Here is a 54,100-nt window from a genome sequence, read left to right as displayed (position 1 = left end):
CCGGGACCACCGGGACGTCCACCGGCTGCTCGCCCGCGTTGTCCGGGATGCGGGCGTCGACCAGGTTGATCGCGACGCGCTCCGGGGTCACCTCGAACCGGCCGCCCGCCTGCCCGACGCACACCACCAGCGACGGCCGGTGCTCGAGGAAAGCCGCGCGCAACGCGGGCAGCGACGCGGCGAACTCGCACGGCAGCTCGACCGCCGCGATGTCGTCCCGGCGCGCGCCGAGCAGTGAAACCGCTTGCCAGGACGGGTTCACCGGCTCGCCGCCGAACGGCGCGAACCCCGTCATCAGCACCCTGGCCATACCCACCTCCGAAACGCCGTGAAGGCCACCCTACGACCGCGGGGTGGCCTTCACGGACATCGGATCAAGCGGCGGGCTTCAGCCCACCGGGAAAGAGGTACTGGTCGGCCGGCTTGCCGGTGCCGTACACCCACGCGTCGAAGAACCCCTGCAGGTTCTTGTGCGCGACGAGCTCGGTGTACCGCTGGAACTCCTGCATGCTCGCGTTCCCGTCGCGGTGCAGCGACGGCCAGGTCTTCAGGACCCGGGAGAACGCCTGCTCACCGACGTAGTTGCGCAGCGCGTGCAGCATCATCGGGCCCTTGGAGTACACGTACGTGAACTCCTTGCCGGCGCCCATGTCGTACAGCTTGCCGTTCCAGAACGTCGTCGACGCCTTCTTGACGTCGTCCGCGTACTGCTTGTTCAGGTCGACGCCTTCCTTGCCCTCGTCCCAGAGCCACGTCGCGTAGGACGCGAAGCACTCGTTCAGGCAGACGTCCCGCCAGTGCGCCACGGCCACCGAGTCGCCGTACCACTGGTGGGCGTTCTCGTGGACGATCGTCGGGACCGTGCCGGCCCAGCCCGCGGAGTAGATCGGCCGGCTCATCGTCTCCAGCGAGAAGCCGATCTGCTCGTTGAGGAAGATGCCGCCCGCCGCGTCGATCGGGTACTTGCCGAACTTCGACTCGAGGAAGTCGAGGATCTCCGGCAGCCGCGCTTCGGCCTGCTTCGTCGAGTCGGGGACGCCGGGGGCGAACGCGCTGACGACCGGCGTCCCGTCCTTGCGCTTCTGCCGGTCGAAGGTCCACTTGTCGATCGCGACCGTCGTCATGTACGGCACGATCGGCGTTTCCTCGGCCCAGACGTGCGTGGTGCCGCCTGGCGCCTTGACCGACGGCTTCTCGCGGCCGTTGGCGATCACGCCCCACTCGTCGGGCACGGTGATCGCGAGGTGGAACGTGGCCTTGTCGAGCGGGGTGTCGTTGACCGGGTACCAGGTCGTCGCCGATTTCGGCTCGCCGGCGACGAACGCGCCGCCCGCCTGGGCGTACTGCCAGCCGTTGTTGCCGAGCGCCGGGTCGCTGATCGGCGCGGGCACGCCGTGGTAGCCGATCTCGACCCGGAAGTCCTGGCCCCGCCGCAGGCTCCGCGCCGGCGTGATGACGAGCTCGTGGTCGCCGGTCCGGGTGAACCGCGCGGTCCGCCCGTCGACCTTCACCGAGTCGACGGTCAGGCCGCGCAGGTCCAGGTTGAACGAGCTGAGCGACTGGGTCGCGCGCGCGGTGATGTCCTGGTCGCCGGTGAGCTGGTGCGACGCGGGGTCGTAGCCGACCTTGAGGTCGTAGTCGGCGACGTCGTAGCCGCCGTTGCCGTCCTGCGGGTAGTAGCTGTCCCCGGCGCCGTCGCTGCCGGGCTGCGCCGGACCCCAGCCGTCGCCCGCCGCGGCGACGCCGGTGCCCAAGCACAGGCTGGCGACCACGGCGGCCGCGACCACGGCCGGTTTCGTTCCCCTCATGAACGCTCCTGTCCCTATCGGATGGACCTCGTCCGCAACGTATCGCCACGATTGCATGGTTCGAAGGGGTAAGTCGCTTTTGTCCGGATAATCAGCACTTCCGTCGGCCCGCCCCGCTGCCCGGCCTTCGTCTGGAAAGCTGGACGCATGCGCGTTGCGCTGCTGGGGCCGCTGAGAGCGGTGAACGACGACGGCACGCCGATCGACATCGGCGGCGCTCGCCTCCGCATGCTCCTGGCCCGGCTCGCGCTGGACGCCGGGCGCGCCGTCCCGGCCGACGCGCTCGTCGACGGCCTCTGGGGTGGCGAACCGCCCGCCGACGCCGCCAACGCCCTGCAGTCGCTGGTTTCACGGCTGCGCAAAGCCTTGCCGGTGGCGGTCGAGTCCGGGCCCGGCGGCTACCGGCTCGCCGTGGCCCGCGAAGACGTCGACGCCGAGCGCTTCGAACGGCTCGCCGCCGACGGCCGCCGCGAGCTGGCCGCGGGCCGGAACGCCCACGCGGCCGAGCTGCTCGCCGAGGCCCTCGCGCTGTGGCAGGGCGGCGCGCTCGCCGACGTCCTCGACGCGCCGTTCGCGCCGGCCCCCGCCCGCCGGCTCACCGAGCTGCGCGCCGAGGCGGCCGAAGACCGCTTCGACGCCTTGATCCGGCTGGGCGAGCACGCCGGCGTCCTCGCCGACCTGGCCGCCGCGGCCGACGCCGATCCGCTGCGCGAACGGCTGGCCGGGCTGCGGATCCGCGCGCTCTGCGCGGCCGGGCGGCAGTCGGAGGCGCTGGGCGTCTACTCCGGCATCCGCCGCACGCTGGCCGACCAGCTCGGCGTCGACCCGTCGGCCGAGCTGCAGGAGATCCACCTGGCCGCGCTGCGCGGCGAGTTCGCGCCGCCGTCGCCGGTGACCGATCGGCTGCCGACCCGGCTCACCACGTTCATCGGCCGCGACGACGAGCTCAAGCTGCTGGCCGAGCTGCTCGGCAGCGCCCGGCTGGTCACCCTGACCGGGCCCGGCGGAGCGGGCAAGACGCGGCTGTCCACCGAAGCGGCGTCCCGGCACCCGGCGCACCAGCAGGGCCGGGTCTGGTTCGCCGCGCTGGCCGGCGTGCGCGACCCCGACGACCTCGGCGGCGCGCTGCTCGGCGCGCTGGAGATCCGGGACATCCGCAGCGCCGACACCGAGATCCGCCGGCCGCTGGAGCCGGTCGAGCAGGCCCTCGAGGTGCTCGGCGGCGCGGAAGCGCTGCTGGTGCTGGACAACTGCGAGCACGTCGTCGACGCCGCCGCCCGGCTGGCCGACGAGCTGCTGCAGCGGGCGCCGCGGCTGCGGATCCTGGCCACCAGCCGCGAGCCCCTCGCGATCACCGGGGAGGCCCTTTGCCCGCTCGGCCCGCTGCCGGTGCCCGCGGAGCGCGCCGCGCCCGCGGAGGCCGCCGAGCTCGACTCGACGCGGCTGTTCCTCGACCGCGCGGGCGCCGTCCGCCCCGACTTCGTGCTCGACGAGTCCACTGTGGACCACGTCGGCGAGATCTGCCGCCGGCTCGACGGGATGCCGCTCGCGCTGGAGCTGGCCGCGGCGCGGCTGCGGTCGATGACGGTGGCGCAGATCGCCGGGCGGCTCGGCGACCGGTTCCGGCTGCTCACCTCGGGCAGCCGCACGGCGCTGCCGCGGCAGCGGACGCTGCGCGCGGTCGTCGAGTGGAGCTGGGACCTGCTGACCGAGGCCGAGCTGGTGCTGGCCCGGCGGCTCGCGGTGTTCGCCGGCGGTGCCGAGCTGGAGCCGATCGAGGCCGTCTGCGCGGACGAGCGGCTGTCCGCCGCCGACGTTCCGTACGTCCTCGGCAGCCTGGTCGAGAAGTCCATTGTGGACACCGTGGACGGCGGCCGCGGCGAGCCGCGGTACCGGATGCTCGAGACGCTGCGCGAGTACGCCACCGAGCGGCTGGTCGAGTCGGGCGAGCACGACCGGACGCGCCGGACCATGGCGTCGTACTACGCCGACCTCGCGCAGGGGATGGAGCCGACGCTGCGCACGGCCGAGCAGCTGAAGGCGATCGACGCGTTCGAGGCCGAGAGCGACAACATGATCGCGGCCCTGCGCGGGGCGATCGAAATGTCCGATGTGGACAACGCGGTCGCCTTGCTGGACGGGATGTTCTGGTACCTCACCATCCTCGGCCAGGGCGGGCGGGTCGGCAGCCTGCTGCGCGAGACCCTCGAGTTCGGCGACCGGCTGCCGCCGGCGGTGTCGGCCGCCTACCACGCGCTGATCTACCTCATGGACGCGATCCCGGTGCGCTCGGACCAGGCCGAGATCCTGCGGCTGGTCGACGAGTGCGTGCGCACGAACGCCGTGGACCGCTACCCCGGGCTCGCGGTGGCGCTGCCGATGCTGGCCTTCCTCGGCGGCGACCGCGAGATCGCCGTGCGGGAAGTGCACCGGGCCGCGCGGCACCCCGACCCGTGGACGCGGGCCGGCGGCCACTGGGTCGAGAGCTTCCTGCTCGACGACGCGGGGGACGTCGAGGGCGCGGACCGGGCGCGCGACCTGGCCCACGCGGGGTTCGCGGAGGTCGGCGACCGCTGGGGCACCGCGATGACGTTGAGCTTCAAGGGTTACGCGCTGTCCCAGGACGGCGAAAGCGCGAAGGCCATCGAGATCTATCAGCAGGGCCTGGCGCTCTCGATGGAGCTGCGTTCGCACGACGACGCCGTGCAGCACTGGTGGCGGCTGGCCGTCGAGCGGGCTAGGACCGGGGACTTCGCCGGCGCGTGGCGCGACCAGGAAGCGGCGGAGCGCTACGGCGAAGGCATCACGAACCCGCAGCAGCGCGCCATTCTGATGTTCGGGCGCCTCGAGCTGCTCTTGCGCACCGGTGAGCTGGCCGAAGCGCGGACGGTGCTCGACCGCGTGGCCGCGCTGGGCGGCGACGACTGGTTCCCCGGCGGGATCGGCGACGAGTTCATCCACGCGTTCGAAGCCCGGATCCTGCTGGCCGAGGGCCGCGCGGACGAGGCCGAGTCCCACGTGGCCGTCGCGGTCCGCGCGACGAACCGCCGTGGTGACATGCCGGACCTGGCCGGGGCGGTGGAGCTGCTGGCGATGGTGCGCTTCGCGCAAGGCCGCCCCGAAACGGCCCTGCGGGTGCTGGCCGCCTCGGCGGTGGTCCGCGGGCGGATCGACCTCGGCAGCCCGGAGGTCCGGGGCCTCATCGACGACTTGCGCGCGGCCCTGCCGGACTACGACTCGCGCTACGAAGAGCTCCGCGCTGTGTCCAAAAAGGACACGATCGCGTGGCTCCTGGCCGAAATCGGCTGAAGGGGACGCTCGCCCCCGCGAACGTCCCCTTCAGCTCCCCCTGGCGCGGTTCACCCCCGTGTCGCGCGCCTTTCAGACCCGCCGGCGGTACGCCCAAGTGGCCAGCGGGAAGAACACGAGCACCGCGCCGGCCATCCAGGCCAGCGCCCCGGCCAGCGGGCCGGCGACCGCGCCGCCGTTCATCAGGCCGCGCAGCGCGTTCGCCATCAGGCTGACCGGGCTGATGTCGGCCCACGCCCGCAGCCAGCCCGGCATCGTCGACGTCTGGACGAACACGTTGCTGCCGAACGTGAGCGGCATGATGAAGACGAACATCAGCGCCTGCGCCGAACCCGGCGACTTCATCACCATGCCGACGAACACCGAGCTCCAGCAGAAGCAGAGCCCGAACGCCAGCGCGAGCAGGATCGCCACGGCGAACTCGCCGGGGCTGGTCGCGATCCGGTAGCCCATGAGCGTCGCGACGATCATCAGCACCGTCAGGCAGACCAGGTAGCGCACGACGTCGGCCAGCACCGCGCCGATCAGCGGTGCCGACCGGGCGATCGGCATGCTGCGGAACCGGTCGAAGACGCCCTTGGTGACGTCGGTGTTGAGGTTGGTCCCCACGGTGAGGCACGCCTGCAGGATGTTCATCACGATGATGCCCGGCACGACCATCTGCAGGTAGGCGTCGGTCGAACCGGACAGCGCGCCGCCGAAGAGGTACACGAAGATCACCAGGAAGATGATCGGCATCAGGGTGACGTCGGCGAGCTGCTCGGGGTTCTTGCGGATCTTCAGAATGCCGCGCCACGCGAGGGAAAGCGCGTGGCCGAAGCCCTTGGCGGGACTGATGTGCCGCGGCGGGGCCGGGCGGTCGAGCGCCAGCGTCGTCATGCCAGGCTCCCTTCGAGGGTCTTGTCCGCAATGGACTCTTCGGCGGTGTGCCCGGTGAGGGCGAGGAACACCTCGTCGAGGCTGGGCAGCCGCAGCGCCAGCTCGTCGGCGGTGATGCCGGCTTCGTCCAGCTTGCGGACCAAAGTGGACAGCAGGACGGGGTCGTTCACCGGTGCGGTGAGCAGTCCCGTCGCGTCGTCGCGGGTCGGCCGAACGCCGGACAGGTCGCCCAGGATCCGGTTGACGGCGTCCATGTCGGCCAGCTGGGTCGGCCGGACCTGCAGCGTCTGGCCGCCGACGCGGCGCTTGAGCTCGTCGGCGCGGCCGTCGGCGACGACGCGGCCGTGGTCGAACACGGTGATCTTGTCGGCCAGCTGGTCGGCCTCCTCCAGGTATTGCGTGGTCAGCAGCACCGTCGCGCCCTCGGCGACGAGGCCGCGGACGACGTCCCAGACCTCGTTGCGGGCGTGCGGGTCGAGGCCGGTCGTCGGCTCGTCGAGGTAGAGCACCTCGGGCCGGCCGACGAGGCTGGCGGCCAGGTCGATCCGCCGTCGCATGCCGCCGGAGTAGGTCCGGATCGGCCGCTTGGCCGCCTTGGTGAGCTCGAACCGCTCGAGCAGCTCGGTGGCGCGGGCTTTGGACTGGGCGCGGGAGTGGCCGTACAGCCGTCCGATGAGGACGAGGTTTTCGATGCCGTTGAGGTCCTCGTCGACCGACGCGTACTGCCCGGTGAGCCCGATCAGGCTGCGGACCCGCACCGGGTCGGTGACGACGTCGAAGCCGCCGACGGTGGCTCTGCCGGCGTCCGGTTTCATCAGGGTGGCCAGGATCCGGACGGCGGTCGTCTTGCCGGCGCCGTTCGGGCCGAGTACCCCGACGACCTGCCCGAACGGGACCTCGAGGTCCACCCCGTCCAGCGCCTTGGTGTCCCCGAAGTGTTTGACCAGGCCCTCGGCCTGGATCGCGTGCGACATGGGCGTCCTCCTTCGCTGTCGCGTTCTGAGGACACTGTGACCGGACGCGCTGGCAGCACGCGCACAGCGCGCTGGCAGCGGCTGGCAGCCGCTGGTGGAGATCTTGTGGAGGAGTTGTCGGCCCCCGGGCCGGCCGGCGGTGGGCTCGGCATACTCGGCACCATGACGGTTGCGGAAGAGACGCGCGTCCGGCGGAAGAACCCGCTGGTCACGGCCTTGTTGGTGGTGCCGCTGGTGCTGCTGGCCGGAGTGGCCGCGCTGCGCCTGATCGGCTTCGACGGCGACTGGTACACCCTCGTCGCGCTGGCGCTGACGCCGTTCGCGGCGGCCGCGGGCCTGCTGCTCGGCGGCCTGGCGCTGGCCTTGCGGCGCTGGTGGATCGGCGGGGTCGCGCTGGTGCTGGCGGTCGCCTTGGCCGTTCTGGTCGTGCCGCGGCTGTCGGCGAGCGACCAGCGCGAAGTGCACGGCAAGACACTGCGCGTGCTCGCGTCGAACCTCTTGTACGGCCAGGCGGACCCGAAAGCCGTCGTCGACCTGGTGCGCGAGCAGCGGATCGACGTGCTGAACCTGGTCGAGCTGACGCCCCGCGCGATCGACGGCCTGACCGCGGCCGGGCTGTTCCAGCTGCTGCCGCACCGGGTGCTGCACCCGGCGGCGGGCGCGTTCGGCTCCGGGATCGTGTCGCGCTTCCCGCTGACGGAGGTCAACCTGACGGGTGATTCGGCGGCCAAGCAGCCGGGCGCGCAGGCCGACCTCGGCGACGGCGTGGTGGCGGAGATCGTCGCCGTCCACCCGATCTCCCCGGACGTCGACACCCCGCAGTGGGAGCGCGAGATCAAGGACCTCTCGCGCGCGGCGGGCGAACACGGCCTGCGCATCCTGGCGGGCGACTTCAACGCGACGCTCGACCACGCGGCGTTCCGGACGGTGCTCTCCCGCGGCTACAACGACGCGGCGGAGGAGCGCGGGTCGGGGCTGACGCCGACGTGGCCGTCGTCGTCCCCGGTGGTGACGATCGACCACGTGGTGGTCGACAACCGGGCGGCGGTCCAGGACTACCGCGTGTTCGACGTCGCGGGCAGCGACCACCGGGCGGTGTTCGCCGAAGTGCGCCTGCCGTGACGTCGTCCCTGGCACGCTGACCGGTATGCGAAGACTCGTGCTCGCCCTCGTCCTGGTGGCCTCCGCCTGCGGGCAGCCCGAGGCGGCTCCGGCGGACGACGGCCCGAAGAGCGCGCTCGGCTTCACCGCGCACGCGGGTGCGGTGGAGTTCCCGTCCGACACCGACTGGATCCCCACGACCGGCGGGCTGAACGCCTTGGTCCCGCTGAAGAGCTGCGTGCTCGGCATCGGCGACTACGCGACCGGCAACCGCATGCTCAGCGCGAACTGGACCGGCGCCGCGGACTGCACGTCGTTGCGGATCGGCCCGATCGGCGGCGGCCTCCCGGCGGCACCGTGACCGAGCTCGGCGAGCTGCGCGGCCGGCGTGACGTCCGGGCGCTGGCGCGTTCGGGCGCCGGCCTGGTGGCGGTCGGGACGGCGTTCCTGGACGGGCGGACGACCCGGCCGGTGGCCTGGGTGTCGGACGACGGGGGCAAGACGGAACGCACGGTCGTGATGCCGCTCGCCGAGGGCGTGACCGGGGCGAACGGGCCGTCGTCGGTGGCGGCCGCCGGGTCGGAGCTGCTCGCGGCCGGCTATTCGAACCCGGGGTTGCAGCTGTGGGCTTCGCACGACGGCGGCGGCAGCTGGACGGTGTCGGAGCTGGCGACGCCGTCGGACGAAACGCTGGTGTACGGGATCCTGCCGGTCGCCGGGCAGTTGGTCCACAGTGGACATACCCGGACCCGGCGGTGTCGTGGCGGGCGCGCCGGACGGGCGCGGCAACCTCGTGCTGGCCACGCGGACGATCGACCCGAACCGGGGCACCCAGCGTCCGCGCTCCTGCTCGGCCGTGCTGGTGCGGGACGGTCAGGGCTGGCAGCGCGGCGAGCTGGGCTGCGCGGAGTGGCCGGTGCGGGTGGCGACGACGCTGGCCGACGGCCGGGTCATGCTCGCGGGGAACCGCGACCTGTGGCTGCGGCCAGTGCGGTGAGCGTTTCCAACGCCCCGGCCGCGATCGAGACACCCCGGCCGTGGCGGATCTCCGGCTCGCGCGGGTTGACGCGGATCAGCGCGCCGGTCGCCGCGCTCGCCAGTTCGCTGTAGCGGCGGACCGTCGGGACCGCCTGGCCCGCGCCCAGCTCGACGACCACGAGGTCGCGCGCGGTCCGGCGCCACGCCGTCAGCTCGTCGAGCTGCGCCTGGCTGCGGTCCGGGACCCAGTCGAAGTCGCCGAACATCAGGATGTTGGGCCGCGCGAGCCCGCCGCACCGCGGGCACGACGGCAGCGGCGGCACGGCCCGCATGGTTTCGGGGTCGATCTCGACGTCGACGTCGGCGGCCCAGATGTCGTCGGAACAGCGGCTCAGGCATTGCAAGTGGTGGATCGAGCCGTGCGCCTCGGCGACGTTGTCGAAGCCCGCCTTCTGGAACTGGCCGTCCACATTGGACGTGAAGACGCGCACGGATGGGGCGAAGCCGTGCAGCAGGCGGAAACCCTCGTGCGGCACGGTCTTCCGGTACAGGTCGAGCCGGTGGCCGTAGAAACCCCAGGCCAGCTCGGGGTCGTCGGCGAAGTGGCGCGGGTCGGCCAGCTCCTCGAACCGCAGCCCGAGCCGGGCGTACGGCGGGTACGCGCGCCAAAACCCTTCGCCGCCGCGGAAGTCCGGCAGCCCGGAGTCGACGCCCATCCCGGCGCCGGCGCAGATCAGCAGCGCGCCGGCGCCGTCCAGGAGCTCCGCGGCCCGCTCGAGGGCGTCACTCACCCGGCTTCGAACCGAGGACGACCTCGAACTCCAGCAGGTTCGCCCCGGTGGACACGGGCTTGGCGCGCTCGCCCGAGTGCGCCGCCGCGGCCGGGCCGCCCTTCGCCCACGCCTGGTAGGCCTCTTCGGTCTCCCACTTCGTGTAGACGAAGTAGCGCGTCTCGCCGGACACCGGGCGCAGCAGTTCGAACCCGAGGAAGCCGGGCTGCTGGTCGACGGAGTGCATCCGCGCGGCGAACCGCTTCTCCAGCTCGGGGCCGGCGCCTTCGGGGACCTCGATCGCGTTGATCTTCACGACACTCATGAGCCCAGCCTACTGACGTCAGCTGCGCAGCGAGCCGGGGAAGAGGTCGGCGTCCGCGGGGAGCTTCGTCCCGCGGAACCACTCGTCGAAGAACGGCTTCAGGTTCTGCCCGCTCACCTGCGAAGCCATCTTCTCGAAGTCGGCCCACGAGGCGTTTCCGTGGCGATAACGCGCCGGCCACGCGTGCAGGAGGCGGTCGAACGACGGGTCGCCGATCTGCCTTCGCAACGCGTGCAGCGCCAGGATCCCCTTGTTGTACACGCCCTCGAACTCGTGGCCGTGGCCCATGCCGACCAGCTTCTGCGCCCAGAAGTCCGTGCTGCCGCGGGTGATCTCGATCGCCGCGCGGTAGCGGTCGTCGAGGCCCTGGCCCTCGCGCTCGGCCCACAGCCACTGCGCGTACGACGCGAAGCACTCGTTCAGGCAGATGTCGGACCAGTTCTCCAACGACACCGAGTCGCCGAACCACTGGTGCGCGTTCTCGTGCACCAGCGTCGGCAGGTCGGCCCACTTCGCGTATGTCGGCCGGGTCTGCGTCTCCAGGGAAAACCGGACGTCCTCGTTCAGGAAGATCCCGCCCGCCGCCGACTGCGGGTACGGCCCGAACTTGCTGCTCAGGAACCCGAGCACCTCCGGCAGGCGGTCGCCGATCGCGCGGCGGGACTCGGCGCCCGGCGCGTACGCCGAGACCACCGGGGTGCCGTCCGGCAATGTCGACCTGTCGACACTGAACTTGCCGATCGCGATCGTCGTCAGGTAGCTCGCGACCGGGTTCGGCTCGGTCCACGTCCCCGGCGGGCCTTCGCGGCCGTTCGAGATGACCGTCCAGCCGGCCGGGACGTGCGCGGTCAGCGTGAAGGTCGCCTTGTCGCGCGGGGTTTCGTCGACCGGGTACCAGAATGCGGCCGAGTGCGGCTCGCCGACCATGTACGCGCCGCCGTCGGCCGAGTGCTGCCAGCCGTTCTCGCTGCCGCCGTCGTGCGGGGTCTTCGCCGGGTCGCCGCCGTAGCGCACCCGCGTGCGGAAGTTCGTCCCGGCGCGGATCGGCGACGCCGGCGTGACGACCAGTTCGAAGGCCTTCTCGCGGGTGAAGCGCGTCGGCTGCCCGTCGACTTCGACGCTGTGGACGTCCAGCCCGCGCAGGTCGAGGTCGAACCGGCTGAGGTCCTGGGTGGCCTTCGCGGTGACCGTCGTGTCGCCGTCGAGGTGGCCGCTCGGCGGGTCGTACGTCACGCCCACCTGGTAGCCGAGGGCGTCGTAGCCGCCGTTGCCGTCGTCCGGGTAATACGGATCACCGGCGCCGGCCGCGCCCGGAACCGGGTGCATCGGCGGCGGCGGGGGCGGCGCCGTGACGGCGTCACCGCTGCACGCCGTGGCGAGGACCACGGCGGCGCAGACGGCGAGGGCGGCGAGTCGGCGGCGCATACCCACCACCATAGGTGATGGATTGCGATCGCTTGGTCACGTTCCGCACCTGCGGTTTTGTGGTTAGGTGGCCGCGTGCTCTGTTTCGGCGGCATCGGTGTGCCGATCGTTCTGCTCCACGGACTGATGGGCCGCGCGCGCACGTGGTCGCGGGTCGCGGAGTGGCTCCGGCCCTACGGCGCGGTGTACGCCCTCGACGCGCGCGGCCACGGCAGCGCGCCGCGCGTCGGGCCCTGGACGACCGAGCGGTTCACCGATGACGTCGCCGCCGCGCTGCGGACCCTCGACGCCGGGCCGGCCGTGCTCATCGGGCACTCGATGGGCGGCCTGCACGCGTGGACGACCGCCGCGAAGTACCCGGAGCTGGTGCGTGCGGTCGTGTCCGAGGACTTCGCGCCGGACCAGCGCGGCCGGACCGTCGAGACGTGGCGCGGGTACTTCGAGAGCTGGCCGGTGCCGTTCAAGTCGCTCGACCACGTCCGCGAGTTCTTCGGCGACGCGGGCGAGTACTTCGCCGACTGCGTCGAGGAGCGTTCCGACGGGTTTCACCTGGTCGCCGACCTCGAGGACCTGTACGTCATCGCCGCCGAATGGGGCCGGCGCGACTACTGGGACGTCGTCGACGCGATCCGCTGCCCGCTGCTGCTGGTCGAGGGCGAGCACACGGCGATGCCGGCCGGCCAGCAAGCCGAAGTCGCCGACCGAGTGCCGGGCGCGAAACACCTGGTGGTCCCGGGCTCGGCCCACCTGCCCCACGACGAGGCCCCGGAGATCTACCGGGGCGCCGTCGAGGCCTTCCTGAGCGGCGTGCTCAGCCGGTGAAACCACGCGTGACCAGGCGGACGGCACGCCGAGCGCGCCGTTGAGCCCGGTGCACCGACCACCTGGTCACGCGCGAGCCAGGTCTGCCCGCCAAGCTGCCGTCGAGCGGTCGGAGGGGACGATCAGCGGCCAGACGTCCGCGCCGAGGAAGCCGGTCTCGTCGGCCGCGCGCGCCGCGGTGCACGTGTCGCGCGGCAGCCCGGCCTGGGTGGTCAACGCGGCCACAGCGTCCTTTGTGGACTTCCCGAAGACGCCGTCGGTCGGCACGCCGAACCCGGCGGACCGCAGGAACCGCTGCGCCAGCTGGACCCGCTTGCCGGTGTCGCCCGGCTTCAGCAGCGGCCACTCGGCTTCGGCGCGCGCCACCGAGACGCCGAGGACGCGCCCGACCGCCGTCCGCAGCTCCGGGAGCCGGTTGTAGAGCACCGTGCCGGGGCACTCGGTCGTGTTGAAGTCGCGGTGGCCCTTGATGAACTCGGGCGAAATGCCGTACTGGTGGGCGATGTAGGCGACCAGCCCGACGAGCGAGTCCCACAGCGCCTGCGGCACGTCGACCGTGCTGTAGAGGCCCTCGTTCTCGATGCCGATGACCTCGCTGTTGTGGTTGCCCACGTTCGCGCCCTGGACGTGCTGCGTGCCGCCGCGCAGGATCTCCAGGCTCCGGTGCCTGCCCTCGGTGACGAACCCACCGCGGCTGTTCGTGAACTGCTGGCCGCTGTCGATCCAGCCGTTCTTGTCCATGTGCAGGTTCTGGATGAACTTCGCGACGTAGAACGCGCGCGCCAGCGAGAAGTCGTTGTTCATCGGTGGATCGACGGCGTGGTGCACGACGATGTAGGTCGGCTTGTGGTTCTCCACCACGATCGGCCCGCTGGCGGGCCGCGCGCCCCACTCGGAGCACCCGTGGATCGTCGGTGTCGGCACGGCCGCGGCGGCCGTCCCCGTGGTCGTCATCCCCAGTGCGCCGGCCGCCGTAGCGGTCACCCCCGCCTTCAGCAGGGTCCGGCGGTCAACAGTGACCATGCGAGAAAAGGTAACTCCGCATCGCGCCGATGACAACTATTGACCAACTTTTGTTGTAGCGCGTTAGTGTTCACCTGGCAGGGCGAAGAGGCCGCCGCTGGTCTGCTCCAGCAGGCCGTCGACCAGCAGGGAGTCGAGGCAGCGGTCGCGCTGGCCGCCGTCGTGCCACACCAGGTCGAGGCGCGCCTTTTCGACGGGACCCTCACTGCCGCGCAGGACGTCCAGCAGCAGCCCGCGGACCTGCCGGTCGGTGCCCGCGAACTTCTGCACCGGCTTGGCCGGCCCGGCGTACTCCGGTTTCCCGGCGAGCTGCCACGCGCACTCGTCGTAGATCGGGCAGTCCGCGCACCTCGGCGACCGCGCGGTGCAGATCAGGGCGCCGAGCTCCATGATCGCGGCGGAGAACTTCGCGGCGGGCGCGTCTTCGGCGGGCAGCAGCGCCTCGACGTCGGCCATGTCCCGGGTGTTCGACGCGGGCCCGGCGTCCCCGGCCCCGTGCACGGCCCGCGCGACGACCCGCCGCACGTTGGTGTCGACGACGGGCGCCCGCAGCCCGTAGGCGAACGCGGCGACGGCCCGCGCGGTGTAGGCGCCGATCCCGGGCAGCGCGAGCAGGGTGTCCACATCGGACGGAACGACGTCGCCGTGGTCCCGCGCGATGACGCCGGCGGCTTCGTGCAGCCGGAGGGCGCGCCGCGGGTAGCCGAGCTTGCCCCAGGCTCGCACGACCTCACCCTGGCTCGACGCGGCCAGCGCCGACGGCACCGGCCAGCGCGCCATCCACTCGTGCCAGATCGGCTGCACGCGGGCGACGGGGGTCTGCTGGAGCATGATCTCGCTGACGAGCACGCCCCATGCCGAGCAGTCCGGCTCGCGCCAGGGCAGGTCCCGGCCGTGCGTGGAGAACCAGTCGAGCAGTACGTCAGCGTCCACAGCCACGCCGGGAGGCTACTTCGCCCGCTTCGGCAGCTCGCGAGCGACCTCGCCCGGCGACGGCATTTCCGCGATCTCCTCGGCGATCGCGCGGGCCGCGTCCCGGCAGGTGGACGCCTTCCGGGCCTGTTCGGCGACGGCGTCCGCGGTCAGTTCGCCGGGCAGGAGCCGCAGTGCGGCTCCGGCGGCGACGAGCGCGTCGGCGTTGGCGAACTGGTCGGCGCCCTGCGGCAGGACCAGCTGCGGGACGCCGGCGGCGAGCGCGGCCAGCGTGGTGCCGCTGCCGCCGTGGTGCACGACCAGGTCCGCCTGCGAGATCGCCGCCGCCTGCGGCACCCAGGCCCGGGCGGTGACGTGAGCCGGCAGCGGGCCGAGGTCCTCGGGGGCCACGCGGCCGGTGGCCACCACGACGTGCGTGCCGAGCGCGGCCAGTCCCTCGATCGCCGTCGTGAGGACCTCCGGGGTGCCGAACGCGGTGCCGAGCGTCAGGTAGACCAGGGGCCGCCGGAAGTCGCCGGGCTCGGCGAAGGGCACCGGGCGCAGGGCGATCCGGTCGGCGGTCGCCAGGAAGCCCGCGTCCTGCAGGGACGGCGGGCAGATGTCCAGGTGCGTCCCGCCGGCCGGGCGCTCGAGCCCGATTCCTTCCGGGAACAGCCGGCCGAACCCGTGCCAGAGCGCGGGAATCCCGGCGCGCCCCGCGGCGACGGCCACCTCCGGGACACCCCACCCGTGCACGACCAGGTCCGGCCGCAGCCGCTTCAGGTCCGGTTCGAGGTCCTCGGCGTAGATCTCGTAGAACGAGTCCGCGGGCCGGAAGGGGTTCAGCCCGAGCCGGCCCAGCGGCGCGTGGACGTGCTCACCGGCGGCGAAGTGCACGTCGTGCCCGGCGTCCCGCGCCGCGACCGCGAGCGGGACCATCGGGTAGGTGTGGCCAGGTGCCGCGAGACCGGCGAAGAGGACGCGCAAGGCCCTACTGGACCTCGGTGAGCTTCCCGGTCTTCACGTCGTAGACGAACCCGCGGACGTTCTCCGTGTGCGGCAGGTACGCGCTGCGCCGCACCCGCTCGACCGACGTCCGGACGCTGTTCTCCACGTTCCGGAACGCCTCGACCGACCACGTCGGCCGCAGGCCGGTGTCGCTCTCCAGCTCGTCCTTGAAGTCGTCCTCGGTGACCATCGAGAGGCCGCACTCCGTGTGCTGGACGATCAGCACCTCGCGCGTGCCCAGCTTGCGCTGCGAAAGCGCCAGCGAGCGGATCATGTCGTCGGTCACCACGCCGCCCGCGTTGCGGAGGACGTGCGACTCGCCCTGCAGGAGGCCGAACAGCTCGAACACCCGGATGCGGGCGTCCATGCAGGTCAGGATGGCCACCTGGAGCGACGGCTTCGGGGACGACCGGTCGCCGGGCGTCACCTCGCCGAGTTCCTGGTTGCGCTTGAGCAGTACGTCGATCGAGGTCATCGGTCACCTTCCGGCCAGTGGCCCCGCGGCGCGGGCGTGCCACTCCATTTGACCCGGTGGGGACCCCGATGGGCAATGCACTACGAGCTATGTCACGGGTCAGCCCCCGAACCAGGGCTCCTCGACCGTCCTGGGGGGTGCCGACGTGCGGCCGACGCGCAGTTCGGTCGGCAGCGTGATCACCTTCGGCGCGCTGCGCTCGGCCGAGCCGAGCAGCAGCCGGCCGGCCGTCTTGCCCTTCTCGAGCACCGGCTGGTGGACCGTGGTGAGGCCGATCCGCTCGGCTTCGGCGATGCCGTCGAAACCGGTGACGGTCAGGTCCTGCGGCACCCGCAGCCCCCGCCGCTCGGCTTCGGCCATGGCGCCGAGCGCGAGGATGTCCGACGTGCAGATCACCGCCGTGATCTGCGGATACGCGTCCAGCAGCTGCCGCGCGGCGGACGCGCCGTCGTCCACCGTGTGGTCGAAGCGCTCGACCACCGGGACGCCGGCCCAGTCGACGCCGGCCGCGGAGAACGCCACGGCGAGCGCTTCCAGCCGGGTGCGCTGGACGTGGAAGTGCGCGCCGCTCTGCCGCGCCGGTGAGACGAAGTCGTCGTTGCGCTCGCGGGCCAGCCGCATGCAGATGACGCCGACCTGCCGGTGGCCCAGGGCGACCAGGTGCTCGGCGATCTTGCCGACGGCCGCGGCGTCGTCCGGGCCGACGCGGTCGATGCCCTCGAGGCTCGGCTGGTCGATGATCACCGTCGGCACCGGGCGCTCCAGCACGGCGGCCAGGTGCGGGTCGTCGTCCGGGACGGAGTAGACGACGAAGCCGTCGACACCCGCGCGGTGCACCGCGGCGACGTCCTCGCGGCCGGGGCTGGCCGGCACCAGGTGCAGGCCGACACCGGCGTCTTCGCAGGCCAGGGCCAGTCCTTCGAGGACGCCCACGGCGGCGGGGTCGCGGAAGGCGTAGGAGAGGTTCTCGGTGAGCAGCAGGCCGACCGCGCCCGCCTTGCGCGTGCGCAGGGAGCGGGCGACCGGGTCGGGGCCGGGGTAGCCGAGGCGCCGCGCGGTCTCGAGGACCCGGCGGCGCAGTTCCGGGGACAGCTGGTCCGGCCGGTTGTAGGCGTTGGACACCGTGGTCCTGGACACACCGAGCTCCGCCGCGAGCGACGCGAGCGTCGCCTGCCTCCGGGTGCGAATAGGACGTCCCATCAGCAAACCGTAACGGTTCAGATCACTTTCTTGAAGAGACACCCCGGGTGGTCGATGTCTCGATCCGCATGCGTGAACTCGCATACACCAAACCGGGATCGGATGGCCAGGAAGTCATCCGGATGGGGTAAGGTGAATCTGACAACGGTTTCCATTAGCGTCTCAGTGTCGTCAGGAGAGTTCTTCAGATGAGTTCCCGCCGCACCAGGAGCGTGCTCGCCGCCGCTTCGGCCCTGTCCGTGCTCGCCCTGGCCGCATGCTCCGGTGGGACCTCCGACGGCGGAGCGCAGTCCGGCGGGGACGGCAAGATCAAGGTCGTCGCCGCGACGGACGTCTGGGGCAGCGTCGTCAGCGCCGTCGGCGGGGACAAGGTCGAGGTCAAGGCGATCATCCACGACCCTTCGGCCGACCCGCACTCGTACGAAACGACCGCTGACGACGCTCTCGCGGCGAAGGACGCGAAGCTGCTGCTGTCCAACGGCGGTGGCTACGACGAGTTCTTCGACAAGCTCACCGCGCAGCCCGGGGACGCCAAGAAGCTCGTCGCCTACGACATCGCCGCGACCGGCGACGAGAACGAGCACGTCTGGTACGACCTGCCGGGCGTCGACAAGGTCGCCGACCAGGTCGCGGCGCAGCTCGGCGAGCTGCAACCGGCGTCGAAGCAGGCGTTCACCGACAACGCGACCGCGTTCAAGGCGAAGGTCGACGCGCTGGAGAAGCGCCTCGGCGAGCTGGGAGCCACCCATCCGGGGACGAAGGTCGTCGTCACCGAGCCGGTCGCGCACTACCTGCTCCAGAGCGCGAAGCTGACGGACGCGACGCCGAAGGCGTTTTCCGACGCCGTCGAGAACGACACCGACGTCCCGGCCGGCGCGGTGAACGAGTACAAGCAGCTCATCGCCACCAAGCAGGTCAAGGCGCTGATCAACAACGCGCAGACGGTGACCCCGCTGACCAAGGACGTCGTCGGGCAGGCGAAGGCCGCCGGGATCGGCGTCGTCGACGTGACCGAGACGCTGCCGCGGGGTGTGACCGACTACATTGGCTGGATGACCGGGGAAGTAGACGCGCTGGCAGGAGCGTTGAAGTAGGCATGGCTCCCGTTTCAGACGACGTACGTCCCGCGGTCCGGGTCCGCGGGGCGGCCCTCGCGTTCGGACCCCGGACCCTCTGGTCGGGGCTGGACCTCGTCGTCGAGCCGGGGGAGTTCCTCGCCGTGCTCGGCCCGAACGGCTCCGGCAAGAGCAGCCTGCTCAAGGCGCTGCTCGGCATGCAGGGCCTGTCGGCGGGCTCGGTCGAGATCGCCGGCGGCCGCCCGGGCGGCGCGAACCGCAAGGTCGGCTACATCCCGCAGCAGCGCGCGATCGACGAGTCGCTGACGCTGCGCGGCGTCGACCTGGTCGGGCTGGGCCTCGACGGCCACCGCTGGGGCCCCGGCCTGTTCGGCATGGCGGCCCGGCGCCGGCTCGTTTCCGACGCGGTCGAAGCGGTCGGGGCTACTCGGTACGCGAAGCAGCCGGTCGGCCGGTTGTCCGGCGGCGAGCAGCAGCGGCTGCGGGTGGCGCAGGCCCTGGTCGGCGACCCCGAGGTGCTGCTCTGCGACGAGCCGCTGCTGTCCCTGGACCTCGCGCACCAGCGTGCGATCAGCGAGCTGATCGACCGCCGGCGGCGCACGGCGGGCACGGCGGTGCTGTTCGTGACGCACGAGATCAACCCGGTGCTGCCGTTCGTCGACCGGGTGTTGTACCTGGTCAACGGCCAGTTCCGGATCGGCAAGCCGGACGAGGTCATGACCACCGCGACGCTGTCGGAGCTGTACGGCACCCGCGTCGAGGTGCTGAAGGTCGGCGGGCAGATCCACATCGCGGGCGCGCAGAGCGCGTTGTGCGAGGAGGAGCCGCACCACCACGAACACGACGTCGAAGAGCAAGTGGGCTGAGTCTTGGATCTGTTCGACTTCGGCAAGACGTGGGAGCTGATCACCGAGCTCCCCGGCGTGCAGACGGCGTTGCTGGCGGCCTTGATCCTCGGCCTGGTGGCCGGCGTGCTGGGCCCGCTGATCGTCATGCGGCGCATGTCGTTCGCGGTGCACGGGACGTCCGAGCTGGCGTTCACCGGCGGCGCGGCGGCGTTGCTGCTGGGCATCGGCGTCGAGTACGGCGCGCTGATCGGCGCGGTGGTGGCGGCGCTGCTGCTGGGCATCCTCGGCGCGCGTGACGCGGACCGCGACTCGGTGATCGGCGTGATCCTGTCGTTCGGCCTCGGCATGGGCGTGCTGTTCCTGTCGTTCTACAAAGGACGGTCCGGGAACAAGTTCGGCATCCTCACCGGCCAGATCATCACGATCGACTCGACGAACCTGACGTTGTTCGTGGTGTCGTCGGCGGTGGTGCTGGCGGTGCTGGCGCTGGTGTACCGGCCGTTGCTGTTCGCTTCGGTGGACCGGAACGTGGCCGTGGCGCGCGGGGTGCCGGTGAAGACGCTGACGGTGGTGTTCGCGTTGCTGGTGGGCGTCTCGACGGCGTTGAGCGTAAAGGTGGTCGGGTCGCTGCTGGTGGTCGCTTTGATGGTGACACCGGCGGCCGCGGCGGCCCGCGTGACGGCGTCGCCGTGGAAGGCGACGGTGTTGTCCGTGGTCTTCGCCGAGGTGGCGGCGATCGGCGGGATCGTGCTGTCACTGGCCCCGGGGCTCCCGGTGAGCGCGTTCGTGACGGCGATTTCGTTCTTGATCTACGTGGTCTGCCGCGTGATCGCCTGGCAGCGCGACCGCCGGACCCGGGTGAGCGCGGTGGAACCGGCCCTCGTCGCGGCGGCCTAACCCAGCATCAGCAGGACCTGCAGCTCACCCACGACGAACCCGATCACCCCGCCGACGGCGATGAGCTTCCACTCGTCCTGCCGGAACGCCGGCCGCAGCAGCCCCTCGAACTCCAGCGGCGTCAACGCCAGCATCCGCTGCTCGATCATCTTCGCGACGTCCATCGCCTCGGTCAGGTACCCCTCGGCGTAGCGCGCCGTGTCCGGTAGCTGCTCCAAGGCCTTCCGGGCCGCCGCGTGCTTGATCTCCCGCAGGCGCGTGCTGCCCACCGCGAAGGACAGCGGCACCTGCTTGTCGACCGCTTCCGACACGACGTTCTCGACCAGCGCCGCCAGCCGGTCGGCGCGCGGGCCACGCAGGACCGCGTCCAGCAGGTTCTGGACCGTCAGGACCTCGTTGGCGATCAGCTCGCCGTACTGCCGCGCCACCTCCGCGCGCCGGCGCTGGAACTTGCCCTGGAAGATCACCCGGCCCAGCCGGACCGGCTCGCGCGGGACGAAGATCAGCTTGATCGCCAGCCAGTCCGTGCACAGCCCGATCACGCCGCCGAACGCCGGCAGGATCCACGGCTCGCGCGTGAACGCCCAGACGATCGTCTGGACCAAGCCGAGCCCGAAGCCGAAGTAGATGCCCATCCGCGCGATGAACGCCATCTCGGGCCGGGACGTCTCGCGGATCAGCCGGACGAGCAGCGCCTTGTCGCGCGTGAGCCGCTGGACCGTCATGTGCTGGACGTCGAGGACCTCGTCGAGGTTCTCGCGAACGTCGTCGAGGAACTCCTGGACCAGCCGCGGCGCCGACGCCTGGACCTGCTTGATCAGCATCTCCTGCGCCAGCGTCGGCATGACCTCCCACAGCCGCGGGTGGTGCTCGGCGAGCACCTCGCGCGCGATGTGGTCGACCGCGCGCAGCAGCGGCTGCTCCAGCTCGCTGGTGATGATCACCGGGTCGACGCGCTCGAAGACCTCGCGCAGGTCCAGCAGGTTCGCCGTCAGCAGCTCGGTCGCGACGGCCGCCATCCGCCCGCCGTGCTTCGGGACGACGCCCTGCCAGCCCAGCAGCGGCGGGATCCCGATGAAGTCCAGGGGCCGGAACATCATCTCGATGGCGACGCGCTTGGTGACGTAGCCGATCAGCGCCGCGATGAACGGCATCGCCGCGTAGACCGGCCAGTGCAGGGCGAGGTCGTGCAGGACCGCGTCCAACTCCGACCTCCTCATGCCGAGAACGGAACCGTACCGGCTACCCGAGCAGCGCGAGCACCTGCAACTCGCCGACGAGCCCGCCGATCACCGCGCCGACGGCGATCAGCTTCCACTCGTCCTGCCGGAACGCCGGCCGCAGCAGCTGCTCGAACTCCAGCGCGCTCAGCTTCTTCATCCGGTCGACGATCGTGTTGCGCACGTCGAGGGCGTTGATCGCGTAGTTCTCGGCGTACCGGATCGTCTCCGGGACGCGCTCCGCGGCCTTCGCCGCCGCCGTCTGCTTCATCTCCTGGAACTTCTTCGTCCCGACGGCGAGGGCGACGAACGGCTTGACGACGCTGGCCTGCGCGTCGATCGTCTTCTGCACCTCGCGGGTGATCATCGCGAACAGCTTGTCGGACTTCGGCCCGCGCAGCACGGCTTCCAGCAGGTTGGGAATGGTGATGATCTCGCGCGCGATCATGTCGCCGTAGTCGGCGGCGACCTGGTCGCGGCGCTTCTGGAAGATGCCCTGCCAGGTGTAGAGCCCGAAGAACCGCTTCGGCTCGCGCGGCAGGAAGATCATCTTCAGGGCCAGCCAGTCGGTGAGCCAGCCGATGCCGAGGCCGAACAGCGGCAGCACGATCGGCGACTTCGTCAGCGCCCAGACCACGAGCTGGACGCAGCCGAGGATGAACCCGAACCCGATGCCCGAGCGGGCGATGAACCGCATCTCGGGCCGCGAGATGTCACGGATCAGCCGGTTGAGCAGCGCTTTGTCGCGGACGAGGTTCGTCACGACCATGTGCTGCAGGTCGAGGACGTCCTCGATGTTGTCGGCGATCTCCCGCATGATCTTGGTGATCGCCTTCGGCGCCTCGGCCTGGACGCGTTTGAGCAGCAGCTGCTGCGCGCCGTTCGGCAGCACTTCCCACAGTCTGGGCTGGTAGGTCTCCATGACCTCGCGCGTGACGTCCTCGACGACCCGCAGCAGCGGCTGCTCGATCTCCTTCGCGACCTGCTCGGGGTCGAGCCGCGCGAAGATCTCCTTGGGGTCGACGAGGTTGGTCGTCAGCATCTCGGTGGCCGTCGCCGCCATGCGCTCGGCGTTCGCCGGCAGCACGCCCTGCCAGCCGAAGGGTTTGACGCCGACGAACTCCAGCGGCCGGAACATCATCTCGATGGCGACGCGCTTGGTGACGTAGCCGATCAGCGCCGCGATGAACGGCATGGTGATGTACACCTGCCAGTGCGTGCCGAAGTCCACGCGCGCACGCTATCGGCCCGGCGTCAATGCAGCAGGAGCAGCACCTGGAGTTCACCCACCAGGCCACCGATGACCGCCCCGACGGCGATCAGCTTCCATTCGTCCTGCTTGAACGCCGGGCGCAGGATGCCCTCGAACTCCAGCGGCGTCAGCTGCTGCATCTTGTCGACGATCGTGTTGCGGACGTCGAGCGCGCCGGTGGCGTAGCTCTCGACGTGCTTCACCGTTTCGGGGAGGTACTCGATCACCTTGGCGGCGGCCGCGCGCTTCATCTCCTGGTACTGCCGGCCGCCGATGGTGAGGGCGACGACCGGCTTGACCAGGCTGACCTGCGCGTCGATCGTGCGCTGGACCTCGCGGGTGACGAGCGCGAAGAGCTTGTCCGAGCGCGGGCCGGTGAGCACGGCTTCGAGGACGTTCCGGACGGTGAGGACCTCGTCGGCGATCAGCGCGCCGTAGTCCGCGGCGACCTCCTGGCGGCGCTTCTGGAACATGCCCTGCCAGCGGAAGAAGCCGAACCCGCGCGGCTCGCGCGGGTAGAAGATCATCTTGAGCGCGAGCCAGTCCGTGACGAAGCCCGTGACGAAACCGAAGATCGGCATGATCAGCGGCTGTTTCGTCAGCGCCCACGCGACGAACTGGACGAGCCCGATCACGAACCCGAACCAGATCCCCGAGCGCGCGATGAACTTGAACTCGGGCGCGGCGACCTCGCGGATCAGCCGGCAGGTCAGCGACTTGTCGCGGACCATCGCGCCGATGAGCATGTCGTTGACGTCGAGGACGTCGTCGATGTTGGTCGAGACCTCCCGCAGCAGCCGCTTGACGACCTCGGGTGCCTGCGCGCGGACCTGGTCGACGAGCAGCCGTTGCGCGCGCGACGGCAGCATCTCCCAGAGCCTCGGCTGGTAGGTCTCCATGACCTCGCGCGTGACGTCTTCGACCGCCTTGAGCAGGGGCGCTTCGAGCTCTTTGACCATTTCCTCCGGGTCGAGCCTGCTGAAGATCTCCCGCGGGTCGACGAGGTTGCGGGTCAGCAGATCGACGGCGGTGGTGGCCATCCTCCGCGCGTTCGCCGGGATGACGCCCTGCCAGCCGAAGAAGGGCTTGATGCCTTTGAACTCCAGCGGCCGGAACATCATCTCGATGGCGACGCGCTTGGTGAGGTAGCCGATCAGGGCGGCGATGAGCGGCATGGTGGCGTAGACGTGCCAGTGCGCGCCGATGTCCGCGAGGACGGCCTGTATGTCCACAATGGCCTCCTCGCGTCAACCGGCTGGTCAACCGACGTCAGAATGCCATGCGTCACCGGGGGTTACCGAAATCGTGATGCATCCGTTTGGCGGTACGTCCGGATGGGTCCCGGCTCATTAAGGTGGCGCGATGGTCGCGCCTGAGAAGCCCCAGTCCGCCCCGAAGACAGCCCAGTTCGCCGTGGGTGTCCGCGGCTACAACCAGCGTCAGGTCGACGAACGCCTCGCCGAGCTGAACAAGGACCTGCGCGAGACGTCCCGCAGCCGCGACGAAGCCGTCGCGACGTCGTCGGACCTCTCCAAGGCCCTCTCGTACGCGCAGAAGGAGCTCGCCGAGACGAAGGCCGCGCTGGCCAGGATGAGCTCGAGCCCGTCCGGCGCCGGTGCGATGGCCGAGCGCGTCCGGATGATGATGCAGCTCGCGGAGGAGGAGATCGCCGACCTGCGCGCGGCGGCGGAGGCGGACGCGGCGTCGACCCGCGACCAGGCGGACAAGTACGCGCACGAGACCCGCCGCACGTCCGACAAGCTGGCGAAGGACGCGGAGGAAGAGCGCGCGCGCCTGCTGTCGGAAGCGAAGGGCGAGATCGAGAAGCTGAACGCGGCGGCGGGAGCGAAGAGGGTCGAGCTGGCGGCGGCGGCCGAGCGGGCCCGCAAGGAAGCGGACGCTGCGGCCGAGGCGGCGGCGGCCGAGGCGCGGGCGGAGGCGGACCGGGTCGCGGCGGAGGAGCTGGCGGCGCGCAAGAAGGCGTTCGACGAGGAGCACGCGCGGAAGAAGCAGGAGACCGAGGCGGCGCTGGCCTCGGCCCGGTCCCAGCAGGCGGAAGCCGACCGGAACCGGAAGCTGGCGCTGGACCTGCGGACGAAGGTCGCCGAGCGGATCGCGGCCACGGATGTCGCGGTGCAGGAGGCCATGCGGTTGCTGGCTCCGGAGCCTCCGGCTGCCGCCGAGAACGGGGACCGGAAGCCGACGCCGGCCCCGGCTCCTGCTGCGAAGGCGGCTCCCGCTCCTGCCGCTCCGGCGAAGGCTTAGTTATCCACATCGGGTTCGGTTGTCCACAGATTTCGCGAGCCGCTGTTTTCGCAGCTCAGCGGCGATAGACTGGACAGGGGACGCCCCCCAGGGACGGGAGGGGGCTGTCTTTTGGGCCGGGAGGTGGCCTTAGCTCGTGGGTGGCTGGCAGTCTGCATGACAGCTGCTTGATCACCCACGAGAACGGACCCGCCGCATGCTCCTCGAGACCGAACGGGCCGCCGTGTGCGCCTACGCGCGGCGGATGGTCGGGGACGGCCTCGTCGTCGGGACCTCCGGGAACGTCTCGCTGCGGGCCGGGGACCTCGTCGCCGTCACCCCGACCGGCGTTCCCTACTCCAGCATGAACCCGGCCGATGTCCCCGTCGTCGACCTCGGTGGCCAGGTCGTCGACGGCTCGCTCAAGCCGACCAGCGAGCTCCCGATGCACCTGTCCGTCTACTGGGACGTGCGCGATCCGGACAGCGAGCCCATCACCGCCGTCGTGCACACGCACTCGCCGCACGCCACCGCCGTCTCCACCCTCGTGCGCGAGGTGCCACCCATCCACTACATCCTCGCCACGATCGGCCCTTCGGTGCGCGTCGCGCGCTACGCCACCTACGGCACGCCCGAGCTGGCCGCCGCCGTGCTCGAGGCGCTCCAGGGCCGCCGCGGCTGCCTCATGGCCAACCACGGCACCCTCACCTACGGCGACGGTCTCGAGGCCGCCTACCACCGGGCCCAGCAGCTCGAATGGGCCTGCCGAGTGTGGCTGCTCGCCCAGGGCGCCGGCCGGCCCGCGCTGCTGCCGCCGCCCGAGGTGGCCAAGGTCGTCGACCGGCTGCGGGGCTACGGCCAGACCTAGGACGCCAGCGCGTCGACGGCGTGGACCGCGTCCAGCAGTTCCGCCACCGTCGGGTCGTCGACCGCCTCCTTGATGCACTGCCACAGCTGGAGGTTCGCCATCGCCCAGCGCGAGTACGTCTTCGCCGCCTCGGGGTTGTAGAAGTAGTACCCCTCCTCGTGGACGTCGCACTGCTCGCCGACGATCTTGTCCGCCAGCTCGCGCAGGCTCAGCCCGTTCTCGCGCAGGTACCGGTGCGCGAGGACCACCGGCGTCACCGGCAGCGCCTTGAACAGCGTGTCCGCGTCGCTCAGCGCCTGCGCCTCCAGCGAAATGTCGCGGCCGCGCGTGGCCATTTCGGCTTCGTCGACGATGTCGTCGATCCACCGCGCTACCCCCGACGGCACCCCGCACTCCGCGAGGATCTCCAGCCGCAGGCTCCGGCCCGCCGCCGCGGGCGAGTTGCGGAGCACCAGGTAGTTGACGTCGTGCACCAGCGCCGCCACCTCGACCACCGCGCGGTCGGCGCCGTTGTGCTGGGCGAAGCCGGCGGCCTTCGCGCGGACGAAGCTCACGTGGTGCCAGCCGTGGAACGGCAACCGTTCGGCATAACGGCGGCAAAGCCGGTGAACCCGGTTCGCGACGGCGTCGACGATGACGTGGTCGATCGTGCTTTCCTGCGTGCGCATACACCTCTCCGATCCCGGCCGTGGTTTCAGACGGGTGGAGTAATGGTAAGCGCCGTGACGCCGGTGGGTAGCTAGATGCGGTCGGCCAATTCCCCCAATCGGACCTCTACCGGAACGTGACGATGGCCGATTCCCGTGGCGGGGTCGAAAGAAAGGCTGAAACTGCTCACCGGGCGTGATTTCACGAGGAACGTCATCGTGCCGTCGGCCGCTTCGGGGATGCGGTGGAATTCGTCGGCCAGCATGGTGGCGCAGGCTCCGGCCTGGCACAACGTCCGGCGCCGCAGCCGCGCGGACGCGATCAGCCCGGTACCGGTGTCGATCGTCGTCTCGTATCTCTCGTGCAGGTAGTCACCACGGAGAATGGTGGTGCAGAAGTGGTACCTGTGGTTGTGCACGGAATCCGCGTACCCCTCCCGCCAGTCCTCCTGCGCCTTGTATTCGTGCAGCCAGAAGGAAAACGGGTCGGACGGCGAATCGAGCAGGCACCAGGCGAAGTGCGTGGTCGTTTCCCGGGACGAGCGCAGCACCTTCGCCGCCTGCGCGGACGACAGCCCGCGCAGTTGCGAACGCAGTTCGTCCCGCAGGCCGGGCTGGGCGGCCCACGGCCGGAACCACTCGTCGACGGCGCGCCAGCCGGCGGCCAGCGGGAACTCGGCCGCGCGCAAGCGCACGGCCAGTTCGGAAAGGGGGGACAGGCGGGTGAGCAAGGTCAGCTCCCTAGCTCGGCGACTTCGGAGAACTCCGCGCGGAAAGCGTGGAACTTGCCTTCCAGCTCGCGGAACTGCTCCTCGGACAGGGGGGATCCGGTGATCTTTTCGAACAGCGCCAGGAAATCCGTCCGCGTCGTCGCGGACGTGATGCGGAAGTGGCGGCCGGTCCGGGACTGCGAGACGCGCACGAACTCGGCGCGCTCCATGTTGTAGAGGAAGGAACCCTCGGTGAACCGCAGGGACCGCGGGTACAGCTTCGTGGCGCCGCGGACGTCGCTGTAGAGCGACACCCACACGCTGTCGTCGAACATCTCGAGCCGGTCCAGCGGCGGGTCGGCGACCACGGTGATGTCGACCTGCGCGCAGCGGCTGCGCGCCAGGAAGAGGCCGACGAGCCCGATCCGGATCTCTTCGTCGAGCCGGGTCTGGATCTGTTCGGAGTCGACGTCGCCCGCTTCGCGGCGCAGCAGGTAGCGGGCGCGCCCGCTGATCGAGCTGGCGTCACGCGGATCGGCGATGACGGCCCGGAGTTCGCGTTCGGTGCGGGAAAGCAACAGGCGGGCGGCCGCGTGCCGCCCGGAGAAGCCGCGGAAGAAGTACTGCCGGGTCGCGTTGAGGTCGGCCATCAGCAACCGGTTGAAGCCGGGGTCGGGGTCGGTGGTCGCCTCGAACACGTCGGTGGGGAAGAACTCCTTGTTCAGCGCGCGGTATTCGGCGCTCAGGTCCTCCAGCGCGCGCCTGCTTTCCTCGATCACCGGGGTCACCAGCGCCTTCTGCGACGCGCTGGCGGTGATCAGCGTGGTGCCGAACCCCACGATCGCGGAGATCAGGGTGCCGGTGCCCAGCGACGTCACCAGGTTCTTCCCGGTGCCGGGGTCCATCAGGCCGGCGAGCCACAGGCTGAGGCCGGCGACGACGACGAGCACCGTGAGGAGCAAGCTCGTCCTGGTCCAGAAGATCTCCTGCAGTGGGGTACGGCGGCGGGATCCGCCGTCCGCGACCACGTGCTTCACCTCCCTCGAACCACCCGAACGGACGTATGCGTAAAGTGTCTGTTCGAGCGCGGGGAGTCACTTTACGCGCCATACGGGGCGCGCGAAATAAGAAGTTCGGGGGATAAGGATGACGGACAGACGTCACTCTCGGCAATAATTAACCAGCTCGGCGAGGTTTTCGTAAATCACGGAAAACCGGCTTCAGAGCGTGGCCGGGAGCCCCTTTTCGTACCAACCCGGCGCGGGTTCGGCGGTCATCAGGAAATCCACGACGACCGCCGCGGGGGCCGGGTGGATCTCCGGGTGATCGCGTTCGCCGCGCGCGAAGTCCACCGGCCAGGCCAGTTTCTCCTCGTCGAGCGAAAACTCCCCGCGCGCGCCCGTGCGGTTGCCGCGCGCGTCCAGACGCGTCCATTTGCCGCGCAGGTACACGCCATTCAGCCCGTGCAGCGCGGACAGCTCCTGGTAGCAGAACCCGGCCGGAATCCCTTGCGCGCGCAGCAAAGCGGCGAGCAGGTGCGCCTTCGCGTGGCAGATCCCGACGCGCTCGCGCAGGACGTCCGACGCCCGCCAGGTGACCCGTGGGTCGCACGCGTCGATCACGTGGTCGATCTCGTCGCGGACGAACCGGAACGCGGCCTCGGCGCCGGCGACGGGATCGTCGCCGGCCGCGCGGAAACCGGCGGCCTGGGCGCGGATCGACGGGTGCTCGTGATCGACGACGGCGTCCGAGGCGAGGTAGTCGCTCAGCCGAACGGAGGTGGGCGACGGAACGGGACTCATCCGGCCATCCTGACAGGTACGGCCATTCGGGCGAGCCGCATTTTCCGGGGCGGCGACGCTCCGCGTTCGCTGATTACGGAAGGTAAAAGTCGGGTGAGAAGCCCGTCCAGCGCAGATCGGCGGTCAGGTGCGCGACGTCGTTGTACGTCAGCAATGCGGCGGGGCGCCCCGGCGAGTAGCGGATCACGGTCAGCGCGGCGTTGGCGTGGTTCAGGGCGAGCCACCGCCACGGCGGCGCGTCCTGCGAGGCGCGCACCAGCCAGCCGGCGAGGAAGTTGTGCGTGACGAGCACTTCGTACCGCGTCTCGGCACCCGGCACGGGCCCGGTGAACCGCCGTTCGGCCTCGGCGGCGAGCTCCTCGTCGGCGGGCGGGAGTTGGCGGGCGAAGGAGTGGAGGAGGTCGCCCGAGGTCTCGGGGAGCTCCTCGCGCATCGGCGTGTAGGGAACGAAGTCGTCGGCCGCTTTGTCGACGTAGATCGGGACGCCGGGCAGCTGGGTGGCGATGAGCGCGGCGGTTTGGCTCGCGCGCGGGAGGGGGCCGTGGTGCACGGCGTTGACGGGAATCTCGCGCAGCCGCCGGCCGAGCAGCAGCGCCTGCCGACGACCGGCTTCGGTGAGCTCGCCCGTGGGGGCGGCTTCGCCGTGACGGGTGAGGAAGAGGTAGCGCGTGGCGAGCATCAGCCGACGGGGACGAGCGCACCCTGGGGGCCTTGGCGGGGCGCGAACTGGGCGAGCAGCCGGATCGGTGCGGGGTGCGGCGGGAGGACGGTCGAGGCGAACGGCGTGATCGTGTGCTCGTAGCCGCTGTTGGTGTGCAGGTGGACGCTGACGTGAACGTTCCGGTCGGCGGGGATTTCGAAGCTGACGGCGCCCCAGGAGACGACGTATTGGCGGCCGTCGATGCTGGCTATGGGGGCGTAGGCGCGGACCGTGTGGCCGAGGTGGGGGATGTCGACGGTGAGGAGTCTTCTTTGGCCTGGGTGGTGGTCCACGTAGGGGATCACTCCCGGGGTCCTGGCCAGGTCGGTCGGCTCGCTCATCCTTCGGGCTCCACTCAGAACTGGTAGTACAAGAACGGGCTGAACGTCCCCGTCGCGATCAGGATCGCCGCGTACACCAGGCCCACCGTCATCACGCCGATCCTCAACGCCGTTGCCGGGCGGCTGCGGGACGACTCCAGCAGCGGTCCCGTCACCGGGTGGGCCGGCAGCAGGAACACCGCCAGCGCCGCCAACAGCAGCACCAGCCGCTGGTTCGTGAACGCCTCTTCGACCCCTGCTCCCAAACCGTCGAAGTCCGGGATCAGCATGTGGCCGATCATCGACAATGCGTGGCCCAGGTCCGCTGACCTGAAGAACACCCAGCCGAACACCACCAGCAGCATGGTCAGCGCTCGGCGGGTGTAGCGCTTCCACGGTGTTGCCGGGTCCAGGTCGAAGCCGAACCTGCGCTCGATCACCAGCAACGCTCCGTGGTAGCAGCCCCACACCAGGAACGTCCACTGCGCTCCGTGCCAGAAACCCGTCAGCACGAACACGATGCACAAGTTGCGGTACGTGTGCGCCGCCCCGTTTCGGTTGCCGCCCAACGGGATGTACACGTAGTCGCGGAACCAGCGGGACAGGCTCATGTGCCAGCGGCGCCAGAACTCCGTGATCGTCACCGAGGAATACGGCCTTGCGAAGTTCTCCGGGAGCCGGAAGCCCAGCATTCGACCCAGGCCGATCGCCATGTCCGAGTAGCCCGAAAAATCGAAGAACAACTGGAGCGTGTAGCCGATCGCGCCGAGCCAGGCTGTTGCGAACGTCATCTCGTCCGGGGGGACCTTGAAGCACGCCTCCACCAACGGGCTCAGCGAGTCCGCGATGATCGTCTTCTTGCACAGCCCCAATGCGAACCTGGGGAAGCCCGCCGCGATGTCGTCCAAGCGGTGCGAACGCAGCTGCGGGAGCTGGTCGGCGATCTCGCGGTATCTGACGATCGGGCCAGCCACCAGCTGCGGGAACATCGCGATGTACGCCGCGAACGACACCGGGTTGCGCAACGCCTGGCGCTCGCCGCGGTAGATGTCGACCACGTACGAAATGTGGTGGAACGTGTAGAACGAAATGCCGATCGGCACGACCAGGCTCGCCACCGGCACGCTTCCGCCGAACCAGTGCGCGACCGCCGCGATCTGCTGGGTCGCGAACCCCGCGTACTTCCAGATCAGCAGGACCGTGACGTCCAGCGACACCACCGCGATGAGGATGCGGCGCCGCCGGACGCCGTTCACGTCGAACGGGTTCGGGGCCAGCAGGGGGCCGGCCAGGAAGTTGACCACCATGCAGCCCAGCAGCAGGAACACAAACGGCCCCGCGCCGATCGTGTAGAACAGCAGGCTGCCGACCGCCACGATGCCGTTGCGCCAGTTCCGCGGGAACACCAGCACGGCGACGAGCACCGCCGGCATGAAGTACCACAGGAACAGTGGCGATACGAACGACATCGGGTCCCCTCGGCTTTATCCGATGGTGACCTTAACCCGAGTGGGTGGCCGGGTCAGACCCGACCGGCGACACGGCGGCGCCGCGCCACCTCCGCGAGCAGCACGCCGGCCGCCACGGACGCGTTCAACGATTCCACGCCGGCCGCCATCGGGATCGACACCGTGGCGTCGCACGTCTCGCGGACCAGGCGCGACAGCCCGCGGCCCTCCGAGCCCAGCACGATGACCAGCGGGTCGGCCGCCAGCTCCAGCTCGTCGATGTCCACCGAGCCGTCGGCGTCCAAGCCGACCAGCATCAGGCCCTCGTTCGCCCACGCCTTGAGCTGGCGGGTGAGGTTGGTCGCCACCGCGATCGGCAGCTTCGCCGCCGTCCCGGCGCTCGTGCGCCACGCCACCGCCGTCATGCCCGCGCTGCGCCGCTCCGGCAGCAGCACGCCGTGCGCGCCGAACGCGGCCGCCGAGCGGATCACCGCGCCCAGGTTGCGCGGGTCGGTGACGCCGTCGAGCGCGACGAACAGCGGCACCTCGCCCGAGTTGCGGGCCGCGGCCATCAGCTCGTCCGGGTGCGCGTACTCGAACGGCGGGACCTGCAGGCCCAGGCCCTGGTGCACGGCCCGGTTCGTCTTGCGGTCCAGCTCCTCGCGCGGGATCTCCAGGATCGAGATGCCCTTGTCGCCGGCCAGCCGGACCGCGTCGTTCACGCGGTCGTCGATCTCGATGTTCAGCGCGACGTACAGCGCGGTCGCCGGGACGCCGGCACGCAGCGCCTCCACCACCGGGTTGCGCCCGGCGATCAGCTCCGGCTTGTCGGCCTTCTTCTGCCGGGCCTGGTCGCGCTTGGTCGCGGCGTTGGCCTGGCGGTACGCCTTGTGCCCGGGACGGTCCTCCGCCTTCGGGGTCGGCCCCTTGCCTTCGAGGGCCTTGCGGCGCTGACCGCCCGAGCCGACGACGGCACCCTTCTTGGTGCCCGTCTTGCGGATCGCGCCCTGACGCCGCGAGTTGCCTGCCATGGTGAAAGTTTCCTTGCTGTGTAACGGGATCAGTCGGACTTGACTGTCCACTGAGGACCGTTGGGGGTGTCCTCCACCACGATGCCCGCCTGCGAGAGGCGGTCACGGGCGGCGTCCGCGCGGGCGAAGTCCTTCTCGGCGCGGGCCTGCTGGCGCTCGGCCAGCAGCCCTTCGACGATCCGGGACAGCGCGTCCTTGGTGGGCGTGTCGGAACCGCCCGCCTCGGACCAGCGCGCGGACAGCGGGTCGAGGCCGAGCACGTCGGTCATCGCGCGGACGGCCGCGGCGAGTTCGAGTGCCTTGGGGGTGTCGCCCGCGTCGAGGGCGGCGTTACCGTCCCGGACCGTGGTGTGGACCACGGCGAACGCCTGCGGGGTGGCGAGGTCGTCGTCGAGCGCGTTGGCGAACTCCACCGGGATCGTGCCCAGCGTCACCTCGCCCGACTGAGCGGCGCGACGCAGGAACGTCTCGATCCGCCGGTAGCCCTGCGCGGCCTCGGAGACCGCGGCGTCGGAGTACTCGATGTTGGAACGGTAGTGCGGCTGCACCAGGTAGTACCGCAGTTCGGCGGCCCGGTAGCGCTCCAGCATCGCCGGGATCGCCACGGTGTTGCCCAGCGACTTCGACATCTTCTCGCCCGACATGGTCACCCAGGCGTTGTGCAGCCAGAACCGCGCGAACGCGTCGCCGGCCGCGTTCGACTGGGCACGCTCGTTCTCGTGGTGCGGGAAGACCAGGTCGATGCCGCCGCCGTGGATGTCGAACTCTGCGCCGAGGTACGCCGTCGCCATCGCGGAGCACTCCAGGTGCCAGCCCGGCCGGCCGTTGCCCCACGGCGTCGGCCACGAAGGCTCGCCCGGCTTCGCGCTCTTCCACATCGTGAAGTCGCGCGGGTCGCGCTTGCCGCGGGTCGGCGTCTCGCCCTGCTGGACGTCCTCGAGGACCTGGCCGGACAGCTTGCCGTACTCGTCGAACGACTTGACCGAGAAGTAGACGTCGCCGTCCGCGACGTAGCCGTGGCCGCTCTCGATGAGGCGTTCCATCAGCTCGACCATCTGGGTGACGTGCCCGGTCGCGCGCGGGTTGATCGACGGCGGCAGGCAGCCGAGCTGCTCGTACGCCTCTTCGAAGGCGCGCTCGTGCGTCGCCGCCCACTCCCACCAGGGGCGGTCGGCCGCGGCTGCCTTGGTCAGGATCTTGTCGTCGATGTCGGTGACGTTGCGGACCAGCAGCACGTCCAGTCCACTGTGGACGAGCCAGCGGCGCAGGACGTCGTAGTTCAGCGCGCCGCGGACGTGTCCGATGTGCGGAACGCCCTGCACGGTGGCACCACACACGTAGATCGACGCCGTTCCGCTACGGACGGGGTGGAACTCCCGCACGCTCCGGGTCGCTGTGTCGAAAAGGTGAAGGGCCACCCTCAAAGGGTACGGGGTGGGCGTGAGCGAGGTCGCAGCCCCTAGCCGACGCCGTGCGTGCGCAACGCCGTGAGCAGGGCGTCCGGCCGCTGCGCCGTGGGCAGCGGGTCGACCAGCGCGAACTCGCAGCCGAGCGCGCGGGCGCCGCCGTCGGCCTCCTCGCTGTCGCCGACCATCAGCGTCTCGGTGGCCGGGACGCCGAGCGCTTGCACGGCCTTGCGGAAGATCTCCAGCTCCGGCTTGATGGCGCCGACCTCGAAGGACAGCACGAACTCGTCGACGTAGGCGTCCCACCCGCGCGCGGTGAAGGCCGGCCGGATGTCGAAGGCGATGTTGCTCAGCACACCGACCTTCAGGCCCCGCTCGGACGCCGCCTTGAGCGCGGCTTCGGTGTCCGGGTACGGCGTCCACTGGCTGGGATCGATGAGCCGGTTGTAGAGCGCTTCGGCCTGGTCGAAGTGCGGGACGCCGGACTTCTTGAGCACCTCGAGGTACACCTTCCGGTGCAGCGCGGGGTCGCGGTCGCGGTGCTGCCAGGCGTGCACGTGCTCGGCGTCCAGCTCGACGACCTGCCCGACCGGGGCGGTCATCCGGCGCATGAGCTCGGCCTGCGCCTCGATGTCGAGCGGCTCACCTTCGTGGTCGGTCAGTTCGGTGAGCCAGGACTCGTCCTGCTCGAGCCGGAAGAGCGTGCCGGAGAAGTCGAACAACACGGCCCTGATCGTCATGGTTTCCAGCCTAACGGGACCCTCAGGCCGAATGCCCTGTGATGTGTTCGGGGACAACGCGCACGAGCACCCGAACGACCTCCGGCGGCTCGGGCGGGAAGGTCGTGCCGGTGTACTTGCGGGCCAGCTCGTCGTTCAGCTCGAGGCCGCCTTCGACGGTGACCTCGGCGCGGCCGCGGATCTCGACGTAGTTCTCGGGGTCGGCCAGGTCGAAGACGGAGAGCGAGACGCGAGGGTCGCGCCGGATGTTGCGTTCCTTGCGCCGGCCCTGGACGGTCACGAAGAGGACGGTGTCCCCGTCGCGCTTGGCCCAGACGACGGAGCTCTGCGGCGAGCCGTCGGCGTTGGTGGTGGCGACGACGGGGTAGTTGCGGCCGTCGAGCAGGGCCTTGGTGGCTTCGTTGAACATGGTCCGGACCCTATTTCACGTTGCCGGCGACCTTGTCGACCTTCAGGCGGACGATGACGCGCTCGGTGGTTTCGCCTTCGGGTGGCGGGTCCTGGGCGAGGTACTTGTGGCTGAGGGTCTTGGGGAGGGTCTTGCCGGGGTCGGGAGTGATCGTGGCGGTCCCGCGCAGCTGGGTGTGCCGGTACGGGTCGCGGGCGTCGGTGATGGAGACGCTGAGGCGCGGATCGCGGCGCAGGTTGCGGACCTTCCGGCGGTCCTCGGTCGCGCTGAAGACGAGCTCGCCGTCGTCGAGGGCGATCCAGACCACGGAGGTCTGCGGCCCGCCATCGGGGTCCAGGGTGGCGACGGTGGCGAAGTTCTTCCCGTCGATCAGCGCGCGGACGTCGTCCGAGAGGGTGAGGGCCATATCACGCCGAACCGGCGCGGGTCGGGCCCTATTCCGGGCCGGGCTGCTCGGCCACGCGGGGCGCGTGGGCCGTGGCGATCGCGGTGAGTTCGCGGCGGCGGGCTTGGCGATCCCGGTGGCCCCGCCGCAGCGCGAGAGGATCTCCCGCACCGCCGGGTGGCGGACCTTGCGGCCGGGTGTCCACATCTCGGCCTGCCTGTGGACAAGTCAGTCTCGAGATAACCGGCGCGGGCGCTACTCCTCCGCCGTCAGCAGCAGCGCCGTCGCGAAGGCCGCGATCCCCTCGCCGCGGCCGGTCAGCCCCAAGCCGTCCGACGTCGTCCCGGACACGCTCACCGGGCCGCCCACCGCCTCCGACAGCACCTTCTGCGCCTCCTCGCGCCGCTTCCCCACGCGCGGCGCGTTGCCCACGATCTGGACCGACGCGTTCCCGACCCGCCAGCCGGCCGCCTCGATCAGCCCGCGGACCTCCGCCAGCATGTCCGCGCCGTGGGCGCCGTCCATCCTGGGGTCGCCCGTGCCGAACACCGCTCCCAGGTCACCGAGGCCCGCCGCCGACAGCAGCGCGTCGCACAGGGCGTGCGCTGCCACGTCGCCGTCCGAATGGCCCGCGCAGCCGTCCACGTCCGTCCACAACAGCCCCGCCATCCAGCACTCGCGGCCCGCCTCGACCGGGTGGACGTCGACCCCGTTGCCAATCCTCACAGCGTCTCCTCGTTCTTCGGTGCCGCCGCGATCGCCTCGGCCAGGGACAGTTCGAAATCCGTCGTGACGCGCATCGCGTCCGGGTGGCCGTCCACGAGCGCCGCGCCGGTCACGTCCCACGGGTCGGCCGCCGAGAGGAACGCCTCGAGCGTGTAGCCGATCGGTGTCTGGGCCGTGCGCAGCCGCGTCCGGTCCTCGGTTCCGACGATCAGGGAGGAATCGGTCACCTTCACCGTGTCCGCCATCGGCAGCACCGGGACGACGACGGGAGCGTCACCCACCGCGTTGATGATGTCACGCACGGTCTCCGCAGGAATGAAGGCACGCAGAGCGTCGTGGAGGAGTACAACTGAGTCACCGGGAAGATCGGGCTCGACGGCGGCGAACGCCTGCCGGAGCGAGCCGGGGACGACCCGGCACGGGAGACCCTCGAGGGCCTCCGAAAACGACGACGCACACCGCTGGGGGGCCGCCACGAGCACCAGATCGATCTCCGGTACGCCGAGCAGCCCCCGCACGGTGTGCGTGAGTAGCGCCTCACCATGGACCGGCGTGAGAGCGAGCTCTCCGTCGGAGGCATGATGTGCGACGGTCACGATCACGACGACGTTCATCGGTTCGCGATCGTAGAGGCACTCACCCGCCCGTCGGGCGAATGCCCTGGGCTCAGACCGTCGCGGTTTCCAGAACTTCGTCGAGGAGGACTTCAGCCTTGTCCTCGTCGGTGCCCTCCGCGAGCGCGAGCTCGCTGACCAGAATTTGCCGCGCCTTGGCGAGCATGCGCTTCTCGCCTGCCGAAAGCCCGCGGTCCTTCTCTCGCCGCCAGAGGTCGCGCACCACTTCGGCCACCTTGTTCACATCGCCGGAGGCGAGCTTCTCGAGGTTGGCCTTGTACCGACGAGACCAGTTGGTTGGCTCCTCGGTGTGCGGAGCACGCAGAACGTCGAAGACCTTGTCCAGTCCTTCTTGCCCGACGACATCGCGCACGCCTACGATCTCGGCGTTGTCAGCGGGCACGCGAACCGTGAGATCCCCTTGCGCGACCTTGAGGACGAGGTACTTCTTCTCCTCGCCCTTGATCACGCGGGTCTCGATGGCTTCGATGAGTGCGGCACCGTGGTGCGGGTAGACGACGGTCTCTCCGACCTTGAAAACCATGTGTCCTCTGCCCCTTTCGCTGACTCCATCCTACCACGGTCCGCCAGTGCCCACCTAGCGGGCCGGACTCGTCCTCGCAGGTCAGCGGCCTGGGCGGGGGTTGACAAACGTCCGACGCCCATGCTCATGCAGGTGACCGGGACGCGTTTCCCGACGTAGTACGAAATCCTTTGTGGACGGTTGATCTTGGGCGCAACGCGGACCGGTTCCGCCCGGGAGATCGCGCCCGGCTAGTCTTCGCGGGGACGAGGCCGTGAAACTGGAAGGACTGCGACGTGAGGCTGCAGAATCGTCGCGTGCTCGGCGCGGGCGTGCTGGCGCTCGGTGCCGCGCTCGTGCTCGCCGGGTGCGGGGCCGGCCAGATCACCCAGACCGACACGCAGCAGCCCGCCGTCAACGGCACGTATGCCCAGGTCAAGACCATTGTCCTGCGTGACGCCGCGGTGCAGTACCCGCCGTCGGGTCCCGGCTACCCGGCCGGCGCGACCCCGTCGCTGACGCTGACGGTCGTGAACATCGGCACCCAGGACGACTCGCTCGTCTCGGTGACGACCGAAGACGGCACCCAGGCGACCGTGAGCGGCTCGAAGGCCATCGTCGCCGGGCACTCCCTGGTGATCGGCCCGGACGACGCGGTCGAGTCCACCAACGAGGTGCAGACCACCCCGCCGAGCGCGCCCAGCTCCTCCTCGACGGCCCCGTCGTCGACCGGGACGCCCACCAAGTCCGAGACCAACACGCCGGGCAGCCTGACGGCGTCGTCGACGTCCGAGGCCCCGTCGTCCGGCCCGGCCGCGACGCCGACGGCGCCCCAGAAGGTCGGCCAGGCCACGGTCACGCTGCCGCCGCTGAAGCAGCCGCTGTGGCCGGGGCAGACCATCAAGGTGACGTTCGTGTTCCAGAACGCGGGCCCGGTCACCGTGGAGCTGCCCGTCGCGGCTCCGGCGCACGTCAAGGAGTAGGTCCCCGGTTTTGTCGGTGGTCGCCGATAGCCTCGCGGGGTGAAGAAAGGGACCACCTACCGCTGCGCGAGCTGCGGGTACGAAGCGGCCAAGTGGCTCGGCCGGTGTCCGGAGTGCCAGGAATGGGGCTCCTTCGAGGAACGCGGGGCGCCGGTCAAGCCGGCCATCCAGCGCGTCGCCGCCGGGGCGCCCAGCGCGCCCGCGCGGCCGATCGGCGAGGTCGACGTCGAAGCCGCGCGCGCCCGCCGCACCGGCGTCTCCGAGCTCGACCGGGTGCTCGGCGGGGGCCTCGTTCCGGGCGCGGTCGTGCTGCTCGCCGGTGAGCCCGGTGTCGGCAAGTCGACTCTGCTGCTCGAAGTCGCCTACCAGTGGGCGAAGACCGTCGACAGGTCCCTGTACGTCACCGGCGAAGAGTCCGCGGGGCAGGTCCGGTTGCGCGCTGAGCGAACGGGCAACGTCCACGACCGCATGTACCTGGCCGCCGAGAGCGACCTGTCGGCCATCCTCGGGCACGTCGACGACGTCAAACCGGGCGTGCTGATCGTCGACTCGGTGCAGACTATGGCGTCCCCGCAGGTGGACGGCTCGCCAGGCGGGGTGACGCAGGTTCGCGCGGTCACTTCCGGGCTGGTCGCACTGGCCAAGGAGCGCGGGCTGCCCGTGGTCCTGGTGGGGCACGTCACGAAAGACGGCTCGGTCGCCGGTCCCCGTGTGCTCGAACACCTCGTGGACGTCGTGCTGCAGTTCGAGGGCGACAAGCACTCCACGCTGCGGATGCTGCGCGGCATCAAGAACCGGTTCGGCGCGTCCGACGAGATCGGCTGCTTCGAGCTGCAGGAAGAAGGCATCGTCGGGGTGCCGGACCCGTCCGGGCTGTTCATCAGCCGCACGGCGGAGCCGGTGCCGGGCACGGCGATCACGGTGTCGATGGAGGGCAAGCGGCCGCTGCTGGGCGAGGTCCAGGCGCTGGTGTCCTCGACGTCGGCGCCGCAGCCGCGGCGCGCGGTGAGCGGGCTCGACTCGGCGCGCGTGGCGATGGTCCTGGCCGTGCTGGAGAAACGCGGTGGGCTGAAGCTGGGCGACAAGGACGTCTACACCGCCACCGTCGGCGGCATGAAGATCACCGAGCCCGGGATCGACCTCGCGCTGGTGCTGGCGCTGACGTCGAGCTTCGAAGACGTCGCGTTGTCACCACGGCTGGTGTCCGTCGGCGAAGTCGGGCTCGCCGGTGAGATCCGCCGCGTGCCGAGCGTCGGGCGGCGGCTGGCGGAGGCCGCCCGGCTGGGCTTCACGCACGCCCTCGTCCCGCCGGACTCCGGGAAGCCGCCGGCGGGTATCCGCGTGCTGGAGGTGGCGAACGTCGCGGACGCGCTGAACGCGGCCAACCACGCCCGCTGATCACCCCGAGGTCCCGGTGATGGCGAAGGAGTACAGCGTCGCCGGGGCCGGGGGGAGCTGCGGCGCGAACGGCACTTCGTTCTTGGTGGTCGCGGTCGGTGGACCCACCGGAGTCGGTGGTGCCACGGGCACGGTCAGCGGGACGTCCGGGCGGGTGGGCGTCGTCGCCGGCGTGCCCGGTGGGAAGTCCCAGGCCAGCAGCTGGGCCGTCGCCGGGTCGAGGTACAGGTGCTGGCCCGTGTCCTTCACGCCGACCACGGTGGCCGGGCGGCCGTCCGGGGTCTGGCCGGGGACCGCGAACGCCATGGCGATACCGCTGAGGGCGTCGCGCAGGGCCTCGCGGACCGGTCTCGGGGCCAGCCCCAGCTCCAGCACCATCCGCACCATCGTGAGCGCCTCGGTGGCGCTGTGCGCCCGGCCGTCGTCGGTGATGTCGATCGTGTCGAACAGCAGGCGCTTGGTCAGCTTCGCCCGGTCCGGGACCAGCGACGCCACCAGGTCGGCGTCGGGCGACAGCCAGTTCTTCAGCGGGGTGTTCCACCCTGGCTGGGTCATGCCGGTCATGCGGGGTTCGCCGGGGAACACGCCGGCCGGGCCGTACTCGTCCTTCGGAGCGCGGTTCACTTCCGCGCGCTCGCCGGGCGGCAGGCCGTCGATCGCGCCCGTCCACATCGTGCGCCGGTGCCACGTCCCCTTCGGGTCCGCCGGGATCCACAGCTCCACCTTGCGCTGCACGTTGACCTGCTTGCCGAGCACGGTTTCCGGCACCCAGGTGAGCCGTTGCGCGTAGTGGAACTCGCCCGGTGCCAGCGGCCGGTCCAGGTAGGCGAGCGACGTGGCCGGGCGGGCCGGTTCCGGCGCCGGCGGCCGCAGCGAGACGACGATCCCGAGCCCGCCCACCAGCGTGACGACGGCCGCGGCCACGGCGATCCACCGCCACGTCCCCCGGCGACGCGGCTCGGGCGGCGCTCCGGGCGTGCCCGCGGCGGCCATCAGGGACGCGCGGGCGAAGGCGAGGCCGTCTTCCTCGTCGACGTCGTCGTGCAGGTCGGACAGGGCCGCGTCGAGTTCGGCGTCGGACCAGATCTTCCGGACGTTGTCTTCACGCAAGGTCCTGCACCTCCTCTTGAGCCGGGGCGTTCGTCCTGAGCCAGCGTCTGATCCGGTGCAGCCGGGACCGGACGGTACCGGGCGGGATGCCGAGGGCTTCGGCAACCTCGGCCGGTTCGAGCCCGGCCCACGAGACGAGCAGCAGCGTGTCGCGGTCGGCGGGGCTGAGCTTGGCGAGGGCCTTGGCCAGCTGCGCGGCGCGGACCTGGGCGTCGACCTGCTCGGCGACGCGGCCGTCGTGCCCGGCGTGGGTGTGCTCCCCGGTGCGGGCGAGCCGCGCGGTGGCCTGCAGCCCGCGCAGCTCCGACCGAACGTGGTGGCGCAGCAGGTTGGTGGCGATGCCGTAGAGCCACGACCGCGCGGTGCCGAGCTCGGGCCGGTAGGACTCCCGCCGCCGCAGCGCCACGAGGAAGGTCTCGGCGACGAGGTCGTTCGCCGGTTCGGGCCCGACGCGCCGGGCGAGGTACCGCCGCAGCGCGACGGCGTGGGCGTCGAAGAGCCGCCCGAACGCCGGCCCGGGCTCGGATCCGCCCAGGTCCGGGCGGTCGTGCCCCCAGATCTCCGATCCCTCCTGGATCACCTGCATGCCCCCAGTTGCCCGCAGCGCGCGCGAGCGTTCACGGGCGAACCTACCTTCGTCGTGATCCGTTCCGGGCGGGTGAGAGACACGACCTGACCAGGGCCGCGATCATCTCCGCCTAGATCCCCAGCAGGCCCCAATAAACCGCCCAGGGGACGAACACCACGCCGCCGGCCAAGGTCATCGCCAAGCGGGGGGTTCGGTGGCGCCACCACGCCACCGCCGTGCCGATCGCTGCCGCCAGCACGCCCAGTGAGAGCAACTGCAGTGCCCACCACGGGAGTGGGCGTCCCCACAGCACCGGGCCGAGGCCGCGGCCCATCGACACCTGGATCAGCACGTTCACGACCAGGAAGCCGAGCACCGCGAGCAGCCCGGTCGCCGCCAGCCAGCGGGCCGGGCGGCCCGCGCCGCGGCCCAGGCCGAAGCCGAACGCCACCAGCAGGAACAGCAGCACCGCCAGCTGGAGCCACGTCGACTCGTACCAGGCCAACGGCGTCACCGCGGTGCTCGGCCGGTCCTGCGGCGGTGGCGCGTCAGCCGAAGATGCAGCGGGCAAGTCGTGCACCCACGTGCCCACCAGCTCCAGGTACCCCGGCGCGTAGCCGGGCAGCTTGTCGTAGCCGTCCGTCGTGCGGCGCAGCTGGTGCTGCGCGTCCGGGAACACCCGCAACGTGTAGTGCGCCAACGACTCCCGGAAGATCCGGACCGCTTCGCCCGGCGGCGTCAGGACGTCCTTCGCGCCCCACAGCCCGAGTACCGGCTGGCGCAGGCTCTTCAGCACCACCACCGGGTCGTAGTGCGCCTCCGGGAACACGCCGCCGCCGACCAGCTGACGCATCATCGTCGACGACGCCATCCGCACCATCGAGCCGTCCATCCCCAGTTGCCGCAGCTGGTTCTCGACCGCCCACGCCTGCTGCCGCGACGGTTCGACGCCGTTCGCCCCCAGCGTCACCACGAAAGCGACGTCCGCGGACCGAGAAGCCGCCAGCGGCGCCACCCAGCCGCCTTCGCTCAACCCCCACACGCCGACCCGCGCCGGGTCGACTTCCGGCCGCTTCCGCAACGCCTCGACGGCCGCCAGCGCGTCGTCCGCCAGTGTCGAGTACGACCGGGAGAACTGCGAGTACCCCTCGGTTCGCTTGTCGTAGATCAGCGTCGCTATCCCTTGCCGTGCAAAGACTTCCGCCTGGTCGCGGTAGTCCTCGCGGCTGTGCGCCCCCGAGCCGTGGACCATCACCAGGCCCGGCAGTTTCGTTCCCCCGGGCGGGGCGACGACGCTGCCGTGCAACGTCACCCCGCCGTTCGTGAAAGTCACGTCGCTCGGGTCGGCCGAAGCCGGTGGTGCCCAAGCCGTGCCCGCCAGGATCACCCCGGCCAGTAGTAGAGCCCCTCTTCGCATGTGAATCCCCCTGTCATGGTTTCTCCCCTGGGTCCGGGAACGCGAGCAGGCGCACGAGCACGCGCCGCGCCTCCGGTGACCGGTCGTCCTCGGGCCGCCAGTACCGGCGGAACAGCTCCAGGTACTCGTCCCAGAACCGCTTCAGTTCCTCCGCGGTGAGCCACGTGCCGCCGCGGGCGTAGAGCAGCGTGTCCGGCCAGTCGCCGGGCAGCTCCTCGCGCGTCTCCACGAACCGGTTCAGCTTTTCGAGGTCGTCCTCGAACCCCTGGCGCTGCATGTCGTCGAACAGCACGCGGGATTCGGCGCTCTGCGAACTGCGGCGCGGCCACCGGATGTCCCGCGGCCGCGTCCGCCACCACCGTTCCTTGCCCTTGGCGAGCTCCGGGACGTCTTCGACGAACCCGAACCGCGCCAGCTCCCGCAGGTGGTAGCTGGTCGCGCCGGTGTTCTCGCCGAGCGTCTGGGCGAGCTTCGTGGCTGTCGCCGGGCCCGCGGACAACACGCCGAGTATCCGGCGGCGCAACGGGTGCGTGACGGCCTTGAGGACGTCCGGGTCCAGTTCTTCCGGTGGTGGAGCGCTGGTCATGACGTCACTGTAGCCGTGCAGAGAAAGTTGTGCAAAGAAAGTTCTGCACGCGGGAATCCCAGATTGCCGGACCCGGGCCTTACTATCCGTGCCCATGTGGTTCCGAGGGGTCAGACGCCGTGGGTGAGCCGAACCTGCCCGCCCGGCAGATGGGGCGTCAGCTGAAGCGGATGCGCGAACGGCTCGGCATGACGCAGGACGAAGCCGGCGCGCCACTGCGCATGTCGACGAGCAAGATGTCGCGCATCGAGATGGGGTACCTGCCGCCCTATCACGACTTCCGCGCGCTCCTGGACCGGTACAACGTGGTCGTTTCGGACTGGGGCGAGTACATCGCCGCCTACGACCGCGCCAAGGCGAAGGGCTGGTGGCACCACTACGGGGTGGGGAACCGCGGCTTCCTGCCCATCGAGGCCGAAGCGAGCGCGGTGAAGGTCTTCCAGTTCGGCTACATCCCCGGACTGCTCCAGACCGAGGCGTACATGCGGGAGGTCTTCGCCGCGGCGCGGGTGCAGATGAAGCCGAAGGTGCTGGAGAACCAGGTCACCGTGCGGCTGCTGAGGCAGCTGCGGCTCACCGACAACCCGATCCTGCAGCTCCACGCGATCATCGACGAGCACGCGCTGCGGCGGCCGGTCCTCGGTCGTGCGGACCGGCAGGAGCAGTTGCAGCACCTGGTCGAGCGGGCGCGGCAGCCGAACGTGACCCTCCAGGTGGTGCCGGAGGATGTCGGTGCTTACTCGGGCCAGAACGGCAACCTCATCATCGCGAGCTTCGATGACCCCCAGGAGCCGGACATCGCCTACGTCGAGCACATCTTCGGCTCGGTTCACGTTGAGAAGGAGGGGGAGGTCTCCGCTGCTAAGCTGGCCTTCAAGGATTTCGCCGATCGGGCCTTGGATGCGGAGGACTCGATCGCGCTGATCGAACGGCTCTGAGCGGGAGGCTGCGGTGTCCACTGTAGACGGACGGTGGGTCAAGAGCAGCTACAGCACAGATGGCCAGGGCAGTGACTGTGTTGAGGTTGAGCTTGGTGCGCGAGTGGGCGTGCGGGACTCCAAGGCGCCCCACGGCGAACTGCACCTGAGCCCCGCCGCGTGGTCGGCTTTCCTCACCAAATCGGGTGATCGCTGAACTTCCGCAGCGTCTGCACCGACGGCCGCACGAAGAACATCCCGGCCACGTACCCCAACGTGGCGAAGGCGAACGTCGCCACCGTGGTGAGCAGGTCCGGCCGCAGCCGGAACACGATCGGGACCGCGAAGAGCCCGAGAATCAGCACGAGCGTCAGCACGTACGTGAAGAGCAGCGTGGTGCGCGCCACTGCGGCCGTCGCGACCACCAGGTAGTCGCCGCGCAGGCACCGCCGTGACGAGAGCACCAGGACCGCGATCGCCAGCACACTCAGCGGCGGCAGCACGACGGCGGCCTTCCCGATCAGCGAATCCGGCAGCGCGTGGCCGCGGGCGAGGCTCTCCAGGAACGTCGTGAGACCGAACAGCAGCACCATCGCGGCGATCATCGTGCACCCGACGACCACCGAACCCGCGCGCACCCGCTCGGCGAACCGGGGCGGCAGCGGGACGAACTCGACCTGGCCGGAAGTGCCCTGCATCCACCTCACCTCCGAACGCCGTGAAGGCCACCATAAGGAACTTGTGGTTCCCCAAGGTGGCCTTCACGGAGATTCAGACCGAAAGGGCTAACTGGCCGCCAGCAAGTTGGCGCACCGGATCAGCCCGATGTGCGAATAGGCCTGCGGGTGGTTGCCGAGGGACCGTTCGGCGATGGGGTCGTACTGCTCGGGCAGCAGCCCCGTCGGGCCGGCGGCCGCGACGATCTGGTCGAACAGCTCCTGCGCCTCGGTGCGCCGCCCGGTGAGCAGGTACGCCTCGATCAGCCACGCCGCGCAGATGTGGAAACCGCCCTCACCACCGGGAAGGCCGTCGTCGCGGCGGTAACGGTACACAGTGGACCCACTGCGCAGCTCCGCCTCGATCGCGGTCACCGTCTGCTGGAACCGCTCGTCGGCGGGGTCGATCAGGCCGGTGAGCCCGACGAACAGCGACGCGGCGTCGAGGTCCGTGCCGTCGTAAGCCGTGGTGAAGGCCTGGACCTCGTCGTTCCAACCGTGCGTGAGGACATCGTGCTTGATTTCCTCGCGCAATCCCTGCCAGTTGCCGGGGATCTCGCGGCCGTACTGCTCGCCGAGCTTGATCGCGCGGTCGATGGTCACCCAGCACATGACCCGGGAGTAGACCCGGTGGCGCGGCACGTGCCGCTCCTCCCAGATCCCGTGGTCGGGCTCGTTCCAGCGCCGCGTCACGGCTTCCGCCATCGCGCGGACCAGCTGCCAGTCCTCGTCGCGCAGGTCGCTGCGCGCCGCGGCCAGCGTGCCGACCAGCTCGACGACCGGGCCGAAAACGTCCAGCTGCACCTGGTGGTTCGCCAGGTTGCCGACGCGAACCGGGCGAGAACCGGCATAACCGGGCAACGACTCGATGACCGCTTCGGCACCGATCACGCTGCCCGCCAGGGTGTACAGCGGGTGCAGCCGCTCCGGGCCGGCCAGCGTGGCGAGCACGCCGTGCAGCCACTTGAGGTAGCCCTCGGCCTCCTCGACCGAGCCCAGGTGCACGAGCTCTCGCACGGTCATCGCGGCGTCGCGAATCCAGCAGTAGCGGTAGTCCCAGTTGCGGACGCCGCCGATCTCCTCCGGCAGCGACGACGTCGCCGCGGCGAGCACGCCGCCGGTGTCGGTGTTGACCAGGCCGCGCAGGGTCAGCGCCGAACGCAGCACCAGGTCGGTCTGCACCTTCGGGAGCTGCAGCTTCGACGTCCACTCGCTCCAGTAGCGGCCGGCGCGGTCGCGTCGCTCCACTTCGGACAGTTCGTGCGGGCCGAGGTCCGTGGTCCCGCAGCGCAGCTCCAGCACGACCGGCTGGGTCGGCGTCGGCTGGACCAGCGCGCTCGCGGTGTCGTGCAGGCCGTCGGAGGTGATGGTCCACTCGACGCCCGGCGAATACAGCACGAACGGCTCGGACGTGCCGAGGACCCGCACGCCGCCTTCGACGATCTCCAGCTTCACCGGCACGCCGCCGAACTCGGGGCGCGGCGCGAACCGGACGCTCGCGACCGCCTCGCCCGAGATCACGCGGACGAGGTCCGTCCGGTGCTGCGGGCTCTCCGGCTCGAGGTAGTCGGTGACGAGCAGGCGCGACCAGCGCGTCTCGACCGTCATCGTGTTCGGCAGGTAGCGCTGGCCGAGTGGCAGGCCGTTGCGGTGCGGCTTGATGGAGAAGTGGCCGGCCCCCTCGCCGCCGAGCAGGTCGGCGAACACGGCGGGCGCGTCCGGGCCCGGGTGGCAGAGCCAGGTCAGCTTCGCGTCCGGCGTCAGCAGCGCGACCGAGCGCTCGTTGGCCAGCATCGACAGCCGTTCGATCGGCGGCGCCGACTCGCCGTAGAGCCAGTTGCGCCGCTCTTCCAGCATGAACGCGAGCACCAGCGCGACGTCGACGGTGTCCGGGACGCGGAAGCCGGCGAGCGTCTCGCCGTCGCCGACCTTGATGCCCAGGTCCGGGCCGGACAGGCGGGCGAAGGCCTTCTCGTCGGTGACGTCGTCGCCGAGGAAGATCGCCGCGGTGGCGCCGACCTGGTGGCGCAGGATGTCGAGCGCGCGCCCCTTGTCCGTCTGGACGACCGCGAGCTCGACCACCTCCTTGCCGTCGGTGGTCGACACACCCTCCCATGTGGACGGTCCGGAGTGGACGGCCGCGAGCACGCGGCGCCCGGCCTCGTGCTCGGCGCGGCGCACGTGCACCGCGATGCTCGCCGGCTTGACCTCCAGCGACACGCCCGGGACGTCCAGCACGAGCTGCTCCAGCTCGGCCTCCAGCCGCCGGTGCAGGTCGCGCGCCTTCTCGTCGAGGGCGTGGATGAAGCCGATGTCGAACTCCGAGCCGTGGCTGCCGACGAGGTTCACCTCGGAGGGCAGCCGCGACAGCGTCGCCAGGTCACGCAGGGCGCGCCCGGAGATGACCGCCGTGGTGGTCTCGTGCAGACCGGCGAGCGATCTGAGGGCGCCCACGGACTCGGGCAGCGGACGCGCCTCGTCCGGGTTGAGGGTGATGGGTGCCAGCGTGCCGTCGTAGTCGCAAGCGACCAGCAGGCGCGGCGTGCGAGCGATCTGGACGATCGCACGCCGCAGCTCGGCGGGCAGGGCCTCGGCAGTCAACACTCCTCCTCAGGAGCTCGTGCATGGGTCTGGGGACTATGTCAGTCGACCGCCTCGGTGCCCAAAGCCTGCAGGAACGAGCGCGCCCATCGATCGACGTCATGGGTGAGGACCTGGCGACGCATGGCGCGCATCCGGCGACGGCCCTCGGCCGGGTCGAGCGTAATGGCAGCTACTAAAGCGTCCTTCACCCCGTCCAGGTCGTGGGGGTTGACGAGGAATGCGCTAGAGAGCTCGGCGGCCGCGCCGGCGAACTCGGACAGCACCAGCGCGCCCCCGAGGTCGTGCCGGGTGGCGACGTACTCCTTGCAGACGAGGTTCATGCCGTCACGCAGCGGCGTCACGACCATGACGTCCGCGGCGGAGAAGAAGGCGGCCAGCTCGGTGCGGTCGACCGATTGGTGCAGGTAGTGCACGACCGGGTGGCCGACGCGGGAGAACTCGCCGTTGATCCGCCCGACCATCTGCTCGATCTCGCCGCGCATCCGCTGGTAGTGCTCGACGCGCTCGCGGCTGGGGGTGGCGAGCTGGACGAACGTGACGTCGTCCGGCTGCAGCCGCCCCTCGTGCAGGAGCTCGTGCAGCGCCTGCAGCCGCAGGTCGATGCCCTTGGTGTAGTCGAGGCGGTCGACGCCGAGCAGGACCGTCTTGGGGTTGCCGAGGTCGCGCCGCAGCTGGGCGGCGCGCTCCTGGACGCCCTTGGTGCGGGCGAGGTTGTCGAGGCCGGCGGCGTCGATGGAGATGGGGAAGGCGCCGACCCGGACGGTCCGGTCGCCGACCTGCATGGTGCCCGGCCGCGACCGGACGCCGACCGCGCCGCGCGTCGACTCGAGGCCGATCAGCTGGCGGCACAGCCAGAGGAAGTTCTGCGCCCCGCCGGGGCGGTGGAAGCCGACGAGGTCGGCGCCGGTGAGGCCGCGGATGAGCGCGGCGCGCCACGGCATCTGCATGAACAGCTCGACCGGCGGGAAGGGGATGTGCAGGAAGAAGCCGATGCGCAGGTCCGGTCTCAGCTCGCGCAGCATCGCCGGCACCAGCTGCAGCTGGTAGTCCTGGATCCAGACGGTCGCGCCCTGGGCGGCGACGTCGGCGCTGGCCTGCGCGAACCGGCGGTTCACCTTGACGTAGCTGTTCCACCACACGCGGTCGAACACCGGGCGCTCGACGACGTCGTGGTAGAGCGGCCAGAGCGTGGCGTTGGAGAAGCCCTCGTAGTAGTCGCGGACCTCGTCGGCGCTGAGCGATACGGGGTGCAGCACCAGGCCGTCGTCGTCGAACTCCTCGACGTCGACGTCCGGGATGCCCGGCCAGCCGACCCAGGCGCCCTTCCGGGATCGCAGGAACGGCTCCAGCGCGGAGACGAGCCCACCCGGGCTGGCCGTCCAGCGGCGTTCACCGTCCGTCGTGCGTTCGAGGTCCACCGGTAGCCGGTTCGCCACTACGACGAAGTCGGCCTGGTTCCCGTTCTCCTTGTCACTCACAGCTGCTGCTCCTCGCGTCCTGGGTCGCGGCCCCAGAGTGAAACCCTATCGCGTGAGCGATGAACAGCCGGTGACCGTCGGGTTACTCCAAGCTTCGTTCGGTCGGTTCGAGCGGACCAGCCATGCGTGGTCCGGCGAACCGCCGCTCGAGCCTGCCCAGGCCGGTCCGCACCGGCTGGGCGAGCCATTCCCCGAGTACCACGCCCGCTGCCAGCGCAAGCCCGATAGCGACGGCCGTCATGAGCGTCGAGATGTTCCCACTGGGCTCGACCCCGATCTGATACAGACCACGGTAGGTCGAAAGGCCCGGAAGCAGCGGAGTGATCCCGGACACGGCGACCACCAGTGGAGTAACGCCGAGTCGTCGGGCGAGCACACCACCGCAGAACCCGACGAGCGTCGCGGCGATGGCGGACGAGCTGACACTGTCCAGTTGGGCGAGCGTGAGCGACCCGTAGACGGCGGCGCCGATCCCCCCGGCGGCCGCGGCGACCAGCATCGCCCGCATCTTGGAGTAGCTGGCGAGCGCGAAGCAACCGGCGGCGCCGGCTCCGCCGAGCACGACCATCGGCAGCTGCAGCGCGGTCGACGTCGGCACCTCCGGCAGCGGCGTCCGCGGCAGGCCGAGCATGACGGCGATCCGCAGGGCGAGCACGACCCCGGCGATCAGGCCGGCGGACATCAGCGCGGTCTCCATGGTGCGGCCGGCGGCGGTGACGTTATAGCCGGTGATGGCGTCTTGCACCGCGGAGACGGTGGAGAGCCCGGACAGCAGCACGGTGACCGCGGCGGCGACGACGAGCGTCGGTTTGTCGGTGGTCAGGACGTTCATGCTGACGATGGCCATGGCCGAGAGCGTCGCGACCAGGCCCCCGATGACCTGCTGGAAGAAGAAGGGCAGGCCGTAGCGGTTCACGAACCGCCCGATCCGGTCGATGACGCCGGAGATGACGAAGGCGACGAGCGCGATGTCGATGCCCCCGCCGAGCAGCAGGGTGATGAAGGCGGCGACCCCGCCCCAGGCGAGCGTCGCGGTCCAGCGCGGGTAGGGGTGCGAGGCCTGCGTGATCCGCTCGAGCTCCTGCTGGGCCTGCTCGGCACCGATGTTGCCGCGCACGATCTGCCGGATGAGCTTCTCGGTCTCGGTGAGCCGGGTGTAGTCGAGGCTCCGGCTCCGCACGACGCGCAGCGCGGTGACGGGCGAGAGGTCACTGCCCCGGTGGCAGGTGACGGTGATCGAGGTGAAGATGACGTCCACCTCGCAGTGCGGCAGCCCGAGAGCCCCGGCGATGGCGATGATGGTGGCGGTGACGTCCGACGCGCCGGCACCGCTGGCCATCTGGACCTCACCGATGCGCAGGGAGAGGTCGAGCACGAAGTTGACGGTGGCCTCGTCGGGCAGCTGAGGCCCCATGGCCTCGTCGGCATCGACGGCGGGGAACTCACCGGTGGGTGCCTCGAGAACGTGCCAGGGGCGGCGCTTGAGGAGGTTCGGGCGGTGGGTCCGCGGCTTTTGCTCGGGCGGTTCGAGGAGGGGCCATCTGGTCGTGGTGTGCCCCGTGCTGTCGATCTTCAAGATCCACCTCCTCGCTCTGTCGTCCTCCTCCGGGTGCATCGACGGCGGTGTGTCCATCGTTGCAGTGGCGTTGACCACGTTGCTCCATAGTGGCCTGGAGCTGGTGATCTTGCCTCTTGACGGGGCGGTGGGGTGGGGCCGATACACTGGGGTCGGTGCCTTGGGTGCCAGGCCGCTATAGCTCAGCTGGTAGAGCATCTGTCTTGTAAACAGAAGGTCAGGGGTTCGAGCCCCCTTGGCGGCTCCGACTCACCGCCACGCTCACCGATCCCCGGACCGGTGAGCGTGACAGCGATGTCGGTCTAGTCGCACCAACCGTAGGGGCCGTACGCGCTCGCGGCGCGAGACAGGGCACTGTCCCAAACCACACCGTGGATGCGAACGCACTTTCCTGGCGCGTACACGTAGTACGGTCCGGCGTAGTACGAGTAGTAGTCGTTGTCGCCGACCATGTTCGAGCCCTCCACCTGGATGTGCGCGACCGTGTAGCTGTCCACGCCCACGTACGCTTGCTTGAGCGTGACCACGCAGTTCTTCTTCGTGGTCGCGCTGTAGAGCAAGTAGGTGTGTCCCCACACCTGCGAGCCGTAGCTCAGGGTCAGGGTCGCGTCCGGCGACACGCGCCGGTAGCCCGAGCCGCAGGCACCTTCCGGGGTGTACGGATTGCTCGCGGCCTGCGCCTGGGGAGCGGCGATCAGGGTCGTCGCCAAGGCGAGGACCCCGGCCAGCAGTGTCGTCGCTCGGCGGTGCCGATGATTCCTCATGGTCGTCAACGCAAATCCCTCCACGTTCTCGAACAGCGTGTCGGCGGACCCACGCCGGAGCGCTCGGGGGCGCCCCCGCGGGCCCGGTGGCGTTGCGCGGGAGCGGGCGGGGTTTGGCCGGGCTGCGCGAACGCGTCGACGTGCTCGGCGGGGAGTTCACGGCGGAGCGTCGTGATGGCGGATTCGTCGTGAAGGCAAGGATTCCCGCGGGGAGGGCGTCGTGATCCGGGTGCTCGTCTGCGACGACCAGGCGCTGATTCGCACGGGCTTCGCGACGATCATCGACGCCCAGGCCGACCTCGAGGTGGTCGGCGAGTGCGGCGACGGGCGCACGGCGGTGGACCTCGCCGGTTCGCTGCGGCCCGACGTCGTGGTGATGGACGTCCGGATGCCGGTGCTGGACGGCATCGAGGCGACGCGCCTGCTCGCCGGCGCCGGGGTCGCGCAGCCGGTGAAGGTGCTGGTGGTGACGACGTTCAACCTCGACGAGTACGTCTACGAGGCGTTGCGCGCGGGCGCCAGCGGGTTCCTGCTCAAGGACGCCCCGCCCGCGCAGCTGCTGCACGGAATCCGCACCGTCGCGACCGGTGCGGCGCTGCTGGATCCGGAGGTGACGCACCGGCTGGTCGGCAAGTACGCGGCGCGGATCCGCCCGGCGTCGTCGGCGGAAACCGCGTTGGCGCCCCGGGAACTGGAAGTGCTGCGGTTGATCGCGGATGGGTTGTCCAACAGCGAGATCGCGGCCGCGCTGGTGATCAGCCAGGAGACCGTCAAGACGTACGTGTCGCGAATCCTGACCAAGCTGGACCTGCGGGACCGGGTTCAGGCGGTGGTGTACGCGTACCGCACGGGACTGGTCGGTTAATTCGTTGACGCCGTTCGGCGGGCACGTGATGATGTTTCCACACGAACCAAGCCGAGGAGTCGTCGTGAGCTATATGCGGGAACACCACCTCCGGGGGCTCCTCGGCATGACGTAGTACCGCGTCGTGCACCGGGAGCCGCCCATCGGGTATCCGATCCGGGCGGTTTTTTTGTGTGCTTTTCAGAGACTTTTTTCTGCGCTCGTCTTCGCCGTAAGAGTACGGCGGACGCGAGTGCGCCCCGGTCGTCGTGACCGGGGACTCGGTGGAGACGGGGCTGCGGAGCCTCAGCCGGCTGTAAACCGGACGCCCTTGTGGCACAGGGGGTTCGACTCCCTCCTCCACCACGGATCGGTGGGTTCGATGCCCACCGACCGCTCTTTTTTCGCAAGGCGCGTTGGTCCAGTGGAACGGATGCCCGGTTCTCACCCGGGGGACCCGGGTTCGACTCCCGGACGCGCTGCTGTGGCCGAAGCCGAAGGAGACGAGGCCCCGGGTTGTGACCCCGGGAAAAGCCGGTGCGAGTCCGGCCGGCCACCCCACGCGCGCGGTTCGGCAACCAGCGGGGTCTCATACGCCCCGCCCACGTGGATCGACACCACGGCGCGCGACCACCCGAAAATGTCGGTGCTGCCGTTTACGCTTCCCCCAACGTCCGAAATGGGGAGGCTCCATGACCACGCACACACTGGCAACGCCCGAGGCCGACAGCGTCTACGACGTCCACGGCCCCTTGCCCGCCGACAGCCCGCGGCCACCGCTGCTCATGGTCGGGCAACCCATGGAAGCCAGCGGGTTCAGCACGCTGGCGTCCTACTTCCCCGACCGCACCGTCGTCACCTACGACCCGCGCGGGCTGGGGCGCAGCGTCCGCAAAGACGGCCGGGAAGACCACGTTCCCGCCACCCAAGCGGGTGATCTCCACCGCGTCATCGAGGCGCTCGGTGCCGGCGTCGTCGAGGTGTTCGGGAGCAGCGGGGGCGCCGTCACCGCGCTCGCGCTCGTCACCGCCTATCCCGACGACGTCCGGACGCTCGTCGCGCACGAGCCACCGCTCGTCGGGGTGTTGCCCGACGCCGCCGCGGCCGAGCGGGCCGGGAAGGCCATGCGGGACGCCTACCAGGCGCGGGGCTTCGGGGCCGGCATGGCCGCCTTCATGACCATGACGTCGTGGAAAGGCGAGTTCACCGACGACTACTTCGCCCTGCCCGCGCCGGACCCGGCCCAGTTCGGCATGCCGGCCGAAGACGACGGCCGCCGGGACGATCCGCTGCTCACCGAACGCTCGCTGGCCGTCACCGCCTACCAGCTCGACATCGACGCGCTGACTGCCGCGCCGACGCGGGTCGTGATCGCCGTCGGCGAGGAGTCCCTCGACGTCATGACCGGGCGCGCCGCCCTCGCCACCGCCGAACGCCTCGGCCAGCAGGCGACGATCTTCCCCAGCCACCACGGTGGTTTCCTCGGCGGCGAGTTCGGCTACGCCGGCCAGCCCGAGGCGTTCGCGCGGAAGCTCCGGGAGGTGCTTGAAGGCTGACCTCTGGTCGCGGCCAAGGGGTACGCGGGCGCGCGGATCGCGTCGATCGCAGGCCGCGGGCGTGAACCAGGAGCCCGCAGCGCCTGGCCGGGACGGTGGAGCGGATAGCGGCGATGAAGGCCGACGGCCGGACTCCCCGGAGTCCGTGGAGCGGTACATCGACCAGGTGGCCAAGCATCTGGGCACCTGAGTCAGTGCTCGACGGGCTCGGAGGTGGCCACCGCGGGCCCCTGGCTCGGCGTGCCCGTGTGAGCGCTGGGGCCGGCGAGCGACAACCCGGCGACAAGTGCGACCGCGACGAGGAAAAGCGCGGTGCGGACGAGGGCGGAAAACGAACAGACGACCATCATGACTCGCTCCTCGGAATTTCCCGGATCAACGGGGGATTTCGACGATTCCGCGGCGGCCGCGGAATTTCGGGACTCCATCAATGGTGCGCTGTCGCGGGGCCGGGGGACAAGGCGTTTCCTTTGCCGGAAACGGTTTGGGCGAGGGAAACCGTGAGGGCGGCATGAAGGAGGGCCCGCGGTGACCCGCGGGCCCTGTCGGTGGACGGTTCGGGGGAACGGTGGCGCGGGCCCTGGCCCAGCGGCCGGCTGGTGTTCGATCCTCGCTGGCGGGCTGGCGGGCTGGCGGGCTGGCGGGCTGGCGGGCTGGCGGGCTGGCGGGCTGGCGGGCTGGCGGGCTGGCGGGCTGGCGGGCTGGCGG

At 70.6% G+C, this 54,100-nt stretch carries 56 protein-coding genes and 4 tRNA genes (1 of these 60 running past the window's edge); 20 read left to right on the top strand and 40 right to left on the bottom strand.

The window, feature by feature from the left end:
- Positions 1 to 310, bottom strand: partial view of a pyroglutamyl-peptidase I gene (pcp, locus tag ACZ7OH_RS13835; protein ID WP_470281128.1) — the beginning only. It extends 329 nt beyond the left edge of the window; 310 of the gene's 639 nt are visible here — the first part of the coding sequence; the start codon lies at positions 308 to 310; its stop codon lies beyond the left edge, outside the window.
- A gap of 64 nt (positions 311 to 374) precedes the next feature.
- Entirely contained in the window at positions 375 to 1,808 is a 1,434-nt protein-coding gene (locus ACZ7OH_RS13830; RefSeq protein WP_470281127.1) for a M1 family metallopeptidase, read from the bottom strand.
- Between the two features lie 147 nt (positions 1,809 to 1,955).
- Here ACZ7OH_RS13830 and ACZ7OH_RS13825 point away from each other — a divergent pair, with 147 nt between their 5' ends.
- On the top strand, positions 1,956 to 5,117 hold the full coding sequence (locus ACZ7OH_RS13825; RefSeq protein ID WP_470281126.1) for an AfsR/SARP family transcriptional regulator: 3,162 nt from the start codon (positions 1,956 to 1,958) through the stop codon (positions 5,115 to 5,117).
- Between the two features lie 72 nt (positions 5,118 to 5,189).
- Here the strand turns inward: ACZ7OH_RS13825 and ACZ7OH_RS13820 are convergent, their stop codons facing one another.
- Both ACZ7OH_RS13820 and ACZ7OH_RS13815 read right to left on the bottom strand, forming a co-directional pair.
- Positions 5,190 to 5,996 (bottom strand): ABC transporter permease, encoded by an 807-nt coding sequence (locus ACZ7OH_RS13820; RefSeq protein WP_470281125.1) that lies wholly within the window; start codon positions 5,994 to 5,996, stop codon positions 5,190 to 5,192.
- The gene (locus ACZ7OH_RS13815; RefSeq protein WP_470281124.1) at positions 5,993 to 6,970 is read right to left on the bottom strand and encodes an ATP-binding cassette domain-containing protein; all 978 of its coding nucleotides are present in this window, start codon (positions 6,968 to 6,970) and stop codon (positions 5,993 to 5,995) included. Before ACZ7OH_RS13815 ends, ACZ7OH_RS13820 begins: the two co-directional genes overlap by 4 nt.
- Before the next feature lie 105 nt (positions 6,971 to 7,075).
- Between ACZ7OH_RS13815 and ACZ7OH_RS13810 the strand changes: the two genes are divergently transcribed.
- The 3 genes from ACZ7OH_RS13810 (at position 7,076) to ACZ7OH_RS13800 (ending at position 9,068) form a co-directional block, all read left to right on the top strand.
- On the top strand, positions 7,076 to 8,092 hold the full coding sequence (locus tag ACZ7OH_RS13810) for an endonuclease/exonuclease/phosphatase family protein (RefSeq protein ID WP_470281123.1): 1,017 nt from the start codon (positions 7,076 to 7,078) through the stop codon (positions 8,090 to 8,092).
- A gap of 25 nt (positions 8,093 to 8,117) precedes the next feature.
- Positions 8,118 to 8,432 (top strand): hypothetical protein, encoded by a 315-nt coding sequence (locus ACZ7OH_RS13805; RefSeq protein ID WP_470281122.1) that lies wholly within the window; start codon positions 8,118 to 8,120, stop codon positions 8,430 to 8,432.
- Positions 8,433 to 8,804: 372 nt separating this feature from the next.
- Positions 8,805 to 9,068 (top strand): hypothetical protein, encoded by a 264-nt coding sequence (locus ACZ7OH_RS13800; RefSeq protein ID WP_470281121.1) that lies wholly within the window; start codon positions 8,805 to 8,807, stop codon positions 9,066 to 9,068.
- Here ACZ7OH_RS13800 and ACZ7OH_RS13795 read toward each other — a convergent pair.
- From ACZ7OH_RS13795 to ACZ7OH_RS13785, 3 genes are read right to left on the bottom strand one after another with little or no spacing between them, the layout of a single operon-like run.
- A complete protein-coding gene (locus ACZ7OH_RS13795) occupies positions 9,022 to 9,840 on the bottom strand; it encodes an SIR2 family NAD-dependent protein deacylase (protein ID WP_470281120.1) in 819 nt (272 codons plus the stop codon). The genes ACZ7OH_RS13800 and ACZ7OH_RS13795 overlap by 47 nt on opposite strands.
- The gene (locus ACZ7OH_RS13790; protein WP_364465153.1) at positions 9,833 to 10,144 is read right to left on the bottom strand and encodes an antibiotic biosynthesis monooxygenase family protein; all 312 of its coding nucleotides are present in this window, start codon (positions 10,142 to 10,144) and stop codon (positions 9,833 to 9,835) included. Before ACZ7OH_RS13790 ends, ACZ7OH_RS13795 begins: the two co-directional genes overlap by 8 nt.
- A gap of 18 nt (positions 10,145 to 10,162) precedes the next feature.
- A complete protein-coding gene (locus ACZ7OH_RS13785; RefSeq protein ID WP_470281119.1) occupies positions 10,163 to 11,569 on the bottom strand; it encodes a M1 family metallopeptidase in 1,407 nt (468 codons plus the stop codon).
- Positions 11,570 to 11,644: 75 nt separating this feature from the next.
- Here ACZ7OH_RS13785 and ACZ7OH_RS13780 point away from each other — a divergent pair, with 75 nt between their 5' ends.
- Complete coding sequence (locus ACZ7OH_RS13780; protein ID WP_470281118.1) at positions 11,645 to 12,391, top strand: alpha/beta fold hydrolase; 747 nt, start codon at positions 11,645 to 11,647, stop codon at positions 12,389 to 12,391.
- Between the two features lie 66 nt (positions 12,392 to 12,457).
- Here the strand turns inward: ACZ7OH_RS13780 and ACZ7OH_RS13775 are convergent, their stop codons facing one another.
- From ACZ7OH_RS13775 to ACZ7OH_RS13755, 5 genes are all read right to left on the bottom strand, one after another.
- Positions 12,458 to 13,414 (bottom strand): peptidoglycan recognition protein family protein, encoded by a 957-nt coding sequence (locus ACZ7OH_RS13775; protein WP_470281117.1) that lies wholly within the window; start codon positions 13,412 to 13,414, stop codon positions 12,458 to 12,460.
- Between the two features lie 63 nt (positions 13,415 to 13,477).
- Positions 13,478 to 14,353 carry an HhH-GPD family protein gene (locus ACZ7OH_RS13770; protein WP_400896234.1) on the bottom strand — a complete coding sequence of 292 codons (876 nt, stop codon included), beginning with the start codon at positions 14,351 to 14,353 and terminating at the stop codon, positions 13,478 to 13,480.
- A 9-nt stretch (positions 14,354 to 14,362) separates the two neighbouring features.
- Entirely contained in the window at positions 14,363 to 15,313 is a 951-nt protein-coding gene (locus ACZ7OH_RS13765; RefSeq protein WP_470281116.1) for a glycosyltransferase, read from the bottom strand.
- A gap of 4 nt (positions 15,314 to 15,317) precedes the next feature.
- Entirely contained in the window at positions 15,318 to 15,809 is a 492-nt protein-coding gene (locus ACZ7OH_RS13760) for a beta-class carbonic anhydrase (protein ID WP_370969180.1), read from the bottom strand.
- Positions 15,810 to 15,908: 99 nt separating this feature from the next.
- Positions 15,909 to 17,009: a LacI family DNA-binding transcriptional regulator gene (locus ACZ7OH_RS13755; RefSeq protein ID WP_400896228.1), complete on the bottom strand. Its 1,101-nt coding sequence runs from the start codon at positions 17,007 to 17,009 to the stop codon at positions 15,909 to 15,911.
- 188 nt (positions 17,010 to 17,197) lie between these two features.
- On the opposite strand from ACZ7OH_RS13755, the gene ACZ7OH_RS13750 reads away from it, so the two are divergent.
- The 3 genes from ACZ7OH_RS13750 to ACZ7OH_RS13740 are packed head-to-tail and all read left to right on the top strand — an operon-like array spanning position 17,198 to position 19,830.
- Positions 17,198 to 18,103 (top strand): metal ABC transporter solute-binding protein, Zn/Mn family, encoded by a 906-nt coding sequence (locus tag ACZ7OH_RS13750; protein ID WP_470281115.1) that lies wholly within the window; start codon positions 17,198 to 17,200, stop codon positions 18,101 to 18,103.
- 2 nt (positions 18,104 to 18,105) lie between these two features.
- The gene (locus tag ACZ7OH_RS13745; protein ID WP_470281114.1) at positions 18,106 to 18,951 is read left to right on the top strand and encodes a metal ABC transporter ATP-binding protein; all 846 of its coding nucleotides are present in this window, start codon (positions 18,106 to 18,108) and stop codon (positions 18,949 to 18,951) included.
- Between the two features lie 3 nt (positions 18,952 to 18,954).
- Entirely contained in the window at positions 18,955 to 19,830 is an 876-nt protein-coding gene (locus ACZ7OH_RS13740; RefSeq protein WP_470281113.1) for a metal ABC transporter permease, read from the top strand.
- On the opposite strand, the gene ACZ7OH_RS13735 is transcribed toward ACZ7OH_RS13740, so the two are convergent.
- The 3 genes from ACZ7OH_RS13735 to ACZ7OH_RS13725 are packed head-to-tail and all read right to left on the bottom strand — an operon-like array spanning position 19,827 to position 23,534.
- Positions 19,827 to 21,035 carry a DUF445 domain-containing protein gene (locus tag ACZ7OH_RS13735; RefSeq protein WP_470281444.1) on the bottom strand — a complete coding sequence of 403 codons (1,209 nt, stop codon included), beginning with the start codon at positions 21,033 to 21,035 and terminating at the stop codon, positions 19,827 to 19,829. The two genes, ACZ7OH_RS13740 and ACZ7OH_RS13735, sit on opposite strands and share 4 nt — an antisense overlap.
- A 37-nt stretch (positions 21,036 to 21,072) precedes the next feature.
- The gene (locus tag ACZ7OH_RS13730) at positions 21,073 to 22,245 is read right to left on the bottom strand and encodes a DUF445 domain-containing protein (protein WP_400897526.1); all 1,173 of its coding nucleotides are present in this window, start codon (positions 22,243 to 22,245) and stop codon (positions 21,073 to 21,075) included.
- Between the two features lie 59 nt (positions 22,246 to 22,304).
- A complete protein-coding gene (locus tag ACZ7OH_RS13725; RefSeq protein ID WP_470281112.1) occupies positions 22,305 to 23,534 on the bottom strand; it encodes a DUF445 family protein in 1,230 nt (409 codons plus the stop codon).
- 130 nt (positions 23,535 to 23,664) lie between these two features.
- On the opposite strand from ACZ7OH_RS13725, the gene ACZ7OH_RS13720 reads away from it, so the two are divergent.
- Together ACZ7OH_RS13720 and ACZ7OH_RS13715 are read left to right on the top strand one after the other, a co-directional pair.
- Positions 23,665 to 24,567: a coiled-coil domain-containing protein gene (locus tag ACZ7OH_RS13720; protein ID WP_470281111.1), complete on the top strand. Its 903-nt coding sequence runs from the start codon at positions 23,665 to 23,667 to the stop codon at positions 24,565 to 24,567.
- A gap of 196 nt (positions 24,568 to 24,763) precedes the next feature.
- Positions 24,764 to 25,414: a class II aldolase/adducin family protein gene (locus ACZ7OH_RS13715; protein ID WP_470281110.1), complete on the top strand. Its 651-nt coding sequence runs from the start codon at positions 24,764 to 24,766 to the stop codon at positions 25,412 to 25,414.
- Here the strand turns inward: ACZ7OH_RS13715 and ACZ7OH_RS13710 are convergent.
- The 15 genes from ACZ7OH_RS13710 to ACZ7OH_RS13640 all read right to left on the bottom strand — a co-directional run bounded on the left by ACZ7OH_RS13710 (position 25,411) and on the right by ACZ7OH_RS13640 (position 36,896).
- Complete coding sequence (locus tag ACZ7OH_RS13710; protein ID WP_470281109.1) at positions 25,411 to 26,082, bottom strand: HD domain-containing protein; 672 nt, start codon at positions 26,080 to 26,082, stop codon at positions 25,411 to 25,413. The two genes, ACZ7OH_RS13715 and ACZ7OH_RS13710, sit on opposite strands and share 4 nt — an antisense overlap.
- Before the next feature lie 71 nt (positions 26,083 to 26,153).
- Positions 26,154 to 26,792 (bottom strand): hypothetical protein, encoded by a 639-nt coding sequence (locus tag ACZ7OH_RS13705; protein ID WP_470281108.1) that lies wholly within the window; start codon positions 26,790 to 26,792, stop codon positions 26,154 to 26,156.
- A 2-nt stretch (positions 26,793 to 26,794) separates the two neighbouring features.
- Entirely contained in the window at positions 26,795 to 27,808 is a 1,014-nt protein-coding gene (locus tag ACZ7OH_RS13700; RefSeq protein WP_400896208.1) for a hypothetical protein, read from the bottom strand.
- A gap of 183 nt (positions 27,809 to 27,991) precedes the next feature.
- Positions 27,992 to 28,573: a transglutaminase-like domain-containing protein gene (locus tag ACZ7OH_RS13695; RefSeq protein ID WP_470281107.1), complete on the bottom strand. Its 582-nt coding sequence runs from the start codon at positions 28,571 to 28,573 to the stop codon at positions 27,992 to 27,994.
- A 73-nt stretch (positions 28,574 to 28,646) separates the two neighbouring features.
- Positions 28,647 to 29,252 carry a histidine phosphatase family protein gene (locus ACZ7OH_RS13690; protein ID WP_470281106.1) on the bottom strand — a complete coding sequence of 202 codons (606 nt, stop codon included), beginning with the start codon at positions 29,250 to 29,252 and terminating at the stop codon, positions 28,647 to 28,649.
- Positions 29,252 to 29,614: a hypothetical protein gene (locus ACZ7OH_RS13685; RefSeq protein WP_470281105.1), complete on the bottom strand. Its 363-nt coding sequence runs from the start codon at positions 29,612 to 29,614 to the stop codon at positions 29,252 to 29,254. Before ACZ7OH_RS13685 ends, ACZ7OH_RS13690 begins: the two co-directional genes overlap by 1 nt.
- 14 nt (positions 29,615 to 29,628) lie before the next feature.
- Entirely contained in the window at positions 29,629 to 31,062 is a 1,434-nt protein-coding gene (locus ACZ7OH_RS13680) for an MBOAT family O-acyltransferase (protein ID WP_400896200.1), read from the bottom strand.
- Positions 31,063 to 31,115: 53 nt separating this feature from the next.
- The gene (gene rlmB / locus ACZ7OH_RS13675; protein ID WP_086858698.1) at positions 31,116 to 32,072 is read right to left on the bottom strand and encodes a 23S rRNA (guanosine(2251)-2'-O)-methyltransferase RlmB; all 957 of its coding nucleotides are present in this window, start codon (positions 32,070 to 32,072) and stop codon (positions 31,116 to 31,118) included.
- A 29-nt stretch (positions 32,073 to 32,101) separates the two neighbouring features.
- Complete coding sequence (gene cysS / locus ACZ7OH_RS13670; protein WP_470281104.1) at positions 32,102 to 33,490, bottom strand: cysteine--tRNA ligase; 1,389 nt, start codon at positions 33,488 to 33,490, stop codon at positions 32,102 to 32,104.
- A 41-nt stretch (positions 33,491 to 33,531) separates the two neighbouring features.
- Positions 33,532 to 34,218, bottom strand: coding sequence for an HAD family hydrolase (locus ACZ7OH_RS13665; protein WP_470281103.1), 687 nt, complete (start codon positions 34,216 to 34,218; stop codon positions 33,532 to 33,534).
- Between the two features lie 22 nt (positions 34,219 to 34,240).
- A complete protein-coding gene (locus ACZ7OH_RS13660; RefSeq protein ID WP_470281102.1) occupies positions 34,241 to 34,627 on the bottom strand; it encodes a PPOX class F420-dependent oxidoreductase in 387 nt (128 codons plus the stop codon).
- A gap of 10 nt (positions 34,628 to 34,637) precedes the next feature.
- On the bottom strand, positions 34,638 to 35,033 hold the full coding sequence (locus ACZ7OH_RS13655) for a PPOX class F420-dependent oxidoreductase (protein ID WP_470281101.1): 396 nt from the start codon (positions 35,031 to 35,033) through the stop codon (positions 34,638 to 34,640).
- Positions 35,034 to 35,267: 234 nt separating this feature from the next.
- Entirely contained in the window at positions 35,268 to 35,738 is a 471-nt protein-coding gene (ispF, locus tag ACZ7OH_RS13650) for a 2-C-methyl-D-erythritol 2,4-cyclodiphosphate synthase (RefSeq protein ID WP_470281100.1), read from the bottom strand.
- Positions 35,735 to 36,352 carry an IspD/TarI family cytidylyltransferase gene (locus tag ACZ7OH_RS13645; RefSeq protein ID WP_470281099.1) on the bottom strand — a complete coding sequence of 206 codons (618 nt, stop codon included), beginning with the start codon at positions 36,350 to 36,352 and terminating at the stop codon, positions 35,735 to 35,737. Before ACZ7OH_RS13645 ends, ispF begins: the two co-directional genes overlap by 4 nt.
- Before the next feature lie 52 nt (positions 36,353 to 36,404).
- The gene (locus tag ACZ7OH_RS13640) at positions 36,405 to 36,896 is read right to left on the bottom strand and encodes a CarD family transcriptional regulator (protein WP_004559016.1); all 492 of its coding nucleotides are present in this window, start codon (positions 36,894 to 36,896) and stop codon (positions 36,405 to 36,407) included.
- Positions 36,897 to 37,171: 275 nt separating this feature from the next.
- On the opposite strand from ACZ7OH_RS13640, the gene ACZ7OH_RS13635 reads away from it, so the two are divergent.
- Together ACZ7OH_RS13635 and radA are read left to right on the top strand one after the other, a co-directional pair.
- The gene (locus ACZ7OH_RS13635) at positions 37,172 to 37,858 is read left to right on the top strand and encodes a copper chaperone PCu(A)C domain-containing protein (RefSeq protein ID WP_470281098.1); all 687 of its coding nucleotides are present in this window, start codon (positions 37,172 to 37,174) and stop codon (positions 37,856 to 37,858) included.
- A 39-nt stretch (positions 37,859 to 37,897) separates the two neighbouring features.
- A complete protein-coding gene (gene radA / locus ACZ7OH_RS13630; protein WP_470281097.1) occupies positions 37,898 to 39,256 on the top strand; it encodes a DNA repair protein RadA in 1,359 nt (452 codons plus the stop codon).
- On the opposite strand, the gene ACZ7OH_RS13625 is transcribed toward radA, so the two are convergent.
- From ACZ7OH_RS13625 to ACZ7OH_RS13610, 4 genes are all read right to left on the bottom strand, one after another.
- Positions 39,257 to 40,366, bottom strand: a complete 1,110-nt coding sequence (locus ACZ7OH_RS13625; RefSeq protein ID WP_470281096.1) for a CU044_5270 family protein — start codon at positions 40,364 to 40,366, stop codon at positions 39,257 to 39,259.
- Positions 40,359 to 40,952 carry an RNA polymerase sigma factor gene (locus ACZ7OH_RS13620; protein ID WP_470281095.1) on the bottom strand — a complete coding sequence of 198 codons (594 nt, stop codon included), beginning with the start codon at positions 40,950 to 40,952 and terminating at the stop codon, positions 40,359 to 40,361. Before ACZ7OH_RS13620 ends, ACZ7OH_RS13625 begins: the two co-directional genes overlap by 8 nt.
- Positions 40,953 to 41,064: 112 nt before the next feature.
- On the bottom strand, positions 41,065 to 42,321 hold the full coding sequence (locus tag ACZ7OH_RS13615) for an alpha/beta hydrolase family protein (protein ID WP_470281443.1): 1,257 nt from the start codon (positions 42,319 to 42,321) through the stop codon (positions 41,065 to 41,067).
- Positions 42,322 to 42,364: 43 nt separating this feature from the next.
- Positions 42,365 to 42,937 (bottom strand): ArsR/SmtB family transcription factor, encoded by a 573-nt coding sequence (locus tag ACZ7OH_RS13610; protein WP_470281094.1) that lies wholly within the window; start codon positions 42,935 to 42,937, stop codon positions 42,365 to 42,367.
- A 119-nt stretch (positions 42,938 to 43,056) separates the two neighbouring features.
- Here ACZ7OH_RS13610 and ACZ7OH_RS13605 point away from each other — a divergent pair, with 119 nt between their 5' ends.
- A complete protein-coding gene (locus ACZ7OH_RS13605) occupies positions 43,057 to 43,875 on the top strand; it encodes a helix-turn-helix domain-containing protein (protein ID WP_470281093.1) in 819 nt (272 codons plus the stop codon).
- Positions 43,876 to 43,888: 13 nt separating this feature from the next.
- A complete protein-coding gene (locus ACZ7OH_RS13600; RefSeq protein WP_470281092.1) occupies positions 43,889 to 44,071 on the top strand; it encodes a DUF397 domain-containing protein in 183 nt (60 codons plus the stop codon).
- Here ACZ7OH_RS13600 and ACZ7OH_RS13595 read toward each other — a convergent pair.
- From ACZ7OH_RS13595 to ACZ7OH_RS13580, 4 genes are all read right to left on the bottom strand, one after another.
- Positions 44,049 to 44,552: a hypothetical protein gene (locus tag ACZ7OH_RS13595; RefSeq protein ID WP_470281091.1), complete on the bottom strand. Its 504-nt coding sequence runs from the start codon at positions 44,550 to 44,552 to the stop codon at positions 44,049 to 44,051. The two genes, ACZ7OH_RS13600 and ACZ7OH_RS13595, sit on opposite strands and share 23 nt — an antisense overlap.
- Before the next feature lie 87 nt (positions 44,553 to 44,639).
- Positions 44,640 to 47,171: a trehalose-phosphatase gene (gene otsB / locus ACZ7OH_RS13590; RefSeq protein ID WP_470281090.1), complete on the bottom strand. Its 2,532-nt coding sequence runs from the start codon at positions 47,169 to 47,171 to the stop codon at positions 44,640 to 44,642.
- A gap of 41 nt (positions 47,172 to 47,212) precedes the next feature.
- On the bottom strand, positions 47,213 to 48,652 hold the full coding sequence (locus ACZ7OH_RS13585; protein WP_470281089.1) for an alpha,alpha-trehalose-phosphate synthase (UDP-forming): 1,440 nt from the start codon (positions 48,650 to 48,652) through the stop codon (positions 47,213 to 47,215).
- Between the two features lie 82 nt (positions 48,653 to 48,734).
- Positions 48,735 to 50,228 (bottom strand): threonine/serine exporter family protein, encoded by a 1,494-nt coding sequence (locus ACZ7OH_RS13580; RefSeq protein WP_470281088.1) that lies wholly within the window; start codon positions 50,226 to 50,228, stop codon positions 48,735 to 48,737.
- 171 nt (positions 50,229 to 50,399) lie between these two features.
- Between ACZ7OH_RS13580 and ACZ7OH_RS13575 the strand changes: the two genes are divergently transcribed.
- Positions 50,400 to 50,472, top strand: a tRNA-Thr gene (locus ACZ7OH_RS13575).
- A gap of 58 nt (positions 50,473 to 50,530) precedes the next feature.
- On the opposite strand, the gene ACZ7OH_RS13570 is transcribed toward ACZ7OH_RS13575, so the two are convergent.
- Positions 50,531 to 50,992 (bottom strand): hypothetical protein, encoded by a 462-nt coding sequence (locus ACZ7OH_RS13570; protein WP_470281087.1) that lies wholly within the window; start codon positions 50,990 to 50,992, stop codon positions 50,531 to 50,533.
- 220 nt (positions 50,993 to 51,212) lie between these two features.
- On the opposite strand from ACZ7OH_RS13570, the gene ACZ7OH_RS13565 reads away from it, so the two are divergent.
- From ACZ7OH_RS13565 to ACZ7OH_RS13545, 5 genes are all read left to right on the top strand, one after another.
- On the top strand, positions 51,213 to 51,857 hold the full coding sequence (locus tag ACZ7OH_RS13565; RefSeq protein WP_470281086.1) for a response regulator: 645 nt from the start codon (positions 51,213 to 51,215) through the stop codon (positions 51,855 to 51,857).
- Between the two features lie 262 nt (positions 51,858 to 52,119).
- Positions 52,120 to 52,202 (top strand) — tRNA-Tyr (locus ACZ7OH_RS13560).
- 44 nt (positions 52,203 to 52,246) lie between these two features.
- Positions 52,247 to 52,318: transfer RNA gene (locus tag ACZ7OH_RS13555), tRNA-Glu, on the top strand.
- 2 nt (positions 52,319 to 52,320) lie between these two features.
- Positions 52,321 to 52,397 (top strand) — tRNA-His (locus tag ACZ7OH_RS13550).
- A gap of 131 nt (positions 52,398 to 52,528) precedes the next feature.
- Positions 52,529 to 53,392: an alpha/beta fold hydrolase gene (locus ACZ7OH_RS13545; RefSeq protein ID WP_470281084.1), complete on the top strand. Its 864-nt coding sequence runs from the start codon at positions 52,529 to 52,531 to the stop codon at positions 53,390 to 53,392.
- A 191-nt stretch (positions 53,393 to 53,583) separates the two neighbouring features.
- Here the strand turns inward: ACZ7OH_RS13545 and ACZ7OH_RS13540 are convergent, their stop codons facing one another.
- Positions 53,584 to 53,742: a hypothetical protein gene (locus tag ACZ7OH_RS13540; RefSeq protein ID WP_470281083.1), complete on the bottom strand. Its 159-nt coding sequence runs from the start codon at positions 53,740 to 53,742 to the stop codon at positions 53,584 to 53,586.
- Positions 53,743 to 54,100 lie beyond the last annotated feature (358 nt).

This window comes from Amycolatopsis sp. NPDC114478 (assembly GCF_055633805.1).
This window is presented reverse-complemented; position numbering and strand designations above follow the sequence as displayed.

What these genes read in the sequence shown, in the direction of transcription:
- ACZ7OH_RS13830 (WP_470281127.1), bottom strand. Translation starts at nt 1,808, where the DNA reads ATGAGGGGAACGAAACCGGCCGTGGTCGCGGCCGCCGTGGTCGCCAGC.
- ACZ7OH_RS13825 (WP_470281126.1), top strand. Translation starts at nt 1,956, where the DNA reads ATGCGCGTTGCGCTGCTGGGGCCGCTGAGAGCGGTGAACGACGACGGC.
- ACZ7OH_RS13820 (WP_470281125.1), bottom strand. Translation starts at nt 5,996, where the DNA reads ATGACGACGCTGGCGCTCGACCGCCCGGCCCCGCCGCGGCACATCAGT.
- ACZ7OH_RS13815 (WP_470281124.1), bottom strand. Translation starts at nt 6,970, where the DNA reads ATGTCGCACGCGATCCAGGCCGAGGGCCTGGTCAAACACTTCGGGGAC.
- ACZ7OH_RS13805 (WP_470281122.1), top strand. Translation starts at nt 8,118, where the DNA reads ATGCGAAGACTCGTGCTCGCCCTCGTCCTGGTGGCCTCCGCCTGCGGG.
- ACZ7OH_RS13790 (WP_364465153.1), bottom strand. Translation starts at nt 10,144, where the DNA reads ATGAGTGTCGTGAAGATCAACGCGATCGAGGTCCCCGAAGGCGCCGGC.
- ACZ7OH_RS13785 (WP_470281119.1), bottom strand. Translation starts at nt 11,569, where the DNA reads ATGCGCCGCCGACTCGCCGCCCTCGCCGTCTGCGCCGCCGTGGTCCTC.
- ACZ7OH_RS13775 (WP_470281117.1), bottom strand. Translation starts at nt 13,414, where the DNA reads ATGGTCACTGTTGACCGCCGGACCCTGCTGAAGGCGGGGGTGACCGCT.
- ACZ7OH_RS13760 (WP_370969180.1), bottom strand. Translation starts at nt 15,809, where the DNA reads ATGACCTCGATCGACGTACTGCTCAAGCGCAACCAGGAACTCGGCGAG.
- ACZ7OH_RS13755 (WP_400896228.1), bottom strand. Translation starts at nt 17,009, where the DNA reads ATGGGACGTCCTATTCGCACCCGGAGGCAGGCGACGCTCGCGTCGCTC.
- ACZ7OH_RS13750 (WP_470281115.1), top strand. Translation starts at nt 17,198, where the DNA reads ATGAGTTCCCGCCGCACCAGGAGCGTGCTCGCCGCCGCTTCGGCCCTG.
- ACZ7OH_RS13745 (WP_470281114.1), top strand. Translation starts at nt 18,106, where the DNA reads ATGGCTCCCGTTTCAGACGACGTACGTCCCGCGGTCCGGGTCCGCGGG.
- ACZ7OH_RS13730 (WP_400897526.1), bottom strand. Translation starts at nt 22,245, where the DNA reads ATGCCGTTCATCGCGGCGCTGATCGGCTACGTCACCAAGCGCGTCGCC.
- ACZ7OH_RS13720 (WP_470281111.1), top strand. Translation starts at nt 23,665, where the DNA reads ATGGTCGCGCCTGAGAAGCCCCAGTCCGCCCCGAAGACAGCCCAGTTC.
- ACZ7OH_RS13715 (WP_470281110.1), top strand. Translation starts at nt 24,764, where the DNA reads ATGCTCCTCGAGACCGAACGGGCCGCCGTGTGCGCCTACGCGCGGCGG.
- ACZ7OH_RS13710 (WP_470281109.1), bottom strand. Translation starts at nt 26,082, where the DNA reads ATGCGCACGCAGGAAAGCACGATCGACCACGTCATCGTCGACGCCGTC.
- ACZ7OH_RS13695 (WP_470281107.1), bottom strand. Translation starts at nt 28,573, where the DNA reads ATGAGTCCCGTTCCGTCGCCCACCTCCGTTCGGCTGAGCGACTACCTC.
- ACZ7OH_RS13690 (WP_470281106.1), bottom strand. Translation starts at nt 29,252, where the DNA reads ATGCTCGCCACGCGCTACCTCTTCCTCACCCGTCACGGCGAAGCCGCC.
- ACZ7OH_RS13685 (WP_470281105.1), bottom strand. Translation starts at nt 29,614, where the DNA reads ATGAGCGAGCCGACCGACCTGGCCAGGACCCCGGGAGTGATCCCCTAC.
- ACZ7OH_RS13680 (WP_400896200.1), bottom strand. Translation starts at nt 31,062, where the DNA reads ATGTCGTTCGTATCGCCACTGTTCCTGTGGTACTTCATGCCGGCGGTG.
- rlmB (WP_086858698.1), bottom strand. Translation starts at nt 32,072, where the DNA reads ATGGCAGGCAACTCGCGGCGTCAGGGCGCGATCCGCAAGACGGGCACC.
- ACZ7OH_RS13665 (WP_470281103.1), bottom strand. Translation starts at nt 34,218, where the DNA reads ATGACGATCAGGGCCGTGTTGTTCGACTTCTCCGGCACGCTCTTCCGG.
- ACZ7OH_RS13660 (WP_470281102.1), bottom strand. Translation starts at nt 34,627, where the DNA reads ATGTTCAACGAAGCCACCAAGGCCCTGCTCGACGGCCGCAACTACCCC.
- ACZ7OH_RS13655 (WP_470281101.1), bottom strand. Translation starts at nt 35,033, where the DNA reads ATGGCCCTCACCCTCTCGGACGACGTCCGCGCGCTGATCGACGGGAAG.
- ACZ7OH_RS13645 (WP_470281099.1), bottom strand. Translation starts at nt 36,352, where the DNA reads ATGAACGTCGTCGTGATCGTGACCGTCGCACATCATGCCTCCGACGGA.
- ACZ7OH_RS13640 (WP_004559016.1), bottom strand. Translation starts at nt 36,896, where the DNA reads ATGGTTTTCAAGGTCGGAGAGACCGTCGTCTACCCGCACCACGGTGCC.
- ACZ7OH_RS13620 (WP_470281095.1), bottom strand. Translation starts at nt 40,952, where the DNA reads ATGCAGGTGATCCAGGAGGGATCGGAGATCTGGGGGCACGACCGCCCG.
- ACZ7OH_RS13610 (WP_470281094.1), bottom strand. Translation starts at nt 42,937, where the DNA reads ATGACCAGCGCTCCACCACCGGAAGAACTGGACCCGGACGTCCTCAAG.
- ACZ7OH_RS13595 (WP_470281091.1), bottom strand. Translation starts at nt 44,552, where the DNA reads ATGCAGGGCACTTCCGGCCAGGTCGAGTTCGTCCCGCTGCCGCCCCGG.
- ACZ7OH_RS13570 (WP_470281087.1), bottom strand. Translation starts at nt 50,992, where the DNA reads ATGAGGAATCATCGGCACCGCCGAGCGACGACACTGCTGGCCGGGGTC.
- ACZ7OH_RS13545 (WP_470281084.1), top strand. Translation starts at nt 52,529, where the DNA reads ATGACCACGCACACACTGGCAACGCCCGAGGCCGACAGCGTCTACGAC.
- ACZ7OH_RS13540 (WP_470281083.1), bottom strand. Translation starts at nt 53,742, where the DNA reads ATGATGGTCGTCTGTTCGTTTTCCGCCCTCGTCCGCACCGCGCTTTTC.